The sequence below is a fragment of the Solibacillus kalamii genome, assembly GCF_002174535.1.
GTDB lineage: Bacteria > Bacillota > Bacilli > Bacillales_A > Planococcaceae > Solibacillus > Solibacillus silvestris.
Genome location: NZ_NHNT01000010.1, coordinates 115,344 through 158,650, shown reverse-complemented (window position 1 = coordinate 158,650; position 43,307 = coordinate 115,344). Strand labels below are relative to the sequence as shown.

The 43,307-nt window shown below is 38.9% G+C and carries 38 protein-coding genes and 1 pseudogene (1 of these 39 only partly in view); 26 read left to right on the top strand and 13 right to left on the bottom strand.

Annotated features, from left to right (window positions below; genetic code table 11):
* Positions 1-313: 313 nt before the first annotated feature.
* On the bottom strand, positions 314-1,228 hold the full coding sequence (locus CBM15_RS14390; protein ID WP_087618053.1) for a LysR family transcriptional regulator: 915 nt from the start codon (positions 1,226-1,228) through the stop codon (positions 314-316).
* Between the two features lie 189 nt (positions 1,229-1,417).
* On the opposite strand from CBM15_RS14390, the gene CBM15_RS14385 reads away from it, so the two are divergent.
* Positions 1,418-3,337, top strand: a complete 1,920-nt coding sequence (locus CBM15_RS14385) for a penicillin-binding transpeptidase domain-containing protein (protein WP_087618052.1) — start codon at positions 1,418-1,420, stop codon at positions 3,335-3,337.
* 70 nt (positions 3,338-3,407) lie between these two features.
* Here the strand turns inward: CBM15_RS14385 and CBM15_RS14380 are convergent, their stop codons facing one another.
* Both CBM15_RS14380 and CBM15_RS14375 read right to left on the bottom strand, forming a co-directional pair.
* Positions 3,408-4,133 (bottom strand): metal-binding protein ZinT, encoded by a 726-nt coding sequence (locus CBM15_RS14380; protein ID WP_087618051.1) that lies wholly within the window; start codon positions 4,131-4,133, stop codon positions 3,408-3,410.
* A 95-nt stretch (positions 4,134-4,228) separates the two neighbouring features.
* The gene (locus tag CBM15_RS14375) at positions 4,229-5,239 is read right to left on the bottom strand and encodes a DUF2332 domain-containing protein (RefSeq protein WP_087618050.1); all 1,011 of its coding nucleotides are present in this window, start codon (positions 5,237-5,239) and stop codon (positions 4,229-4,231) included.
* 111 nt (positions 5,240-5,350) lie between these two features.
* Between CBM15_RS14375 and CBM15_RS14370 the strand changes: the two genes are divergently transcribed.
* Entirely contained in the window at positions 5,351-6,235 is an 885-nt protein-coding gene (locus CBM15_RS14370; RefSeq protein WP_087618049.1) for a LysR family transcriptional regulator, read from the top strand.
* Between the two features lie 51 nt (positions 6,236-6,286).
* On the opposite strand, the gene CBM15_RS14365 is transcribed toward CBM15_RS14370, so the two are convergent.
* Positions 6,287-6,748, bottom strand: a complete 462-nt coding sequence (locus CBM15_RS14365) for a DUF2691 family protein (protein WP_087618048.1) — start codon at positions 6,746-6,748, stop codon at positions 6,287-6,289.
* A gap of 334 nt (positions 6,749-7,082) precedes the next feature.
* On the opposite strand from CBM15_RS14365, the gene CBM15_RS14360 reads away from it, so the two are divergent.
* The 5 genes from CBM15_RS14360 (at position 7,083) to CBM15_RS14340 (ending at position 14,503) form a co-directional block, all read left to right on the top strand.
* The gene (locus CBM15_RS14360) at positions 7,083-10,694 is read left to right on the top strand and encodes a dynamin family protein (RefSeq protein WP_087618047.1); all 3,612 of its coding nucleotides are present in this window, start codon (positions 7,083-7,085) and stop codon (positions 10,692-10,694) included.
* Positions 10,695-10,708: 14 nt separating this feature from the next.
* The gene (locus CBM15_RS14355; protein ID WP_087618046.1) at positions 10,709-11,509 is read left to right on the top strand and encodes a sulfurtransferase; all 801 of its coding nucleotides are present in this window, start codon (positions 10,709-10,711) and stop codon (positions 11,507-11,509) included.
* Positions 11,510-11,652: 143 nt separating this feature from the next.
* Positions 11,653-12,459, top strand: coding sequence for an MBL fold metallo-hydrolase (locus CBM15_RS14350; protein ID WP_087618045.1), 807 nt, complete (start codon positions 11,653-11,655; stop codon positions 12,457-12,459).
* 389 nt (positions 12,460-12,848) lie between these two features.
* Positions 12,849-13,469, top strand: coding sequence for a DUF47 domain-containing protein (locus CBM15_RS14345; protein ID WP_008404805.1), 621 nt, complete (start codon positions 12,849-12,851; stop codon positions 13,467-13,469).
* Between the two features lie 17 nt (positions 13,470-13,486).
* Positions 13,487-14,503, top strand: coding sequence for an inorganic phosphate transporter (locus tag CBM15_RS14340; RefSeq protein ID WP_008404804.1), 1,017 nt, complete (start codon positions 13,487-13,489; stop codon positions 14,501-14,503).
* Here the strand turns inward: CBM15_RS14340 and CBM15_RS14335 are convergent.
* Together CBM15_RS14335 and CBM15_RS14330 are read right to left on the bottom strand one after the other, a co-directional pair.
* On the bottom strand, positions 14,483-14,725 hold the full coding sequence (locus tag CBM15_RS14335) for a hypothetical protein (protein WP_087618044.1): 243 nt from the start codon (positions 14,723-14,725) through the stop codon (positions 14,483-14,485). The genes CBM15_RS14340 and CBM15_RS14335 overlap by 21 nt on opposite strands.
* Positions 14,726-14,797: 72 nt before the next feature.
* The gene (locus CBM15_RS14330; protein WP_087618043.1) at positions 14,798-15,616 is read right to left on the bottom strand and encodes a S1C family serine protease; all 819 of its coding nucleotides are present in this window, start codon (positions 15,614-15,616) and stop codon (positions 14,798-14,800) included.
* A gap of 389 nt (positions 15,617-16,005) precedes the next feature.
* On the opposite strand from CBM15_RS14330, the gene CBM15_RS14325 reads away from it, so the two are divergent.
* Positions 16,006-17,220: an NAD(P)-dependent malic enzyme gene (locus CBM15_RS14325; RefSeq protein ID WP_087618042.1), complete on the top strand. Its 1,215-nt coding sequence runs from the start codon at positions 16,006-16,008 to the stop codon at positions 17,218-17,220.
* A gap of 103 nt (positions 17,221-17,323) precedes the next feature.
* Here CBM15_RS14325 and pepF read toward each other — a convergent pair whose 3' ends face one another.
* A complete protein-coding gene (gene pepF / locus CBM15_RS14320; protein WP_087618041.1) occupies positions 17,324-19,129 on the bottom strand; it encodes an oligoendopeptidase F in 1,806 nt (601 codons plus the stop codon).
* A 155-nt stretch (positions 19,130-19,284) separates the two neighbouring features.
* Here pepF and CBM15_RS14315 point away from each other — a divergent pair, with 155 nt between their 5' ends.
* A complete protein-coding gene (locus tag CBM15_RS14315; RefSeq protein WP_087618058.1) occupies positions 19,285-20,142 on the top strand; it encodes a patatin-like phospholipase family protein in 858 nt (285 codons plus the stop codon).
* A gap of 175 nt (positions 20,143-20,317) precedes the next feature.
* Entirely contained in the window at positions 20,318-21,469 is a 1,152-nt protein-coding gene (locus CBM15_RS14310; RefSeq protein WP_087618040.1) for a cation:proton antiporter, read from the top strand.
* 107 nt (positions 21,470-21,576) lie between these two features.
* Here the strand turns inward: CBM15_RS14310 and CBM15_RS14305 are convergent, their stop codons facing one another.
* The 4 genes from CBM15_RS14305 to CBM15_RS14290 form a co-directional block, all read right to left on the bottom strand.
* Positions 21,577-22,290: a DUF2812 domain-containing protein gene (locus CBM15_RS14305; RefSeq protein ID WP_087618039.1), complete on the bottom strand. Its 714-nt coding sequence runs from the start codon at positions 22,288-22,290 to the stop codon at positions 21,577-21,579.
* Positions 22,287-22,601 carry a PadR family transcriptional regulator gene (locus tag CBM15_RS14300; protein WP_087618038.1) on the bottom strand — a complete coding sequence of 105 codons (315 nt, stop codon included), beginning with the start codon at positions 22,599-22,601 and terminating at the stop codon, positions 22,287-22,289. The genes CBM15_RS14305 and CBM15_RS14300 overlap by 4 nt, the downstream gene beginning before the upstream one ends.
* Before the next feature lie 160 nt (positions 22,602-22,761).
* Complete coding sequence (gene nhaC, locus CBM15_RS14295; protein WP_087618037.1) at positions 22,762-24,144, bottom strand: Na+/H+ antiporter NhaC; 1,383 nt, start codon at positions 24,142-24,144, stop codon at positions 22,762-22,764.
* A 167-nt stretch (positions 24,145-24,311) separates the two neighbouring features.
* Positions 24,312-24,998 carry a phosphoribosylaminoimidazolesuccinocarboxamide synthase gene (locus tag CBM15_RS14290; RefSeq protein ID WP_087618036.1) on the bottom strand — a complete coding sequence of 229 codons (687 nt, stop codon included), beginning with the start codon at positions 24,996-24,998 and terminating at the stop codon, positions 24,312-24,314.
* Between the two features lie 176 nt (positions 24,999-25,174).
* Here CBM15_RS14290 and CBM15_RS14285 point away from each other — a divergent pair, with 176 nt between their 5' ends.
* Positions 25,175-25,597: a universal stress protein gene (locus tag CBM15_RS14285; RefSeq protein WP_087618035.1), complete on the top strand. Its 423-nt coding sequence runs from the start codon at positions 25,175-25,177 to the stop codon at positions 25,595-25,597.
* 51 nt (positions 25,598-25,648) lie between these two features.
* Here CBM15_RS14285 and gdhA read toward each other — a convergent pair whose 3' ends face one another.
* Positions 25,649-27,016, bottom strand: coding sequence for an NADP-specific glutamate dehydrogenase (gene gdhA / locus CBM15_RS14280; protein WP_087618034.1), 1,368 nt, complete (start codon positions 27,014-27,016; stop codon positions 25,649-25,651).
* A gap of 171 nt (positions 27,017-27,187) precedes the next feature.
* Here gdhA and CBM15_RS14275 point away from each other — a divergent pair, with 171 nt between their 5' ends.
* Genes CBM15_RS14275 through CBM15_RS14265 form a run of 3 tightly spaced genes read left to right on the top strand, consistent with a single transcriptional unit; the run spans position 27,188 to position 29,340 of the window.
* Positions 27,188-27,646 (top strand): YaiI/YqxD family protein, encoded by a 459-nt coding sequence (locus tag CBM15_RS14275; protein WP_039966605.1) that lies wholly within the window; start codon positions 27,188-27,190, stop codon positions 27,644-27,646.
* A complete protein-coding gene (locus tag CBM15_RS14270; protein ID WP_087618033.1) occupies positions 27,647-28,975 on the top strand; it encodes a D-serine ammonia-lyase in 1,329 nt (442 codons plus the stop codon). It begins immediately after the preceding gene.
* Between the two features lie 14 nt (positions 28,976-28,989).
* The gene (locus CBM15_RS14265; RefSeq protein WP_087618032.1) at positions 28,990-29,340 is read left to right on the top strand and encodes a DUF4181 domain-containing protein; all 351 of its coding nucleotides are present in this window, start codon (positions 28,990-28,992) and stop codon (positions 29,338-29,340) included.
* A gap of 42 nt (positions 29,341-29,382) precedes the next feature.
* On the opposite strand, the gene CBM15_RS14260 is transcribed toward CBM15_RS14265, so the two are convergent.
* On the bottom strand, positions 29,383-30,204 hold the full coding sequence (locus tag CBM15_RS14260; RefSeq protein WP_008404784.1) for a squalene/phytoene synthase family protein: 822 nt from the start codon (positions 30,202-30,204) through the stop codon (positions 29,383-29,385).
* A 342-nt stretch (positions 30,205-30,546) separates the two neighbouring features.
* Between CBM15_RS14260 and CBM15_RS19625 the strand changes: the two genes are divergently transcribed.
* From CBM15_RS19625 to CBM15_RS14205, 12 genes and pseudogenes are all read left to right on the top strand, one after another.
* A complete protein-coding gene (locus CBM15_RS19625) occupies positions 30,547-30,678 on the top strand; it encodes an RAxF-45 family protein (protein WP_008404783.1) in 132 nt (43 codons plus the stop codon).
* 97 nt (positions 30,679-30,775) lie between these two features.
* A complete protein-coding gene (gene abc-f, locus CBM15_RS14255; protein ID WP_087618031.1) occupies positions 30,776-32,389 on the top strand; it encodes a ribosomal protection-like ABC-F family protein in 1,614 nt (537 codons plus the stop codon).
* The gene (locus CBM15_RS14250; protein WP_087618030.1) at positions 32,386-32,826 is read left to right on the top strand and encodes an ASCH domain-containing protein; all 441 of its coding nucleotides are present in this window, start codon (positions 32,386-32,388) and stop codon (positions 32,824-32,826) included. Before abc-f ends, CBM15_RS14250 begins: the two co-directional genes overlap by 4 nt.
* Positions 32,827-33,055: 229 nt before the next feature.
* A complete protein-coding gene (gene ltaS, locus CBM15_RS14245) occupies positions 33,056-34,957 on the top strand; it encodes a lipoteichoic acid synthase (RefSeq protein WP_087618029.1) in 1,902 nt (633 codons plus the stop codon).
* Positions 34,958-35,489: 532 nt separating this feature from the next.
* Entirely contained in the window at positions 35,490-36,608 is a 1,119-nt protein-coding gene (locus CBM15_RS14240; protein ID WP_087618028.1) for a thiolase family protein, read from the top strand.
* Positions 36,609-36,695: 87 nt separating this feature from the next.
* Positions 36,696-37,871: an acyl-CoA dehydrogenase family protein gene (locus CBM15_RS14235; RefSeq protein WP_087618027.1), complete on the top strand. Its 1,176-nt coding sequence runs from the start codon at positions 36,696-36,698 to the stop codon at positions 37,869-37,871.
* Between the two features lie 68 nt (positions 37,872-37,939).
* Positions 37,940-39,133 carry a thiolase family protein gene (locus CBM15_RS14230; RefSeq protein ID WP_087618026.1) on the top strand — a complete coding sequence of 398 codons (1,194 nt, stop codon included), beginning with the start codon at positions 37,940-37,942 and terminating at the stop codon, positions 39,131-39,133.
* A gap of 23 nt (positions 39,134-39,156) precedes the next feature.
* The gene (locus CBM15_RS14225) at positions 39,157-40,443 is read left to right on the top strand and encodes an acetyl-CoA hydrolase/transferase family protein (protein ID WP_087618025.1); all 1,287 of its coding nucleotides are present in this window, start codon (positions 39,157-39,159) and stop codon (positions 40,441-40,443) included.
* A 27-nt stretch (positions 40,444-40,470) separates the two neighbouring features.
* Complete coding sequence (locus CBM15_RS14220) at positions 40,471-41,382, top strand: SDR family NAD(P)-dependent oxidoreductase (protein ID WP_087618024.1); 912 nt, start codon at positions 40,471-40,473, stop codon at positions 41,380-41,382.
* 36 nt (positions 41,383-41,418) lie between these two features.
* Positions 41,419-42,591 (top strand): acyl-CoA dehydrogenase family protein, encoded by a 1,173-nt coding sequence (locus CBM15_RS14215; protein WP_087618023.1) that lies wholly within the window; start codon positions 41,419-41,421, stop codon positions 42,589-42,591.
* 56 nt (positions 42,592-42,647) lie between these two features.
* Positions 42,648-43,055, top strand: a complete 408-nt coding sequence (locus CBM15_RS14210) for an FAS1-like dehydratase domain-containing protein (RefSeq protein ID WP_087618022.1) — start codon at positions 42,648-42,650, stop codon at positions 43,053-43,055.
* Between the two features lie 11 nt (positions 43,056-43,066).
* Positions 43,067-43,307, top strand: a pseudogene (locus CBM15_RS14205) (MaoC/PaaZ C-terminal domain-containing protein); it runs 141 nt beyond the window's last position.

Here is a 43,307-nt window from a genome sequence, read left to right as displayed (position 1 = left end):
TCTAAAACAGACTTTAAAATGTATTCTTTTGTTTGTGCGTCTAATCGCTTACGAGTTTGTTTTTCTTTCATCGGTTCCACGTCCTTTTTTAGATATCTTAATCTTAAAGTGTCTCTTAAGACGTGTCCATTTTTTATACTAACCTCACATCCCGAACACTTATTAGAAGAACCGGGTGATATTTTAGAAAATCGGCATTTTATTAGAATAAATAAAAATATATTAGAAGATTTCCAAATATATTAGAAAACCGCCCAACGACAGCCGCCCCTCCGCTCTTAATAAAAGACAAAAGGGACTACCGAATAGCCCCTCACAATGAATTGGCGGAAAAAGATAACTGATAATTTGACAGCGCAGGTTCCAATAAATCAAGAAATGCTTTAAAAGCAGGTGATTGCAGGCGCTCCTTTTGATAGATCAGCAATGTTTCTCTTTCCAGCAAAGGATGCTGAATGATATGAGCTTGCAGTTTATCCGACACGTGAAGGTCAAACAATGTTTTGGCTACAATCGTTCCACCAAGACCTTGCTCGACAAATTGAAAAATAGCGGGAATGCTCGATGTTTCAAACTTCGGCTCAATCGTTAACTTATCCGATTTAGCCGCAGCATTTAAAATTCGCCGGCACAGGTGGGCATTGGGAAACAAAACAAGTGGTTCGTTCAGAATGTCACGCAATTGTACGGGTTCATGTTGTGCAGCGCTGTCTTTGCTTTCTACATAACAGAACTGTTCAGTGTATAAAGGGATTTCCACAAACTGCTCATCGTAGTTTTCAATCAGTGGTGAAAACGAAAAGCCGATATCGATTGTATTGTTCTTCAATAATGTATGAATATCTTCACCGGAAGTAACGGTTACTTGTATATGCGGAAATTTATGCATGAACTTTAATACTAAATCTGACACAATATTGGTCAATTCACCGGGCAATGCGCCAACACGAAGAATCCCTTTTTCAAGTGAAGCCAATTGCTGCATTTGCATTTTCGTCGTATGTAATGTTTGAAAGATTGATTGTGCTTGGCGATAAAGGATCTGACCAGCTTCCGTAAGGGTAATTTTCTTGCCGATCCGGTGAAACAATGGGGTATTTACTTCATTTTCAAGCACTTTAATTTGCTGACTTAAAGTTGGCTGTGCAATATTAAGCCGTTCAGCTGCTCTTGTGAATTGCATCTCTTCACATAACATTAAAAAATACTCTAACTGTCGTAATTCCATTAAGAACGCCTCGCTTTATTATAGTTACAAACTATCATATGTATATATATTATAAACTATATCTATTGTAAATTATATATAGATAAATAGAAAGATGCGTATTTTAAATTTTTCTAAGTATCGGTTTCACTTATTGTTGCTTGAATAGAAATTCGCTTTTATTCATAACGTGAATATTGAGGTGATTTTTTGAAGTGGATTTCAACTATTTCTAAAAATAGATTGAGGTTAATCTTTTCGGCTTTTATACTTTTCGGCGTTATTGTTTTTATAAGACTGTTTTATGTGCAGGTTATTCAGCATGATAAACTAACAGAACTGGCAAAAACGAATTGGGATCGGGAAATTCCGTTTACTTCAGAACGGGGAGAAATTACGGACCGTAACGGTGAAGTTATTGTTACAAACGAATTGGCTCCAACACTGTATTTCATGCCAACACAGAATGATAATATCGAAGAAGCTGCAAATCAAATTGCAACTGTGCTTAATTTGGATGCAAAACGATTATACGAAAAAATGAATTCTAAAAGTTACCTGGTCAAACTTGCACCAGAAGCGAAAAATATTTCATACGAACAGGCGGTTAAAATTCAGGAATTGAAAATTGACGGACTCTATAGTGGTGTAGATTATGACAGGAGTTATCCCTACGGTAACTTGTTATCCCGACTAGTCGGATTTACTGGATATGATTCACAAGGACTTGCAGGAATTGAATATCAATATGATAAACTATTAACTTCAAAAGATGCAGCGATCAAGTTATTTACGGATGCAAAAGGGAAGGCATTACCCCATGTGAATGATGAATGGCGGGAAGGGAAGCAAGGGGCAACGGTAGGTTTAACAATTGATTTAGAAGTTCAGAAAGTAATAGAACGGGAACTGTCACAAGCTATGACAAAATATAATGCGGAACAGGCACTAGCTATTGCGATGAATCCCAAAACTGGTGAAATTTTAGCACTTTCTTCATATCCTACATACGATCCATCAAAGTTTGAAGAAGTAGAATCATCCATTTACAATCGAAATTTGCCGGTATGGATGACTTATGAGCCAGGGTCAACTTTTAAGATTATAACATTGAGTGCCGCTGTTGAAGAAAATGTAGTGGATCTGGAAAAGGATACTTATTTTGATAAAGGTTACACAATGGTGGAAGGTGTGAGACTTCGCTGTTGGAAACGCGATGGTCATGGAGAGGAAACGTTTCTACAAGTCGTGGAAAATTCCTGTAATCCAGGATTTATCGAGCTTGGGCAACGAGTAGGTGCTGACAAGTTAATGAAGTACATCAAGAATTTTGGGTTCGGTAAAACAACAGGTTCTAATATTGCCGGAGAAGCGTCTGGTATTTTATTTTCTGAAGAGGCATTTGGACCAGTTGAACATGCCACCACTTCTTTTGGGCAAGGTATTTCGGTGACACCAATTCAACAAGTTCAAGCAGTTGCTGCTGCGGTAAATGGTGGAAAACTGTTTACACCGTATGTTGTTTCAAAAGTCTATAATCCGGAAAGTGGAGAAGTGGTTATCGAAAATAAACCGAACTTAAAACGTAATGTGGTCAGTGAGGAAACTTCTAAAATAGTAAGAGATGCGCTGGAATCTGTTGTAGCAAATGGGTCAGGGAGAGCTGCATACCGGGATGGACTTCGAATCGGAGGGAAGACGGGTACTGCTCAAAAAGTCGAAAATGGACGTTATAAAGATGGGGACTATATTGTATCATTTATTGGTTTCGCACCAGCAAATGATCCGGAAGTTGTCGTATATGTAGCGGTTGATAGTCCAAAAGGGGAATTGGTATTCGGCAGTACAATTGTAGCGCCGATTGTTGGACAGATTATTGAAGATATTGCACCTATTTTGGGAATAGAAAAAGATCGGGAAGGCCAATTAGAAAAGCAATATCGCTGGGGTGATGAAATTACAGAGCGCGTACCTGATTTAGTAGGTGTACCAGTTAATGAAATTATGGAGTTGGAATATCCTTATCAGATCGAAGTACATGGTGAAGGCGAGACAGTAAAAGCGCAGTTACCGGAGCCGGAAAGTGTATTAGAACTGGATGGCACTCTTCATCTTTATTTAGAAAAATAGAAAAATTTTAAAACAACCATTTCCTCAAAGGGCAAATGGTTGTTTTTGTGCTGATTTCTAATGAACTATATTAGTGGGCTATCATCTCGTGTGCAATCTCATGGCCATTCATATGTGAAGGGTAATAGGTTGGCCAATTTGTTACTTCCTTTAATAAGGCTTCACGGTCATCACCCCAGTAAATGTGGTAATGCCCCGATTTTTGAGGCGCAATAATATGGTCACTGAACTGAATATAAGCAGGTACTCCTTTTTCATCTCCCACATGTTTAAAAATAAACCGGACTCCGCGATTACCTTTTTCATACGTTAAAATTTCAAATCCATCATATTTGTATTCTCCTTTGTGGGCTTGACCGTGATCATAAAATGTAACAAAATTATCTTCTATTACAATACGGTCGGTAGTTGTTTTATAGCCTATTTCATAATAATTTTTAAACTCCTCAAAGCTTTGGCTGCCATCCTGGGAAGCCTTATGTTCAAATACTTCGTCTAATGTGCCATCCTGCAAATAAGGATAGACCGATTGCCAGTCACCGGCCCAATCGCTTAATGGACGATCTTGTACTTGTTCATCATCGAAATAGCCGTTGTAAATTTCTTTTTGTTCCTCGTCGGATTCATGCTGATGTTCATGGTCATGCTCGTGTTCTTGTTGATTTTCATGTTCTTTTACAGCTTCTCCCTTTACTTCAATAGAAGCCGTATTCTCCTTTTCGTCGGAATTTTCTGCACAACCTACCAGCATGAAGCTAAATGCTAACATACTTAACCAATTTAATTTCCTTTTCATAACTTACCTCCTAAATAGTAACTGTTACGATTTATAATATTATATAGTTGACCCTTGCTTGTCAATGGTAATCGTAATAATTACTATTTAAGGTTTTAATTCCAGCTGAAAAACTTCCCATGCCCGTCTGTATCTTTTAGTGATTTGACGGTTTGAATTACACCACCGGCAATGAAATCCACATGTAAATCAGCATCATCCATATTGTTATAAATGTGATAAATGCTTTGAATATGGCTTAGTTGCTGCAGCATTGTCAGCAATTCCGTTTTTAATTTTGCGGGAAACTGATTTGCCACATGTGTGTGGAAAATAATAACCTGGCTACCTTTAAATTCATGAGTATCAAATAAAGGGGGAATAAGTTCTCTGAAATCACCAGTTAGTAAAAGCTTTGAATATTGCCGTTGAATCGCCCTTGCTTTCTCTAAATTTTCTTTCCGTATAATTTGTTCAGGCCAAATTAAACTTTTCAGCCATAAATGTTTTTCGGAATCTTGTAAATCTATAATATTTAAATCGATTCCAATGCGGTGTAAGATGTCCAAGTTTTTTATAGAAGTTATAGAAGTGCCGTAGTTTTTAGCAAAAAGAGTGAGAGGGCTATTTTCATTACCAAATGAGATCGGCGGTTCTTGTTCAATTTCATACCGATACCCGTCTAAATTAAGCAAAAGTCCTGCACTTGTACCGATTTCCAATAATGTTAACGGGAGTTTCGCTTCTTCGGCAATTTCAGAGAAAATCGGGAAAAGATAGCTGGCCCGCTGTACTTCATTTGTTTGAACGGATTTTGTATGAAACAACTGCAACAGTTCATCCGAATGTTGTAAACAGAAATCGATGAGTAATTGAAAGCTTGCTTCCAAATCCACTTCGAAAGGACTTTCGAATATTTGTTTCAAAGGGGTTTCTTTTTGTGCTGATAAATACTGCACAGACCCGAAAAATAAATTAGGCTTTGGCTGTGTCTCCGGAATATGCATAATGAGATTTAATAGTTGCTCATTTGTCATAATCCTTTTACACCAATATTCGTAAAGCGGACTATTGTTTTTTGCTTCATGGCTGGCGAAACGTCTGAAAGCGGCGACTAGTTTTTCCATTTGAAACACCTCTTTTCGTGTATTGCCTACAGTGTATAATAGACTTACAATTAACGGAATTAATGAATTTTAATGTATATGATTAATAATCTTAATAAGAGGGTGATGAACATGGATATAAAGTGGCTAAAAACATTTATAGCAGTTGTCGAGGAAGGGAGCTTTCGAGCAGCAGCAGAAAGACTGTATATTTCTCAGCCAAGTATCACTGTACATATGAAGTTATTGGAGGAGCATTTACGGGTTCAATTGTTTCACCGGGAACATACAAAGGTTAAGGTATCTGCAATTGGCGAAAAATATTATCCTATGGCCAAAAAACTTGTGGCTCAAATAGAAGCGAGTACAAAAGAAATTCACCTTGAATCACTAAATCCGGCTTTTCCATTAATAATTTCAGTTTCACCCGCCTTACTGTATACGAATCTATTAAATCGAATCCATGATTTTATTGAATTACATCAACAATACATTGTAGAAATTGTAATGGAAGATCAGGCACAGTTAGAAAGTGCAATAAAAGGACAACAAATAGATGTAGCACTAGGTTTACACAAATTCATTTCTAAAGAGTTTCATTCGGAGCGTATTGACCGTTCTCCATTAAGACTGGTATATTCTTCTAAATTACAGCTCGTGGAAAAGCAGTTGGATTTACAGCTTAAAGCGCTTTTTAATGAGCATCCGCTTTATATAGGTTATTTAAATGAACATACCCCGGTAGTTGAATGGTTAAATAATGAATACGATATAAAGAAATTCAACAAAATAAAGGATGTTATTTTTGCTATAAAATTGATTAAGGAAGGTTTAGGTATCGGGCTATTGCCTGAAAGTTTAATTTCAGAGGAAATTGAGGCGGATTTATTAAGGGTAATGGATATAGGTCCGATCGGGACTATTTATCCGGTTGATATTTATATGAGCCACTTAAGAAATTCTATTAAAATTATTCCTTTAACGAGTTTTATACGAAATAGTTTAATAGATAATTGAGGAAGGGGGGAGCATAGTGAAACAATAGAAATTATTGCTTCACATATTTATTTAAAATGAGGTCAATGTTGTACGAAGGTCATTCTCATCCGTAATGTACGCTAAATTTTCGTACCCCTCCTGAACCGCTTTTCTGTAAATCTTTTCAGTTACATGTTGATCTTTTACATAGATCGTTACATATGCACAATCTACAATTAAAAGCACGAGCTCACACTGGCTATTTAGGAACTCTTCATATGTAGCAATGTCCTGCACATGTGATTTATCTTTAAATGCTTTTAAGTCTGCAAATAGTACATAATAGTCTTTTACGGAAATTCTGTTATACAGTTCTCCACCGGTATATGTATAAGGCTGCGGGAACATGGCTTCATCCAACTGATTATTTTCAATATAATATGCCTCTTCGGCTTCTGATTTCCAAAAGTAATCTCTTATGTCGATAGCTTCTAAAATTTCATATAAATATCGGCCATGCCGGTTCGGTATCTCAAAGGATAAACCTCTCATTGCTTCGTCATCTCCTACTTCTCAATTGTTTAAATAAGTCCTCCATTTGCTGCTCCAATCTTTTTATTTTCTCATTATACTGATATTATGTTGGGTAATGATGAATTTTTGTGATTTTTGATAAAACGGACATGAAGATGCGTTTAATTGAGCATAATAACCTGGTTATTCCGAAATAGCAACTCAATAAAGGAAAAGTCTATATTTAACGAAAATATGCAGAAAACAATAATTTTAAAAAAATACTAGCCGATTTTATTGACTGGGCATGGTACTATAGAAATGTGACGAATTTAAGGCAAAAAGATATAAATTGATATAAAGGGGTCGTAATATGACGATGTTTGACGAGAAAATTCAGGGATTGTTACAGCAATCGGCATTACAATACATAATTTATAAAGAAAATGAAGATACAGAACGAATTGAAAAGCTTCATCTGTTTGCACGAAAGCTTTTACAAAAGGAATTTGTCATCGGTTTTGCCGGTCACTTTTCCGCGGGTAAATCGAGTATGATCAATGCGCTGTCGGGGGAAAACATTTTAGCGACAAGCCCAATTCCGACAAGTGCGAACATTGTTAAAGTGCACAAATCGGATGAAGATTTTGCGATTCTTTATTTGCATAATGAAAAGCCGGTAAAGTTTGAAGCGGGCTATGATATTAAACAAGTAAAAGAATTGAGCAAAAACGGCGAATTGGTATCACAAATTGAAATCGGACATAGTACTTCAAGCTTGCCTGAAGGGGTAACTGTTATGGATACTCCGGGTGTTGATTCAACGGACGATGCACATGCGATGAGTACGGAGTCTGCCTTGCATATTGCCGATATGGTGTTCTACACAATGGACTACAATCATGTGCAATCTGAGCTGAACTTCCAATTTACAAAACAGTTGATGAAATACAATCCGAATGTGTATTTAATCGTCAATCAAATTGATAAGCACCGTGAAGCGGAACTGTCATTTGAAGATTTCAAGCAATCAGTTCATAACTCATTTGCTGCATGGGGTGTTTATCCGAAAAATATTTTCTTCACATCATTACGTGAAAAGGAGCTTCCGAACAACGATTTTGATCAAGTGAAAAAAATTGTCATGGATTCGATGAATGACTGGCAGGAACAACTGATTATGACAGCAGAAAATACACTGACAAAGCTGCAGCACGAGCATGAAGCGTATTTGGAAGAGGAGAAGCAAGACCGCTTCACAACATATGCTGAACTCGTTTCTGAAGATGACTGGCAGCACCGTGATGATATTTTAGAGCAATATGAAAAACTGACGCGTCAAACAGAACTTTTCTCGTTTGATGTATTTGATATGCAGTTTGATGAAAAACGTAAAGACTTGCTTGCAAATGCTGCAATTATGCCGGCGGATGTCCGCGACAAACTGCGTGCCTATTTAGAAAGTCAACAAGACGACTTTAAAGTAGGCGGACTGTTTACTGCGAAAAAGAAAACAGCGGAAGAGAAAGCACGTCGTCAGGAAGATGCATATGCTGGTTTTAACCATGTTGTCCAATCACAAATTACCGGTCATATTAAAGCATTAATGAAGCAAGCGTTAAAAGATGTCGGTGCATTGAATGACGAACGGGCAGCGAGTATTGATAAGAAGGAATTTAATTTCCCGTTCTCGATTATTGAGGAACAAGTTCAAAAAAGCGCGGTTATTACAGGAGATGCGGTACTAAACTTTGCGAATCGAGTTTCTGAGGCGACAAAACGTTACTTTGTCCAAACAACAGATGCATGGAAACTTGAACAAAAAGAAACATTGGAGCAAGTAGCGCGTGAAGCGGCAGCACCTGTTAAACTGAAAATTAATGCAATGTCCGAAAAAGTGAATGCGCTTCAGCATATTATGCAAATCGAGAAATTCCAGGTGTTCAACAACACATTAATGAAACAAGTTTCCAATGAAATTCGCGCAGAATCCAAAATTTATTTGGAAAATTGGAAGCGTGAACATGAGCAGGCATTGAAAGATATTCGTCCCTTTGATGAATCGATGCTGCAGTTAAAAAATCAGGAAACAGAAATTGCTGCTGAACAAACAGAGGAAAAAGCGGGAACAGGATTAAATGTTGACACGGTAACCGAAAAAGCATTGAAAACAGCGCATATTATTAAAGATGTTCAAGGCTTTAAAGAAGTATCGAGCTTCTTGACAAAAAAAGTGGAACGTCTGCAAAAACGTGACTTTACGATTGCCTTATTCGGTGCATTCAGTGCAGGTAAATCAAGCTTTTCGAATGCTTTGATGGGAGAGCGTGTATTACCTGTATCACCAAACCCGACGACAGCGGCAATTAATAAAATTCGTCCTGTCACTCCGGAACATCCGCACGAAACAGCAGATGTTCATCTGAAAAATGAAGCACAGCTACTTGAAGATATTCAAGGCTCATATGCAGCAATTGGCATCCAAGTATCATCATTAAAAGAAGCGTATGATCGTGCAGAAGAAGGATTGGCTGTTCCATTAACAGATGAGCGCCTGAATGTTCATAAATCCTTTATCCGTGCTTATTCGGAAGGTTATGAAACATTCATTACAAAACTTGGAACGACATTACGGGTTAACCGTCATGATTTTGAAAAATACGTGGCGCAGGAAAACCGTTCTTGTTTCGTGGACAATATTGATTTCTACTTTGATTCACCACTTACGCGTATGGGTGTAACGTTAGTAGATACACCGGGTGCGGACTCGATCAATGCACGCCATACAGGTGTAGCGTTCGATTACATTCGAAATGCCGATGCCATTCTTTTCATAACATACTACAACCATGCATTTGCAAAAGCGGACCGTGAGTTCTTGATCCAATTAGGTCGTGTTAAAGATGCGTTTGAACTGGATAAAATGTTCTTTATCGTGAATGCCATTGACTTAGCTTCGACAATGGAAGAAGAGGAAGAAGTAAAAGGCTATGTTCGTTCAGAACTTCAACGCTTCGGTATCCGTTTCCCGAGACTTTACGGAGTATCAAGTTTACTGGCGTTAAAAGAAAAGCAGGAGCAGCTCGAACATCAGTCGGGTATGGCACCATTTGAAGATGCATTCCACCACTTCCTGAATGACGAACTGATGGGTATTGCGGTTCAGGCATTACAGGAAGAAGTGGATAAAACAGAAGCACGCCTGAATGATTTAATAACACAAACAGAAGAAAACTTGAAACGTAAAGATGAGCGACTTGAAGAATTGGCTCATTTGGAAAAGCTAGTACGTTCCAAATTCCAGACAACCCAAACAGCGATGATTGAAAGTGAGACAAAGCAAGAACTGGATGAACTGTTATATTACGTACTGCAACGTGTGTACTACCGCTATCCGGACTTCTACCGTGAAAGCTACAATCCGTCCACTTTTGCGCAAATGCCGGCACAGCAAGCATTGCAAACAGCATTAAAAGAAGTGCTGCAGGCGTTAAGCTTCGACTTCGCTCAGGAATTGCGGGTAACGAATTTCCGTTTAGCACAATTTGTCGAGAAGAAAATGAAAGAACTGTTCAAAGAGGAGTCGCGTGAATTAAAAGAACTAAACCCAAGCTTCGCGTTTTTAAGCTATGAATCAAAAGAACCTGAAATTTTGGATTTTACAGGTCCATTTTCAGATCCAGCACCGTATGAAGGGGTAAAATCCCACTTTAAAAATGTAAAAGCATTCTTTGAAAAGAATGAAAAAGAGCAATTGCGTGATGCGCTGGAACAACTAACAAAACCAAATGCGCAAAACTATCTGGATGTGGAAAAAGCTAAAATTATGGAGTGGGCAGCAAGCCATATCGCCATTGAAGCAGAAGGATTGCGCCAGCATATGCTTGAACAGGCAGTCGAGCAGATTGAGACAGAACGTTTATTACTTCAGGAAGATAGTCGCTTAGCTGTTTGGAAGGATATTTACGCGCAACTACAAGCGTAAGGAGGATCTTTTTAATGACGAATATTTTTGTGACCGCAAATCGAATGGAAAGAACAGGTCGGTTGATCGATACAAGATTTGATATGAGCAATGTAGAGTCAGGCAGAAAGATGTATGAAGAGGGCCATATTGAAGGGGCGGTATACTGGGATTTAAATACCGATCTGTCGGATTTATCGAAACAAGAAGGCCGACATCCGCTTCCTGAAAAGGAGCAGCTTCAGGCTTTGTTTGAAAAGCACGGTTTAAATTACAATGATGCCATCTATATTTATGATCAAGGGGCGGCAGCAAATGCAACACGCGCCTGGTGGATATTGCATTATGCAGGCTTCAAACATGCATATGTCGTTAATGGCGGTTTTGAAGCACTGAAGGAAGCAGGATTCCCTGTAACGACAGAAGTACCTGTATTTAAGGAAAGTAAGCTTGATATACAGTGGAATGATGATATTTTATTAAAACGTCAGGATATTATGCATATTATTGAAGGCAAGCGAAAAGCGACATTAATTGATGCCCGCGCACCGGAGCGTTACCGTGGTGAAACAGAGCCGTTTGATAAAGTGGCAGGACATATCCCGACAGCAAAAAACTATGATTGGGAACAGTTGCGTAATGGCTCTGAATTGGTAATTACGTCTTCTCTCCTCAAGGAAGTTCCAAAAGATGAGGAAGTAGTTGTGTACTGCGGGTCAGGTGTTACTGCTACACCGGTATATACAGTATTAAAGGAAGCAGGCTATCAAAATATAAAAATTTATATGGCAGGCTATAGTGATTGGGTACATCATCACTCTGTCGAAAAAGGTTGACACTGCTTAACAGGCCGTTATGTAAACAAGTTTTACATAACGGCTTTTTGTCGTACAAAAATTTAACAAAGAGTTGGGGCTAATTTCCAATATTTATGATAAAGTGGTATTGTAGAAAAATAACGGTCAAAGGAGTGAGAAATGTGTTATTTAAGAAAAAAATAGAGCTGAGCGAAAAGAACGGCGTGAAAATGATCAATGGATCTGTCCAGTTTCAAGCGGTTTATTTAAATGTACATTGTTTTGAAGTGGACGGTATCCTAATTGATACAGGTTCTGCATCGCTTCTTAAGCAGTTTAAGCCCTTTTTTGAACAGATGGACGTTGACCGGATTATGTTGACTCATTATCATGAAGATCACTCCGGAGGCGCTCATTTTTTACAAAAAGCATATAAATTGCCGATATTTATGCATCCGCTCAACATAGAAGAATGCGGGAAGAAGGCAAGCTATCCTTTATATCGTAAGCTTTTCTGGGGGTCAAGGCTGCCGTTTCTTGCACAGCCTGTCGGAGATTCTTTTTCATCTAGAACAACGAATTGGAAAGTGATTGAAACTCCCGGACATACAGAAGACCATGTTGCCTATTTGAATGAATCGACAGGTCAACTTTTTACAGGTGATCTGTATGTGACACCGAAAACAAAAGTCGTCCTGCGTGAAGAAAGTATTCCTCAAATTATCCGATCGCTGGAGAAAGTATTAACGTATGATTTTCTTGAAGTGTATTGTAATCATGCGGGATATATTGAAAACGGAAGAGATGCTTTAATGCGAAAACTTCATTACTTAAAAGAGCTAAGTTATAAAATAGAAATGATGAACGAAGAGGGCTTGACCACTTCCGAAATTACAGCACAGCTTTTCAGTAAAAAGTATCCGATTACAAAACTGTCTTTAGGTGAATGGGACGCAGCACATATCGTATCTTCTGTTCTAAATAAATAAGGAAATAGGATCATCGTCTAGTAAGTAGAAACTTACTAGGCTTTTTTAATGAAATTGAGAATGAAAAAGTAACTTTTGTGAAACTTAAAATTTACATTAGATTTACAATTAACATGACATAAAAATGGGTACTGAAGAATAAAAGTAAAATTTTATTAGCAATGCTGTCGAAAGTGCCGGAAAAAGGCACTATATTAATAAATTTCGGTTTTTTTCAGAATATTTCATTAAATATCGACTGAAATTAACCGGATATGTTAAAAAAGTTATGTTTCACAATTGTAAAGCTTTTGTAAATAACATAAATTAATGTTGAAGATATTGAAAAATCGGTGTTATGATAACCTAGGTTTTAATTTACAAACTTCATTTTAGGAGGATTTTATTCGATGTTCAACTCAAAAAAACCAGATCCATTTTTTGAAGGATTATTAAATATTGCAAAAAATGTACAACAAGGTGCCAACTATGCAAAAGAATCGACAATTACTACAGTATCAGAACTGAAACAAATTCAGATTAAAATGAAATCATATGAAACAGCGGGAGACAAGCTGATCCATGAATTAATCGTTAAATTAAACGATTCGTTTATGACTCCTATTGAGCGTGAAGATATTTTATCATTAGCCATTAAATTGGATGATATTCTGGATGGCATCGAAAATACAATTGCCCACTTTGAAATGTACTCATTTACAGAAGTAAATCAGTATATGCGCGACTTCGTAGACTATATCGCTAAATCATCAGATGAAGCTGTAAAGGCGATGGAATTATTAAATAAAAAAGACTTAATCGGTATGCGTCAACATGCCATCCTGATCAAGGACTATGAGCGTGAATGTGATGAAATTTTCCGTAAATCCATTACTGAACTATTCCAGATTGAGAAAGACCCAATTCGCTTAATTATCTTTAAAGATTTATATGAGCAGTTAGAAGAAATTGCAGACTACTGCCAAAATGTAGCGAATACAATCGAATCAATTATTATGCGAAATGCATAATGAAAAAGGAGTAAATTATGGATACGTTATTAATCATTACCGTACTCGTTGTCATCTTTGCGCTGGCATTCGACTTTATTAACGGTTTCCATGATACAGCGAATGCAATCGCCACATCTGTATCGACACGTGCATTAAAACCTCGTGTAGCTGTTCTGTTAGCGGCAGTGATGAACTTCGTAGGTGCGATGACGTTCGTAGGTGTAGCAAAAGCTGTAGCATCTGGAATTGTGGACCCGTTCTCTTTAAACGCATTTGAAGGGGATACAACAGGGTCTGTAGTAATATTGGCAGCATTATGTTCTGCCATCACATGGAACTTATTAACTTGGTATTTCGGTATTCCATCAAGTTCTTCCCATACACTGATCGGCTCAATTGCAGGTGCAGCAGTTGCCTCTGCAGGTATGAATATTTTAAACTATGAAGGCTTCTTTAAAATTTTACAGGCGCTAATTATATCGCCGATTTTAGCATTGACTCTTGGTTTTATCGTCATGAAACTATTCAAATTTATTTTCCACCGTTCACCATTATATGGGACAACGAAAGCATTCCGATTAACGCAAATCGGTACGGCGGCATTACAATCGTTTACACATGGTACAAACGATGCTCAAAAAGCGATGGGTATTATTACAATGGCTTTAATTGCAGCAAACTGGCAATCGACTGATGAAGTACAGGATTGGGTACGTTTTGCCTGTGCACTTGCGATGGGTCTAGGAACGTCAGTAGGCGGATATAAAATCATTAAAACAGTCGGCGGTAAAATTATGAAAATCCGTCCGGTTAACGGGGTAGCGGCTGACTTAACTTCTGCATCAATTATTTTTGGTGCAACAGTCATCGCATTACCGGTTTCGACAACACATGTAATTTCTTCTGCAATTATGGGTGTTGGTGCAGCTCAACGTGTGAAAGGTGTTAAATGGGGAATGGCGCGTAAAATTGTAATCACGTGGTTTATCACATTGCCAATTTCCGCATTAATGGCCGCATTATTCTACTTCTTAATTAGCCTGATTTTCTAATTTTAAAACGGCGCTCAATGATTGAAATTGAGCAGCCGTTTTTTGCTGTTTTGGTGGGGTGGCATTTTCTAATAAACTTGCAGGATGTGCTAATATAAAGCGAAAAGTTCTAATATAACACGGAGTTTCTAATAAAAGGAACGTTTGTTCTAATATGAGCGATTGATCTTCTAATAAACGATATGAAAGTTCTAAAATAGTATCCAACTCTTCTAATATCATTCACAAAAGTTCTAATATACTGAACTGCCCCACGATGGTTCCGAAACCTTTAAGCTGAGTGATCGACTTTCCTTACCTCTTCAAATAAGTGTGAAACAGCTCATGCACATTTTCAATCGGGATAAACAATCCGACTTTCCCGTGTCCTTCACGAGTACCTGTTGCAAACACAACACCGATTACATGTCCGTTTTCATTGATGACCGGGCTACCGCTGTTTCCGCGATAAACAGGTGCATCCATCATAATGATGTCGGGCTGGATGTCAGCAGCAGTCGTATAGCCAATAACCGTTCCTTTATTTGCAATACCGCTAAATGCAAGCGGATTGCCGATAAAATAGACAGGCTCATTTTTACGGAATTCGCTCGTTGGGGAAAGTGACAGGAATGGCAAGTTTTCCGCATCCACTTTCAACAGTGCGAGATCATATTCTTCATATGATTCAACTACTTCAGCTTTATAGAGTGAGTCATCCGGAAAGACAACGGTAATCGTCAAAGCATCTTCAATGACATGATCATTCGTGATTATGTAGCCATTATCCGATACCGCAAATCCTGTTCCTTTTCCGGAGTCGGTATCAATTGTGACAATAGATTGTTTATATGTTTGGATATTTTCCTGATTTGATAGTTGTGCCGATACTTTTAAAAATTCGATGGCAGGAATGGAATACACATTGAAAATCACAGCAAACGTGCTAAAAGCTAATGTTAAAGCCATCAGCCATACTACAATCCGAACAAATGGTTTTTGCTTTTTCGGTTTTTTAGGCTGTGGGTTTAACCGTTCCTCTCGTGCTTTTGCAAGCGCCTTTTCCTGTTCTTCTAAAACAAGTTCCAAAAATTCTTCTTCTGTCAGTTCCTCGGTATGTGTTTTTTCTGTCATTGTGTTCCCTCCGTTATGTATAAGTGTAACAAATGTACGCGGAAATGGAGACAAAAAGTGCTGTTCAAAATTTTTTTTGGAAAGTTTGTGAAGTGTTTCATATTACTAAATTGAAAATACTTCGTGCAATTCATCACATACTTCACCTTGATAAAGCGCGGTTTTGAAAATGATAGCCCTTACATTTATTTTTCTGGAATAATTGATTGTGTTTAAAATCACAAGTTAAACAAGCGCTTGTTAATCGCTATAAACGTTGTTATATCAATGCTTATAGAGTGTTTTAAGAACTTGTTATAAATTTTAAAAGCTATCGTTGACAAAATAAAAGGTAGAGGTTAACATTCGTAATTACAAAGGACTTCAAAAATTAGAAGGGGATGGTAATTATGGATTTAATGAAAAAATCGCTTGAAATGCACGAACATTTTGGAGGGAAAATGGAAATTCGTGCAAAAGTTCCGGTTCAGGATAAATATGATTTGAGTTTAGCTTATTCACCGGGTGTCGCTGCCCCTTGTCTTGCAATTGAGCAGAATCCTTCAACGGTGTATGACTATACGATGAAAGGGAATTTAGTAGCGGTTATTACAGACGGAACCGCGGTTTTAGGATTAGGGGACATTGGACCGGAAGCTGCCTTACCGGTAATGGAAGGGAAGGCGTTATTATTAAAGCGCTTTGCAAATGTTGATGCGGTGCCGGTATGCTTAAATACTAAAAACGTAGACGAGATTGTCAATATTGTAAAAGCGATTTCACCGACATATGGTGCGATCAACTTGGAGGATATTTCAGCGCCGCGCTGTTTTGAAATTGAAGACCGACTGCGTGCTGAATGTTCAATTCCTGTATTTCATGATGACCAGCACGGAACAGCAATTGTCGTAGGGGCAGGTTTAATTAATGCGGTGAAACTTGTGAAAAAAGACGTCGCGAATTTAAAGGTTGTCATAAACGGAGCTGGAGCTGCAGGTATTGCGATTCTCCGTATTCTAATTCAGATGGGTTATACAAATGTCGTAATGTGTGACACGAAGGGCATTATTTATGAAGGCCGTCCTGAAGGTATGAATCCGGTGAAAGAACAGGTCGCTAATTTATCGAATCCGGATCAATTACGCGGCACTTTAGATGATGCATTAGTAGGGGCGGATGTTTTTATCGGGGTTTCGGCAGCAAATATTTTAACGGAAAAGCATATTAAATCGATGGCTATAGATCCAATTGTCTTTGCATTGGCAAATCCGGATCCTGAAATAACGCCGGAAAATGCGAAAAAGTGGGGAGTGAAAATTATCGGTACCGGCCGTTCTGACCACGCTAACCAAGTGAATAATATGTTAGCTTTCCCTGGTATTTTCCGTGGTGCATTGGATGTAAGAGCAACGGATATAAATGAATCGATGAAGCTGGCGGCAGTTGAGGCTATTGCTTCACTTGTAACGGACGAAGAGCTGAATGAAGATTTCATTATCCCAAGTTCGATGGACGAACGGGTTGCAGGAGTAGTTGCGAAAGCGGTCGGATCAGCTGCAATCGAATCAGGGGTATCTGAATTGTTCCAGCAAGAGGATTTTATCAACACTTCTGTAGCCATCTAAAAAGGATGTGCTTGAAAGTAAATTCAGCACATCCTGCAATATAATATAGTGAGGACGAACAATCAGTGGGATGTAGATAATCTCCACTGATTGTAGCATCACATTAAACTGTTTGAAGCTCTGAAGTCAGTTGCTCCAATTGCGAAATTAAATCACCGATAAATGCGATTGTGTCACGTAATGGCTGTTCAGTCGTAATATCGACACCGGCCATTTGAGCAAGTTCAACAGGTGTTTTCGTGCCGCCTGCTTTTAATACATCGATCCACTGTTCAACTGCTGCTTCGTCACCGTTTAAAATCCGTTGTGAAACTTGAGTTGAAATAGTTAAACCTGCAGAGTACGTATATGGATATAAGCCCATATAGTAATGTGGCTGACGCATCCATGTCAATTCTGCGCCTTCAGTTACTTCAACTGTATCTCCCCAGAACTGCTCAAGCACCTCACGTTTTAATTCATTTAGTTTTGGTGCATTGACGCTTCCTCCAGCATCGATAATTTCATATACTTTGCGTTGGTAAGCTGCTTCAAGTAAATGAGTGACGAAATTATGGTAGTACGTACGGCTAATGATTGTTGAGATGACCCAACGTTTAAAACGGGCATCCGTTGAATTTTTTAATAAATGGTTTGCCATAAGCATTTCATTCATTGTTGATGGCGCTTCAATGAAATAAAGTGATGGTCTTGCATTGAAAATGTTTTGCGCATCATTTGCCAAATAGAAATGACCGGCATGGCCGAGTTCATGGGCTAAAACGAATACTTCATTCATTCGGCTCGTCCAGGAAATCAATACATACGGGTGTACACCATATGGGCTTGAACAGAATGCACCAGTTGATTTTCCGGCATTTTGTGCAAAATCGATCCAACGCTCATCAAAGGAACGGTCAATCATGTTCGTATAATGCTCACCCATAATGGCTAAACCGTCCTTCATATATTGGCGGGACTCTTCCACCGTAATTGTCGGCTCATATGATGGGTCCAATGAAATTTTAAGATCCGCAAATGTCATTTTATCCAACTGATGTGTTTTTTGCAGAAGTTTCGCATAGCGACGCATATGTGGTGCCAGCTCATTCATAATTAAATCGATTTGACGGTTATACATTGAGCGGTCCACTTGCTGTGACTGTAATAATGAATCAAAAATATTGTCGTAGCCACGAAGGTCTGAATCCGTTTTTTCAATCGTCAAGTGTGAATTATATGTTTTGGCAGTCGTATGCTGATAGTCACGCAGTTTTTTTGAAAAGGCTTCAAATGCAGCGCGACGTTTATCCGTGTCCGTTTCAAGCTCCCAATCGCCTTCAAACAAGTTGTAGCTAAGCGGGAATGATTCACCATCTACTTCAAAATTCGGGAACTGCATATCGACTAATTTTGTTGTGTTGTAAAGCTCATATGGCGCGTCGAATGTTGCACCGAATGCCGCTAGAGCTTTCTCCGCTTCAGGATGTAATTGATGCGGCTTTTGTACTAACAATTTATTAATAAAGTTAGCGTATTCCGGTTTTGCATTTTGTGCTTCTTTTAAAACGGCATCGTCCAAGGCTAGCAAATCACTTTTTACAAATGATAGCTTGGTTGCAAGTTTTGCAGCGAAAGAACCGAAGCTAGCAGCACGCATTTGATTTTCGGTGCTCGTCTGATCAACACTATGTGAAAGACTCGCATATGTTCCAATGACCACCATCTTCTCCTGAATTTTTTCCGTTGCCTCAATTGCCTTAATCGCACCTTGTACATCTGTAATTGTCCCTGCGAGTTGAGCAGCAGTTTCCTCTACAAGTTGCCCTAACTCTTCGATTGCTGCTGTGTAGGCCTGTTCTGTAGCAAATAAATCTTCCAAATTCCAAGTTTCTTCAACCGGTACATCACTACGTTTCAACATTGACATAAGTAGCCTCCTAATATTACGATATTCGAAATAAATAATACCATATTTCTGAATATTTAGGAAGTAGAGAAAATTTGATTAAGAAATATTTTTTATATTATTTAAGACATATAGTAAAATAGAGGAAAGATGGAAATAGGGGAAAGAGTGTGACGATGATGCATGAAGTAAAGGATTGTAGTTTAATACTTGAAGGCGGGACATTTCGAACAGTTTTCACAGCAGGAGTTTTAGATGCTCTAATGGAGGAACAAATAAAGATGCCGTATATTGCAGCGATTTCAGCAGGTGCCATTAACGCGGTGTCCTATATGTCAAATCAGCCTGAACGGACAATGCGTGTTTTAACGACGTATCGCAATGATCCACGCTATATGGGAGCACGGAATTTCTTAAAAGAAAAAAGTCTTTTTGGATTGGATTTTGCCTATAATATTGTGCCGAATCAGCTTGATTTATTTGATTGGGATGCTTATTACAACTACCCGGGTGAGGTGGAGTTCGGATTAACGAATGCATATACCGGAAAGGTAGAGTATAAAAGTGCGCATAGTATGACAAAAACATGTGATATACTTCAGGCAACATGTGCGATTCCAATACTTTTTCCCGAGATTAAAATTGACAATGTTCCGTATTATGATGGGGGACTATCCGATTCGATTCCAATTAAACGTGCCATCGAAAAAGGATATAACAAGCATTTGCTAATTTTGACGAGGGAACCCGGCTATATAAAAAGTGCCTCGAAAACGAATCAGTGGGCAACGAAGCTTTTCCAAAAACGTTACCCAAGACTCGCGGCTGCAATGAGACATCGTGCGGATATGTATAATGAAACAATGCAATATATCGCTCAAAAAGAGACGGATCAGGAAGCATTCATATTTAAGCCGGACCGCCCGATCAAAAGCTTTGAAAGCAAAGTCGATCAAATGAAAGCCAATTATGCGGTCGGCTATGAACAGGCACAAAAACAAATGCCTGAATTAAAGATGTTTTTAGAGATTTGATAAGCCCGAAATAAGAACACTAGCATAGTTTACTATAGAATATACTTGCAATAGCGAGGGTAATTATATTAAAATAAAGCTAAGAACATTAAATTAAATAATAAGTGCAAGACAAGGTGGAGCCATAGTCAACTATGGCACCGCCTTGTCTTTTTTGCATTGAAAGGGGAAATTTATGTTTATTTTACAAATTGCGTTAGTTTTATTTGCTACGAAGCTCGCTGGAAATCTTGCTGCGAGAATTGGGCAACCATCTGTACTTGGGAAAATAATTGTTGGTATTATTCTCGGTCCAGCCCTTCTTGGTTGGGTTCATGATACTGAACTGTTGACTGTATTTAGTCAAATAGGTGTTTTACTTTTAATGTTTTTAGCTGGTCTTGAAACGGATCTTCAGGAAATGAATAGAAACAAAAAAGCGGCGATTTATGTTGCTTTAGGTGGTATTATCCTGCCGATTATTTTAGGTTATGCAGGTTCACAGTATTACGGAATGTCTGTAGGAGAATCCATTTTTATTGGTTTATTACTTTCTGCTACATCTGTCAGTATTTCGGTACAGGCATTAAGAGAGCTTGGCTGGCTGAATAGTAAAGAAGGGTCAACATTACTCGGTGCGGCCGTATTGGATGATATTGTAGTCGTTATTTTAATCGCAATTGCGATGAGTTTCTTTGCCGGTTCCGATACAAATATCGGTGTATTGATCGGTAAGAAAGTATTGTTCTTCGCCATCTTGATTGTTCTTGCAAAATGGTTTATCCCACACTTCATTAGAATATTTAAGAAATTTAAAGTTACAGAATCGATATTAAGCGCAGGCCTGATTATTTGTTTTGGCTTGTCATATTTTGCGGAATTCCTAGGTATAGCAGGTATTATCGGTGCTTTCTTTGCGGGGATTGCGATTGCACAAACAGAATTTAAAAATGAAATCGAGCATAAGGTTGAGCCGATTGCATACGGGATTTTTGTTCCGTTCTTCTTTGTCAGTATCGGGTTAGCCGTGTCATTCGATGGAATTGGCGATCAAATCGGGTTTATCGTCGTGTTTTCAATTATAGCAGTCGTATCGAAGTTTATCGGTTCTGGATTAGGTGCAAAATTAGCCGGATTCAATACGAAATCATCGATGGGTGTTGGTGCTGGAATGGTTTCACGAGGCGAAGTTGCATTAATATTAGCTGCAATGGGACTTGAAGGTGGCTTGCTGCCCGCTAATTACTATACATCCATTATAATTGTAATTATCGTAACAACAATTGTGACACCACCTCTTTTAAAGGCGATTTTCGGGAAGAGAATTGCAGTTTTCAAGAAAACCTAAGAAAAAATGAAAAGCAGCGATTTTCTTTTGAGAAAATTGCTGCTTTTCTGCTCTGGGGAACTTTATTCACTGGATTCTAGTTCTGTCTCAACCTATACCGTAATATATTATGCTTTCCTGACTTTAATCAGATGGTAAAGAGACATTAATAAGGAAATAAACGCAACAAAGACGGTTGCACCAATGACAGCAGCGGCTACTATCTGTACTGCTTTTAAGTCCGATTGTAACAATGCATAAATCGCAATTAATACTGTGACAGCAGGGATCAACTTCGTAGCAATAACGAAACCGTTTTTGTTTTCTGCTTTCCATTGATTCCCGAATGCAGTCAGCGCAGTCCAGAGTAAAGGAATCGTAATTACGGTAAATAGAAGAGCTAATATAAAGGAAATTGTGTGAATGATACCAAACGTTTGTTGTGTAATCATCCAAGAAATGATTGTACTCGGAACAAGTATCATCGAAGCAGGTTGTAATGGCTTTACTTGGTTTTTATACTTCTCAATCGTTGTATCACGGTCCGTGTATATCGGCTTCGTGTTGGGAGCAGCACGAAATAAATGGATATCACCTGCAGAATCCACAAGTGACCAGCCTGCATCTTTGAAAAGTTCAAAGTATTCTTCATCCGTATTTTCCAGTGTTCGATAATCTATACTGTATACATAATCAGCACATTCACCTTTTTCAAGTGTGTAGCCTAAAAATGAAAAACTTCGGACATGCCAACCTTCAAGTGAAAGTTTATGCAATTTTTCCAAATCCTTTTGCTCAGAAAATGCTAATCCACCAGACATCATATACTTCGTTTTTGTCATACTTCATCCTCCATTCCTCTTTCAGCTAACTGAATCATCCGCTTTCTAATTGTTAACTCCTCTTTTAAAACGGTTTTGCCTTTTTGCGTCAGTAAATACACTTTACGCCTTGAATCCGTATCGTCGTATAAATAAATCCAATCATTTTGTAAAAGTTTTTTTATAATCGTGTACATTGAAGCTGGACCGATAGAAATATTCCCTTTTGATGTTTCTTCAATTAAATTCATAATCGCGTATCCGTGTTGGGGCGTTGTTAATGCGGCCATAATATGAAACATTGAATCGGTCAATTGCTCATTGTTTTTCACTATGTCACCTCCTGATATATCATAAAGTGATATATATGTCTGAAAACAATATATCACTTTATGATATATATGTAAACAGAATTATCGATTAATTTGATGGGGGAGTGGGAATGCAGGAAAATAAAAAGCCTGCTCGTTCTATAACGGAGCAGGCGATCTTTTAATAATTGCTGATTTTCGTAATTGTAATATTCAACCAGCCAAACAAAATTGTGATGACTGGACTTAACAGGCAAAAGAATGCGAACGGTAAATAGTCGATGACAGAAATATTCAATGTTGAAGCAATGAACAGACCGCACACGCTCCATGGAACGAGCGGATTAATGACAGTACCTGCATCCTCAATTGTACGGGCTAAATTTTTCGGGTGAAGATGAACGGCTTTGAATTTTTCCTTAAATGCTTCACCTGTTAATAACAGCGATAAATACTGTTCACCGATCGTAACGTTAATTCCGATTGCAGTAAATGCTGTTCCCGTAATAACCGAACCGACCGATTTCAACTGGTTTTGAAGCGCCTGCAGCAATGTTTGGATAATGCCGAGCGTAAAGAGCAGACCGCCCATAGAAAGGGAAAGTACAATCAAAATAATCGTAAACAGCATACTGTTCATTCCGCCACGTGACAGTAATGAATCAATTGCTTCGACTCCGGTCTCCATTGAATAGCCGTTATACAAAATCCCAAACAGTTCGTTCAATGGAATCGAGCTGTGGAAATACGATAGCACGATGCCGGAAATCGCACTAATTGTCAGTGTAGCAATGCTCGGCATTTTAAAAATCGTGCAGACAATCAGAACGACAAGCGGAATGATTGCATACCAATGAATTAGATTTGTTGCAAGCAGTGTTTCTTTAAAGCTTGTAATAAGCTCTGTGTCCATATGATGGCTTTTTGGAGAGATCCACGCATATACAATAAGTGAAATAATAAATGCCGGAATGGTCGTGTACATCATATTTCTAATATGCGTAAACAAGTCAATACCGGCAACAGTCGCCGCCAAGTTCGTCGTATCGGACAACGGTGACATTTTATCCCCAAAAAATGCTCCGGAAACAATCGCTCCTGCTGTTATCGCTAGAGAAGCATCTATAGAACTCGCAACCCCTAGCATCGCAACACCAACTGTTGCAACGGTAGTAAGCGAACTGCCGATTGCTGTGCCGATAATGCTTGTAATAAGGAAGACAACCGCATAAAAAAAGCTCGCAGAAATAATGGAAAGACCTATATACAGTAACGTAGGAATTGTACCGCTTATTAACCAACTGCTGATTAATACACCGATTAACAGAAAAATAAAAACTGCACCAATACTTGTTGACACAGAAGCAATCATACTTTGTTCCATGACGCGGTACGGTACTTTTCGCAGTACACCATACATGATCAGGACAATAATAGCTATTAAAATCGGAATGTGTGGCACACTGCCGAGTTTCATAATGCTATAGGAGATGAGTGCGATAATAAATAAAATTAAAATAAGTGCTTCAAAAAAATGTGGTTTTACATGTTGTTTTGCATTCATGATGATTAGACCTCGCTATGTAGTTTCGCGCTTCAACGCGTTGAAGTACAAAAGTAAGTGTAGCATTTTATATAGAAAAAGGGAAGGGGGTAAAAATAAAAGGAACATACCGGATAGTCCGTAATGTCCCTCTAGCGCTTGATGAAAAGCATTAAAAATATTTGAAATTATTCAGCAAGCATAATCTTTTCTAATTGTAATGGTTCAATATATGTATCACCTTGATATGCACGCATATTACCGCCTGAAATTTCATCGATCAGTAAAATTTCACCTGTTTGTGCATCGCGGCCAAATTCCAATTTAATATCATAAAGCGTTAATCCTTTTTTCTCTAACTCAGCCGCAACAAATTTTGAAATTTCGATTGTGCGTTGTTTCAAAATTGCATATTCGTCATGAGTTAAAATATCAAGCATTGCGAGTGCATCTTCTGAAATAGGAGGATCGAGTCGTTCATCGTCTTTAATTGTTACTTCTACAAATGAATCCAAATCCTGACCTTCTGTTGCATAAGCACCATAGCGGCGTAAAAAAGAACCGACTGCTTTAAATCGGCAAATAACTTCCAAACCTTTTCCGAAAACAGTTGCTGGTTTAACCGTCATTGTCGCTTTATCAAAATTTGCCTCTACGTAATGTGTCGGTACATTTAATTCATTTAATTTAGAATAAAAGAAGGAAGTAAGTTTTAACCCGGCAAGCCCGGCACCATCAATTGTTAAACCGACTGTATTTGCACCTGGATCAAAAACACCATTTTCTCCAGTTACATCATCTTTGAATTTTAATAAAAAAAGTTCATTTTCTAGTTTAAATACATCTTTTGTTTTACCTGTATAAATTAATTCCACGTGAGATACCTCCAATAGTAATTTCAGATTTATTATAACACGAATGATTTTATATTAATAACATAAAAATGTTCGTATTTTGAAGAAAGACGTCTAACCTTATGGGAAGTGTGCCCCTTTGTTTACAATGTAATGGTAACATTTGTTATACTAATTTTAGACAAGGAGTGATTTAGATGCTAAAAACGTATAAAAATATTGTTGTGGCAATAGACTTTTCGGAAAAAGCTAAAGTTGCTTTTGAGCGCGGTATGAACGTTGCTCGATTGACAGATGCCACATTGCATTTAGTAAGTGTAATTGATACACATTCTTTCGGCTCAGTGGAAGCATATGATCTAAAGTATGCAAAGGCTCTAAAGGAAAAAACTCTTGATCAGTTAAGGGAATACAAGGTTATAGCAGAGCAGGCCGGCGTTAAAAATGTACAAGTATCAGTTGAAGAAGGGTCGCCGAAAGCCGTATTGACGAACTTGGCGGATACCGATTTGATCATTGTCGGAGCAACTGGTTTAAACCGTGCAGAACGCTTCCTACTCGGATCTGTATCGGAAAATGTTGTACGCAGCGCCAAATGTGATGTTCTAGTAGTACGTTAAAAAATAAACCCGCAATACTCCTTAATCGAAGGAAATTGCGGGTTTTGTTAATTAATAAACGCCTTCTACAAGCATACCGTTCGCTACTTTAATGAAGCCGGCAATGTTTGAACCGACAACTAAATTACCTTCATAACCGTATTTTTTCGCTGCATCCGAACTTTCTTTAAAAATTGATTTCATAATGCTATGCAGTTTTTCATCAACTTCCTGGAAAGTCCAGTAATTACGGCCTGAATTTTGGGCCATTTCAAGTGCTGATACAGCAACACCACCTGCATTTGCTGCTTTACCAGGACCAAATAATACATCGCTCGCTAAAAACTCATTGATTGCATCTAAATTCGATGGCATATTTGCACCTTCTGCAACGACTTTTACCCCATTTGCAATTAACGTACGAGCCTGATCGCCGTTAATTTCATTTTGTGTTGCACATGGAAGGGCGATATCACATGGAATTGTCCAAATACCGTCACAGCCTTCTGTATAAAGAGCATTTGGACGATAATTTACATATTCTTTAATACGCTTCCCTTCAACTTCTTTTAACTGTTTCACAATTTTTAAATTAATGCCTTCCGGATCGTAAATATAACCTGAAGAATCGGAGCAGGCCACTACTTTTGCTCCAAAGTGCTGGGCTTTTTCAATTGCATAAATTGCTACATTTCCAGATCCTGAAACGACAACTGTTTTGTTGTTAATTGAAAGTTTTGCTTCACGAAGCATCTCTTCAACAAAGTATACTAAACCGTATCCTGTTGCTTCTGTACGTGCTAATGAACCGCCGTAGCCAGGTTTTTTACCTGTTAATACACCTGCTTCATATGCACCGCGAATTCGCTTGTATTGACCCCATAAATAGCCGACTTCACGAGAACCTACACCAATATCTCCGGCCGGAACATCGACATCAGGACCAACATAGCGGTATAATTCTGTCATGAATGCTTGGCAGAAGCGCATAATTTCTGCATTTGATTTACCTTTTGGATTAAAGTCGGAACCGCCCTTACCTCCGCCGATCTGTTGACCAGTTAAAGCGTTTTTAAAAATTTGCTCAAAGGCTAAAAACTTCATAATAGATTCGTTTACAGTAGGATGGAAGCGTAAACCACCTTTATATGGCCCAATAACGTTATTATATTGAACACGGTATCCACGGTTTACTTGTACTTGGTTTTGATCATCTTGCCAAGCGACACGGAAAGAGATGATTCTGTCGGGCTCAACGATACGTTCTAAAATGTTATGTTGAATGTATTCAGGATGTTGTTCGAATACAGGAACTAGAGATAGGAAAATTTCTTCCGCTGCTTGTAAGAATTCTAATTGATGTGCGTTCTTAGCTTTTAATTTTTCAAATACTCCATCAACATATTGCTGTGCGTTACTCGTTGTTGTCATTGTCGTCATGTTTATACCCCCAAATGGATTAATAAGTATACATTAGTATGAATTATCAAACAATTCAATTATATTTTATGTAACATCACTGTGTGAAATCGATGTTAAAAAAGAGAAAACGTTTTCAAATATTATATTGATATAATAATTTGGAGTTGCTTTTGGAAAGGATGATGAACTATTTTACAACTATTAATTGATGCAGATGCTTGCCCGGTTGTTGATTTAGCGCTGTTTATTTCATCTCGATATGAGATAAGACCAATCTTGTTCTGCGATACATCACATCGAATGGAACGGGAGGGTGCAAAAACAATTATTGTCGACAAGGGACCAGATTCTGTTGATTTTAAGCTCCTCAGTGTCTTAAAGAGAGGAGATATTGTCATAACAGGAGATTATGGTCTTGCTGCGATGTGTATAGCAAAAGGTGGAATTGTGATCAATCACAACGGGAAAGAACTGACGTCAGACAACATAGATCAACTGTTGGCATTTCGATTTGAAAGTGCGAAAATAAGACGTGCAGGGGGACGTACGAAAGGACCCAAAAAGCGCACGGAAGAAAATAATTTGGCTTTTGAAACAAAATTTCGACAAATTTGTGAACGTGCGATTTTTGAGAAGGAGGAATCATAAATGAATCAGCAAATCTTAAATTTAGACGCATTAAAAGCGCGCTTTCCGTTAATTGAAAAGCTGCAATCCGAACAATACGTATTTTGGGAAAATGAAAATGTAGCGAAAGATAGTCAAGTATCCGAACAAGTAACACTCGATATGATCCAGGACGCAGAAAATAGATTGAAGCGTTTTTCTTCTTATATAAAGGTCGCATTTCCAATCACGAGATTTTCAGACGGTATTATTGAATCGGAATTAAAAGAAATTGCTTCGATGAAAAAACTAATAGAAGGAAGACGCGGCTTTAATATTCCCGGAAAATTAATGCTTAAATGTGATCATGCATTACCGATCGCCGGTTCGATTAAAGCGCGTGGCGGTATATACGAGGTGTTGAGTCATGCCGAAAAGCTGGCAAACGATGCCGGTATGATAACAGAACAAGATGATTACGCAATTTTCCATAGTGAAGAATTCCGTAAATTTTTTAGTCAATATAAAGTAGCGGTCGGGTCAACGGGCAATTTAGGTCTGAGTATCGGTATTATTAGCGCAGAGCTTGGCTTCCAGGTAACGGTCCATATGTCGATAGAGGCAAAGGAATGGAAAAAAGAACTGCTGCGTGAAAAAGGGGTAGAAGTAATCGAATACGAATCTGATTACACGTCTGCCGTGGAAAACGGCCGCCAAGTAGCAGAACTGGATCCATCATGCCATTTCGTTGATGATGAAAATTCCATCGATCTGTTTTTAGGATATTCAGTAGCGGGTCTGCGCCTGAAAGAACAGCTGCAGCAAGCAAAAATTACAGTCGATGCAAATCATCCGTTATTTGTTTATCTGCCTTGCGGTGTTGGCGGTGCGCCCGGAGGAATTGCCTATACTTTAAAACAAATTTACGGTGAATATATTCATATTTTCTTTGCAGAACCATTTGCATCACCATGTATGCTTTTAGGATTGATGACGGGTATGCATGACAAAATTAGTGTGAATGATATTGGGTTGTCCAATCGGACGGAAGCTGACGGATTGGCGGTAGGGCGGCCTTCACGATTTGTCGGAACATTGATGGAATCCGTTATAAGCGGATGTTATACTGTGGATGACAGCTTTTTATTTAGAAGTTTAAAAGGTATGTTTGAGACGGAAAACATTTTTATGGAACCTTCAGCACATGCGGGAGTTTATGGTCCGATCGAATTAATGATGCAGGGGACTTCGTACATTGAAAAGCATGGGCTAACAGATAAAATGGAAAACGCCACACATATTATATGGTCAACAGGCGGCGATTTAGTGCCTGAAGAATTACGACAGCAGTATTTACAAACAGAGATATAGAAGGGAAGTCGCTTGTGTTAATTGTAGTAGTGATCATCGCATTTTTTGGAGCAGGTTTACTCGATTTAAACTTACGTAAAAAATATAACATCCCTAAAAACGAGAAATTTATGGATCAGTATGTGGGGATTTGGCATCTCTTCTTGGAAATCTTCCTATGTTTCATGTTTTTATCGTATGTAACTATTAATCAATTTGACCAAAAAACATTATATTCTGTATTGTTTGCGTTCATTATGATTTTATTTATAGTTCGTGGATTATTGGAGTTTTGGTTAAGAAGAGAAAAGCGTCGTCATATTATTTCATTTACTTATGTAGTGCTTTGTGCAATTTGCAGTATCGCAATTGCCATTATTATGTAAGAAAGAAGTGTGTTGGGGGAGAACCCCTCAACACACTTCTTTTTAGTCTACCTGGATTTCTTCAACTGTCGCTTCAACTTCTGAGCGGGACATTTTTTCTCGTCCTTCTTTCATGGCCTGCAATGTTTTATGCGCCAATGCTAAAGGCAGTCTACAGAATAATTTAATCGAACGTTTATCTAAATCTTTCATATAAAGGTCGGCCTTTGCCAGGTTTTCCTCCGCATAAGCAAATAGTTCAGCGCGAGTCCAGCCATCAGGTACGAAGCTGACACCGCGCTCATCCAAATCTTCCTGCTCATTACGTAGAATGTTTACTGCCTGTAAACCGCGACCATAGCCGATTGCCAGTTCACGGTCTGTTTTCGTGCCGGCACTCCATTCCCAAAGCTCCGAAAGCATGACACCGACTAAACCGGCCACGTAGTAGGTATAGTCGTCCAAGTCTTCTTTCGTATGCACCTGCCAATTTGCGAGCGCCCATTTTGCCATCCCTTCCGCCATCTCACTTGTCGCAGATGTGACAATAGAGAAAGCTCCTTGAGGGCAAACTTCCAGCCAGTCAGCAAGACGAAGTGTCACTTCAGGCATTTTGTCCTTTATAGGTGCCAAGGCATCAAGGTAAGCATTGTTATCGAAGACAGAGGCTTTCAATAATTCCGCTACTTTTAATAATGTTGCATTTTTCATTTCATTGGAAACATCTTCATGATCTTCAATTTCATCAATCGCTCGCATCGCTAAATATGCCGAGGCAACCGTTAATTTTAATTCTTTATCTAAAAAAGTAATGGGGATAAAAAATGTACGGCTCGTCTCTTTTAATACGCGCATCGCATCTTTTTGTAAAGCTTTATTCGACATAAGGAAAACTTCCTCCATTCTAAATTGCATCCACTTATTATCGTAACGCAAATTTGTAAAAAGGGAAAATAAAAGTTCCGGCTTTTCTTGATCAAGGGTGTAGGGGGAATAGGGCGGATGTAAAACATCGGGACCGAAAATGTAACGAATGAAACGGAAAGTAGAAAGTTTGACTGAAAAAGTGGAACATCGCAACCGGAAAGTAGAACGAAATCGTCGGAAAGTAGAAAGTATGGCCTGAAAAGTAGAACTCAACCCCAAAAAAGCACTCATTTCCAGTATGTACATATTTATTGAAATATGGTAATATTAGAACAATTCAAATGGACGGAGGTGAACGGAATGAAGAAGTTGGCGATTGAGACAGGTGTAAAAGTGGATACAGCTATGTATTTTGCACGTGTCATTACTTTTAAATTTGGGTCTAACGGGATAGGTGTGTCCTTTTTTAGACAATTTAAAAATAATGCGTAGCTAATTAACTTCATTCTTTTCACCAATACTGAAAAGACTGCTCTCGTTAATGAGCAGTCTTTTTGTTTTTTAGCTGCGCCCATGGAGGCGTAGAAATATGCAGTTAAAAGCAGAAAACATTACGAAAATTATCGGTGGCAATACCATTTTTAAGGATCTTTCTATAGAAGTAAATACAGGTGAACGTATCGCAATTGTCGGTCGAAACGGCAGCGGAAAAACGACATTATTTAAAGTGCTGGCAGACATTGAACAGCCGGATGAAGGACGGATCATAAAATCGAAAGGTCAAACAATCGGTTACTTGCATCAAATTCCCCGCTACACGGATACATCCGTTTTTGATGTATTGTCGAAAGCATTTGCTGAATTACATCAAATTAAAGACCGTTTAGCTCATTTGGAAAAGCAGATGGCAACTGATTTATCGGAGAAGATTTTAAATCAGTACGGTGAGCTGCAAGAGCATTATTTAGCAAAGGGCGGATACGAAATCGAAGCGAAAATCGCATCGATCGCCAATGGACTCGCGATTACAAAGTTATTAGATCAACCTTTTGATGCGCTGAGCGGAGGAGAAAAAACAAAGGTAATGCTCGCTCAAATTTTATTGCAGCAGCCTGATATTTTGCTGTTGGATGAACCGACAAATCATTTGGATCTTGCTGCAACACAGTGGCTTGAAGACTATTTACTATACTTTAGAGGTACCGTTGTTGTAATCTCGCATGACCGGATGTTTTTAAATAAAATTGTTCAGTATGTGGCAGAAATTGAAGACGGCCAAATTTGGGTAAGTAAGGGTAACTATGATCAGTACATTAATAATAAAGAAGCAAAAATAGCGCAACAGTTTGCGGCATATGAAGAACAGCAAAAAAAGATTCAGAAGATGAAAGAGGCGATTCGCCGATTACGACAATGGGCAAATGAAGCGTCTCCTCCGAATCCTGATTTATACCGTAAAGCGAAAGTAATGGAGAAAATGCTGGCACGAATGGAAATCGTCAAGAAGCCTAAAACCGAGCGCAATATGAATTTACAGCTGAAAACGGAAGATCGGACTGGAAAAGAAGTGTTTATGCTGAAAAACATTTCCCACGGGTTTGATCATGACTTTTTATTTATGGATGTTGATTTATCGATACATTTTCAAGATAGGGTAGCGATTGTTGGGAATAACGGTACGGGAAAATCCACGTTATTAAAAATTCTAATAGGGGAAATTGCGCCGGTTGATGGAGAGGCAAGACAAGGGAGCAATTTAAAGATCGGTTACCTTGCACAGCAGTTTGACCAATTGAACGGCAAGCAGCGTCTTATCGATGCATTCCGAGAGAAAGTTTCGCTAACGGAATATGATGCGCGGCATATGCTCGCCAAATTTTTGTTTTACGGTCATGATGTATTTAAAAAAGTAGATCAACTAAGCGGCGGGGAAAAAATGAGGCTTCGATTAGCTCAATTAATGGTTCTGAAATGCAATGTTCTAGTACTGGATGAGCCGACGAATCATCTTGATATTGAGTCGAGGGAAGCGCTTGAAGAAGCATTGGAGAACTTTGAAGGAACCATACTTGCGATTAGTCATGACCGCTATTTTTTGCAAAAACTATTTACGAGAACGGCTTGGCTGGAAAATCAGCAGCTAACCGTTCATGATGGTCCATTTGAGTGGGCACAGTCGAAACAAAAGGAGTTAAGCAAATGAATAAAATAGAAGCATATTGGCAGCATTATTGTGATTCGGAAGGCATGGAAAATATCCGTTATAAAGAAGCATTTCAATTTGGTGAAAAGGCGGATTGGCTTGCAGGACTTGTCGAGGTGGGCACTAAAACCGCAACTTGCTCGAGTTTTCCATTGTATGAACGAGAAGGGGAAAGTTTACCGGAAATTGGGGATTATCAAATTGTTTTAAACAGTCAGGATGAACCGGTAGCAATCATTCAATCCTATTCTGTTGAAATATACCCATTTAATGAAGTACCTGTTGGTTTTGCTCTGGCCGAAGGAGAAGGCACTTATGAGGAGTGGAAGGAAGCACATGTTGCATTTTTTAGCAGAGAACTCTCCGCACAAGGTCTGGAATTTACCGAGGAAATGCTGACTGTTTGTGACCGCTTTAAAAAAGTGTTCCCTAAATAAAGTTTTAAGCTGGATTTTCAATAGTTAGACATATATAAAATGGAGGAATTTGCTTAGTCAAACCTCCATTTTTTTACTGATTTTGTTCAAGAACAACATTTCCTGGCAACAATTGCTATCGGACATCGTTACATAATAGTTGCATAGGTTAATGTTTTTTTGATATATTAAATCTTGTTTTTCTCTATATAAAGGGAAAAATGTTTTGAATAGAAAGAGTGATTACAAGGTGAAAAACTTAGTAAAAAATAAAAGCTTATTAAACAATTTCCTAGCGATTTTCGTTCTGGCCGTTTTAATGCTATGGGCGAAAACTTATATTACACAAGTGACGCAGTTTAAGCTGGGTGTTGAGGGACCGCTCCAGCAGTTTCTTTTATTGATCAACCCATTGGGATCTGCGCTACTATTTTTATCAGTTGCATTTCTGTTTAAAGGAAAAAGAAAACTGACAGTATTGATCTTCATCTATACGTTGATGACAATTCTTTTATTTGCAAATGCTGTATATTATCGTTTCTTCAGCGATTTTATTACACTACCTACGATATCTCAAACACAAAACTTCGGGGATTTAGGCGGCAGTGTATTAACATTATTAAAACCTTATGATGTATTATTTTTTGTGGATATTTTCGTGTTGATCTATATTCGTTTTTCAAAGAAAATTAATTTCCAATCCGGCAAAATCGGATTCAAAATGCCGGCAGCAGTTGTGGCTACGGCAATTATATTGTCTATTGTTAACTTGCAATTAGCGGAAGCAGATCGCCCGGATTTATTGAGCCGAGGCTTTGACCGCAGTTATATCGTAAAATATTTAGGAATGTACAATTATTCAATTTATGATTCTGTTAAAACGTTTGAAGCATCTTCAGAGCGTGCTTCAGCTGACAGCAGTGATATTGCGGAAATAATAAACTATACAAATTCATTTTCATCTCAACCAAACGAGAAGTATTTTGGTAAAGCAAAAGATATGAATGTTATTTATTTACATTTGGAATCTATGCAGTCATTTTTAATTGATTATGAGCTTGAAGGCGAACAAGTAACACCATTTTTAAATTCATTGGTTAAAAATGAAAATACAATGTATTTCGATAACTTTTATCATCAAACAGCGCAGGGTAAAACGTCCGATGCTGAATTTATGTTAGAGAATTCTTTATTCGGATTGCCACAAGGCTCGGCCTTTATTACGAAAGGACAAAATACGTTTGAAGCCGCACCATCGATTCTAAAAGATTATGGCTATACGTCTGCAGTGTTCCACGGTAATAACGGCAGCTTCTGGAACCGAAATATGATTTATAACCAGTTTGGCTATGATGAATTTTTTGATGAAAGTTCGTATGATACAGCCGATTCGAAAAATATGGCGGAGTACGGTTTAATGGATAAACCATTTTTCGAGCAGTCGCAAAGCTTGCTTGAAACATTGCCGCAGCCATTCTATACAAAATTCATCACGGTTGCCCATCACTTCCCATATAAGATTGACCAGGATTTAGTGTCGATCGGGAAAGCGACGACAGGTGATACGAGTGTCGATAATTATTTCCAGACAGCTCGATACGCTGACGAAGCAATTGAACAGTTCTTTACGTATTTAAAAGAATCCGGTCTGTATGAAAATACAATGATTGTGATGTACGGAGACCATTACGGAATTTCCGACAACCATAATAAAGCGATGGAACAAATTATTGGTGAAGAAGTGACACCTGTTGTAAATGCCGATTTACAGCGTGTGCCTCTCTTTATTCATGTGCCGGGTATGGAAGGCGGCGTTAACCATACGTATGGTGGCCAAATAGACCTTCTTCCGACAGTACTGCATTTACTTGGTGTTGAAACGAAAAACAATATTCATTTTGGGACAGACCTGCTATCGGAAGAGCATAGCGAGATAGTTCCGTTCAGAAACGGTAATTTTGTCAGCCCGACGATCTATTCATTGGACGGCAAATACTATGACGCGAAAACAGGCGAAATACTCGATGAATCGAAAATGGAAACAGCAGATAAATTAAAAGCGATGGTAGAAGAAAAACTTCACTATTCCGATAAAGTTGTAAATGGGGATTTATTACGCTTTCATTCCAAAGATGGAAGTATAAAAGAATAAGCAGAAAAGTTTAAAATTGAATAAATATACTCAGGCATCATCTATTTTGATTAATTCAAATGGATGATGCCTTTTTATTATGGCTTAAAAAATAATTAAACATATCCGAGTAAAGAAAAATACTTTTCAATATCCATCGATATACTCGAAAAACTCTATTTGTTTCATAATAATTTACTATTGGACTTAATGTTCATTTTACATATACCACAATGAAGGGATACTTTAATTACCGTTTAATGTGATGTATTAACTTATATTGGAATATAAAGGGGAATTATGATTTGTTATTAAAACCATAACAATAATCGTGGGATCGGTGAATTTTACTATTTAAAAGTACTAATTTATTGAGAATATTTTCACCTGATTATCTATATAAATTAAGAGACAGATATTCAATTGCTTAATAGGTTGTAATCTTTTTGTATAAGCAACATATAGTGGGTTTTGGGAAAGCGAAACGATATTAGAGTTTTTATGAGGCGATCTAAGCAATTCGCCACCCAATATATTAAGGGGGAATGAGTGTATGAGAGAAGCCGTAATCGTCGCTGCAACACGAACACCGGTAGGCAGAAGAAATGGCGTCTTAGCAGAAGTACGAGCAGATGATTTAGCTGCAGATGTACTGGAGGAGGTAGTAAGTCGAGCAGGAATTGAAAAGGCACTTGTAGAGGATGTTATTTTCGGCTGTGTTACCCAGACATTGGAACAAGGCGGAAATATCGCACGAATTGCTGCACTGATGGCAGGCTTTCCGATTGAAGTGCCTGGTGTAACGATTGACCGGCAATGCGGCTCGAGTTTACAGGCAGTCCATTTTGCGGCACAAGCGATTATTTCTGGCGATATGGACATTGTCATTGCGGGTGGTATTGAAAGCATGAGTCGTGTACCGATGGGATCCAATATGGAGGGCACGCGCAAAAGTGACCGTATTAAAAAATATGAGTTGATCCACCAAGGTTTGTCCGCAGAGCGAATTGCAGAACAATGGCAATTAACAGAGCCGGAAATTAATGAATATTCTGTGTTGAGCCAACAACGTGCCAGTGAAGCAATCAAAGCCGGCTACTTTAACGATGAAGTTGTAGCGATTGGTGATGTGGATACCGATGAAGGCCCAAGACTCGGAACAACCGTTGAAGTTCTGCAAGGCTTAAGGAAGCTGTTTAAAGAAGACGGATTGATTTCTGCCGGAACTTCATCACAAATGAGTGATGGTGCGTCGGCTGTACTCATTATGTCCAGTGATAAGGCAGAGGAACTCGGTGTGAAACCGATGGCAAAAATCATCGCGCGTACTGTCGTAGGTTCTGACCCGACACTTATGCTGACAGGCCCAATTGAAGCGACAAAACGTGTCCTTCAAAAGGCAAACTTAACGATTGAAGAGATCGATACGTATGAAGTGAATGAAGCATTTGCTCCAGTACCAATTGTTTGGGCAAAAGAGCTGGGAGCGGATTTGGCGAAACTGAATCCGGATGGTGGTGCAATTGCGTTAGGTCATCCACTTGGCGCAACCGGGACGAAATTATTAACTTCGATGCTTTACCGAATGGAGCGTAATAACCAACGATACGGCTTGCTTGCGATTTGTGAAGGAATGGGCATGGCCAATGCAACAATTATTGAGAGAATTTAAATAAAGGCACTATTCATATTTTATAGATATGTAATCGCTTTCAATATAAAAAGGTGTTAAAAATATGACGAAGAGAGAGTGAAATCAATGAATAAAACATTGGCGAAATCTAGAAAAGAGTCCCGTACATTTTTTAATGATGATCATATTATGTTCAGGGACTCTCTTAGAAAATTTGTCGAAAAAGAGATTGAACCTTATTTTACACAGTGGGAACATGATCGCATCGTTCCGCGTGAACTTTGGACAAAGTTAGGAAGTCAGGGATTTTTATGTCCAAGCATAGAAGAAAAGTATGGCGGAATGGGCTTGGACTTTATTTTTGATATTGTATTGTCTGAAGAACTGTCAAAAGTCGGTGGCGGCTTAAGTGGGATTGGTCTGCACAGCAATGTCGTAACACCGTATATCACTTCTTTTGGAACAGAAGAGCAGAAGATGAAATACCTTCCGAAGTTTGTAAGCGGTGAATGGATTTCAGCAATTGCGATGACAGAACCGGGTGCAGGGTCTGATTTACAGAAAATGACGACGACTGCGGTGAAAGATGGATCAGACTATATTGTAAATGGTCAAAAAACCTTTATTACAAATGGAATTCTTTCCGATGTCATCATCATCGCCTGTAAAACAGATCCAAAAGCGGTACCTGCCCATAATGGGGTAAGCCTATTGATCATTGAGAGAGGGATGGAAGGTTTCTCCCGTGGCAGAAAATTAGACAAGGTTGGTATGCATAGTCAGGATACAGCAGAACTGATTTTTGAAAATGTACGAGTACCTGCGGAAAATCTTCTTGGGGAAGAAGGAAAAGGGTTCTTGTATTTAATGCAAAAATTGCAGCAAGAACGTCTGCTCACGGCAGTAGGAGCAATTACCGCTGCAAAAGATATGCTGGACTTGACGCTGCAATATGTAAAAGAGCGTGAAGCGTTTGGTAAACCGATCGGTAAATTCCAAAATACACAATTTACGCTGGCTGAAATTGCGACACAAGTAAAAATCGGCCAAACATTTGTGGATGATTTAATCTTACGACATTTAGAAGGACAGGATATTGTGACGGAAGTATCTATGGCCAAATGGTGGATCACAGATATGGCACGCAAAATTTCGGTGGACTGTATGCAATTACATGGCGGGTATGGCTATATGGAAGAATACAAGATTGCGAGACGATTCCGGGATATTGCCGTTACACCAATTTTCGCCGGTTCCAACGAAATTATGAAAGTCATTATTGCCAAAAATTTGGGACTGTAATAAATCCGAAATTATTTCATCAAGTATAAACACATGATACGTAATACGAATTAATGAGGTGAGACGCAATGAAAAATGCCGTAATTATAGACTCTGTACGTACTGCAGTTGGTCGTATGGGCGAAACATTAAAAAATGTAGAGGTAGATTATCTTGCGGCAAAAGTGTTGGACGAAATTACTGTTCGTACCGGAATTGGTAAGGATAAAATCGATGAAGTCATTATCGGACAAGCAAAGCAAAGTACTGATTCGCCTAATCTAGCCCGCTTAGCCCTTTTACGTGCAGGTTTTCCGATTGAAATTACCGGCTATACAGTTCACCGGCAATGCGGTTCAGGTCTGCAGGCAATGAATAGCGGTGCTCAGCAAATCATGTGTGGGCTTTCGGATATTATTATTGCGGGTGGAGCTGAAAGTATGAGCACAGCCCCATACTATTTGCGGAATGTCCGTTACGGTTACGGCGCTGGAAACGGTGAAATTCTCGATTCAAACACGGAAAGTCAACCACGTGCCCAGCCAATTGAAACATATGGTGCATTAACAATGGGAATGACTGCTGAAAACTTGGCTGTAAAATACGCCATTTCCCGAAGTGAACAAGATGAGTTTGCCTTAAGAAGCCAGGAGAATGCAAAAAGAGCCATCGAAACGGGATTATTCACGGATCAAATCGTTCCATTTGAAGTGAAGACGAAAAAAGGAACCGTCGAATTTAAAGTAGACGAACATCCGAGAGAAACAACATTCGAAAAATTATCTCAATTAAAACCGGTTTTTAAAGAAAACGGTACAGTTACTGCGGGGAATACAAGCGGTCGTAATGATGGAGCGGGTGTGATTATGCTCATGTCGGAAGAAGCGGCTGCACAGTATGATAAAAAACCTAAGGCGAAAATTATTGCGCAAGCTGTTTCAGGAGTTTCACCGGAAATTATGGGAATTGGCCCTGCCCCGGCAACGAGAAAAGCATTGCAATTAGCGGACTTAACACTTGATCAAATCGGTTTAATAGAATTAAATGAAGCCTTTGCAGCTCAATCCTTGGCCGTCATTAAGGAACTTGGCATGGATATAAACCGAGTAAATGTAAATGGGGGCGCAATCGCACTTGGTCATCCGATTGGCGGCACAGGTGGTGTATTAATGACGAAGCTGCTTCATGAAATGGAAAGACGTGGAGAAAAATACGGTTTAGTCACATTCTGTATTGGCGGTGGCCTTGGTATTACAACAATTGTTGAAAATATGCAGTTGTAGATACGGAACCGGAGCTGATCACCATGAACAATACCGATTGGAAACACCACTATACAAAAAAATGTACCACTGCTGAAAACGCAATCCAACTTATTGAATCCTCTCAAACGATATTTTTGGCACCGATGTGTAATGAACCTCAAGTACTTGTAGAAGAATTGATTCGTCAAAAGTCGCGATTACAAGAGATTTTATTATATACCATCATTTTAGGGAGTCCGTGTAAATACGCGGATCCCATATGTCACCCACACTTTAGAATTCGAACATTCTTAAATTCATCCTTATTGAAAAAAGCATACGAAAATAATAATTGTGATTACGTTCCTGTAAATTTCTCGGACATCCCTCGGTGGATCAAAGAAGAGAATATTGATGTTGCACTTATTCAGGTTTCCCGTCCAGATGCAAACGGTTTTTGTAGTCTTGGTCTTTCGGTAGATGTTGTACAGACATTGATAAAGGAAGCGACGGTTGTGATTGCGGAAGTAAACAGCAATCTTCCTTATACATGTGGAGAAACTCTCGTCCATGTATCCCAGATCGACAAGTTTGTTCCATCTGACCGACCGTTACTTACGATTCCAAACAGTCATCCGGCTAAAGAAGAATTAGCTATCGGTAAATACGTGGCAACGCTAATCCCTGATTATGCGACGATACAAGTTGGCGTCGGTAAAATCGCTGCTAGTTTTGTCCGGTCACTCCAGTCAAAAGCAGGATTAGGAGTGCATTCGGGTTCGATTTCCGATGAGATAATGCAGCTCATTAATCTTGGAGTTATTACAAATGAACGAAAAGAGATCAACCGGCATAAAACCGTTTGTACAACACTTACAGGAACAAATGATTTATATAAGTTTTGTCATCAAAATAAAAGCGTTGAACTGTATCCGGTAAGTTACACCCATAATGCAGCGATTATATCGAAAATTAGTCATTTTTATTCAATTAACTCGGCGTTGGAAGTAAGCCTGTCCGGCCAAATCAATGCCGAGCAAGTTGAGGACTCCTATGTTGTTGCAGGGGTTGGAGGTCAAATGGATTTCATTCACGGATCAAAGCTTTCTCCAGGTGGAAGAGCAATTATTGCGCTGCCTTCTACGGCGAAAAACGGAGCGGAATCCCGGATAAAGATTCATACAAAATACGTGACGTCATTAAAGTCTGAAATCGACTACGTTGTCACAGAGTATGGTATTGCAAAACTGTTTGGAAAATCTTTAAGTGAACGGGCGCAAAGCCTAATTGCCATTGCGCATCCGAAATTCCGGGCTGCTCTTACGGAAGAATACAAACAATTAGTGTAATGAGCCAAATAAGAAAGGATGTTAACTATGTCGAATTTAAAAGATAAAGTTGCAATTGTCACAGGTTCCGGTCGAGGTATTGGACGAGATATTGCCTTACTTCTAGCGAAAGAAGGAGCAAAAGTTGTAGTCAATGATTTAGGTGGCGGATCCGATGGGCAAGGAAATGATACAAAAATTGCAGATGAGGTGGTGCAGGAAATACAGGACCTTGGCGGAGAGGCTGTAGCCAACTATGATTCCGTTGCTGACTATGAATCTGCTTCCAATATTATAGACACAGCATTATCACGATTCGGCCGCTTAGATATCGTCGTGAATAATGCAGGTATTTTACGTGACCGGATGTTGTTTAAAATGAGCGAAGAAGAGTGGGATACAGTAATTGCGGTTCACTTAAAGGGTTCATTTAATATGACACGAGCGGCATCAACAATCTTTAAAGAACAAAAAAGTGGGCGTTTTATTCATTTCACCTCCACATCAGGGTTAATCGGTAATGTGGGGCAAGCCAATTATTCAGCTGCTAAATTAGGGATTGTCGGATTAAGTAAAAGTACGGCGTTAGATATGGCCCGGTATAATGTTACATCGAATGCGATTGCCCCGTTTGCATGGAGCCGATTAATCGGGACAATCCCTACAGAGACAGAGGATGAAAAAGAGCGAGTGGAAAGACTGAAACAGCTTTCACCAGCTCATATTGCGCCATTAGTTGCCTTTTTGGCATCGGATGAAGCTGCCGATATTTCCGGTCAAATATTTGGTGTACGAGGTAAGGAAATTATGGTGTTTTCTCAGCCGCGTCCGATTCGCTCGGTATTCAATGCGAAAGGCTGGTCCGTTGATAGCTTAAGTGCAATCAAAGGCTCGCTTCAATCAAGTTTTACACCGCTTGAAGCTAGTGCGCAAGTCTTCCCGTATGCCCCATTAGTATAATTGTTTGGACTGTTAAATTGGAAGGGAGAGAGAAAAATGGACTTTCAGCTACCACCCGATTTAATCGAAATGAAAAAAACAATTCGAGAGTTTATAGACAATGTGGTGGATCCGCTTGCAGGAGAGATTGATCGTGAAGACCGAATACCGGAACATATTATGGAAAAGTCAAAAGAAATGGGTTTATTCGGTCTAAGTATCCCTGCAGAATACGGTGGTACAGGCATTGATATGGTCGGGAAATGTAGTCTTTTTGAAGAAATCGGCCGTACATCGAACGGTTATATGACGGTAATCGGTGCACATACAGGAATTGGATCGGTCGGGATTGTGGAATTGGGGACGGAAGAGCAAAAGCAAAAATATTTACCCCGCATGGCTTCGGGTGAAATTATTGGTGCGTTTGCTTTAACTGAAACGACTGCGGGTTCTCATGCAGCAGCTTTAAAAACAACGGGCGTTCGTAAAGGAGACAAATACATTCTGAATGGCGCGAAGCAGTATATTACAAATGCGCCGATTGCTGGGGTTTTTACAGTAATGGCTGTAACCGATCCAACTAAAGGCGCAAAAGGAATTACTTCTTTCCTTGTAGATAAAAGCGCTCCTGGTTTAATCATTGGAAAAACAGAAGAAAAAATGGGGCTTCGCGGATCTCATTCTTCTGAGATTTTCTTCGAGGATTGTGAAGTGCCGGTCGAAAATGTACTTGGTGTAGAAGGATTAGGTTATGTCAATGCCTTAACCATTTTGGCAAATGGTCGTGCTGGGCTCGCGGCGAGAAACTTAGGCTCAGCGCAAAAGCTTTTTGAGCTATCCGTCAAATATGCGCATGAGCGTGAACAGTTCGGAAAGCCAATTTTTGAACAGCAAATCATTCAACATTACTTGGCGGAAATGGCATTGGATATCGAAACATTGAGATCCTTTACGTACCGGGTGGCATGGATGGTGGACCAGGGGATGAATGTCATAAAAGAGGCCGCGATGGCAAAACTTTTAGGTTCGGAAATTTATAATTGCATAGCAGATAAAGCTGTGCAAATTCATGGTGGCCTCGGCTATATGAAAGAGTTCCCTGTTGAAAGATATTATCGGGATGCCCGTATTACGAAAATATATGAAGGCACATCTGAAATTCAAAAAAATATTATTGCTGCTCAAATTCATAAAGAATATTTGAAGAAAGCACCGCCCGTATCAATCTAGTAATCTGATTTGAATTATCTGAAAATAACACAAATTAAATTGGAGGAGGTAATTTTTTGAGTACAGGGCTTAAGGAAAAAGTTGGTCTGAAGTTAGAAGCCTACACCTTTCGAGTTGAAAAAGGAAAAATCAAAGAATTGGCCCAAGCGATTGGTGATCTGAAGGAGGAGTATTTGAATGGAGAAGCGGTTCCACCTACATTCCCGACAGTAATCGACTTTTGGGGTGGAGATGCTTCCTCGTCCGAGCTATTAAATTTAAACATGAAAAAGGTTCTTCATGGCGAGCAGGAGTATGAATATTTCAGGGAAATCGTTCCCAATGAAGAAATTACAGTACATGGGGTCATTGAAAAAGCTTATTCAAAAGCGGCGATGAACTTCTTTATCATACGAAAAGATTATTTGGATAAACATGGTGAAACGGTTTTAATCAGTCGATCCACGATTATCGAAAGGCATTAGGGGGTTATTTTATGGAAGTAGGCCAGACGCTGGAACCTTTACAGAAGGAAGAAATAACGCATACGCAGCTCGTTCGATATGCAGGTGCATCCGGAGACTTCAACCCGATCCATACCGTTGTCCCATTTGCAGAGGCAGCAGGTTTAGGCGGGGGTCATTGCACATGGCATGTTGGTTATGGGCTTTGTCGGGCAGGCAATTGGGCAATGGTTCGAAGTAAAGAACCTGAAGAAATTCACAACGAGATTTAAA

Coding starts and splice junctions, on each gene's coding strand:
- CBM15_RS14390 (WP_087618053.1), bottom strand. CDS start 1,228: ATGGAATTACGACAGTTAGAGTATTTTTTAATGTTATGTGAAGAGATG.
- CBM15_RS14380 (WP_087618051.1), bottom strand. CDS start 4,133: ATGAAAAGGAAATTAAATTGGTTAAGTATGTTAGCATTTAGCTTCATG.
- CBM15_RS14375 (WP_087618050.1), bottom strand. CDS start 5,239: ATGGAAAAACTAGTCGCCGCTTTCAGACGTTTCGCCAGCCATGAAGCA.
- CBM15_RS14370 (WP_087618049.1), top strand. CDS start 5,351: ATGGATATAAAGTGGCTAAAAACATTTATAGCAGTTGTCGAGGAAGGG.
- CBM15_RS14365 (WP_087618048.1), bottom strand. CDS start 6,748: ATGAGAGGTTTATCCTTTGAGATACCGAACCGGCATGGCCGATATTTA.
- CBM15_RS14360 (WP_087618047.1), top strand. CDS start 7,083: ATGACGATGTTTGACGAGAAAATTCAGGGATTGTTACAGCAATCGGCA.
- CBM15_RS14355 (WP_087618046.1), top strand. CDS start 10,709: ATGACGAATATTTTTGTGACCGCAAATCGAATGGAAAGAACAGGTCGG.
- CBM15_RS14345 (WP_008404805.1), top strand. CDS start 12,849: ATGTTCAACTCAAAAAAACCAGATCCATTTTTTGAAGGATTATTAAAT.
- CBM15_RS14340 (WP_008404804.1), top strand. CDS start 13,487: ATGGATACGTTATTAATCATTACCGTACTCGTTGTCATCTTTGCGCTG.
- CBM15_RS14335 (WP_087618044.1), bottom strand. CDS start 14,725: ATGATATTAGAAGAGTTGGATACTATTTTAGAACTTTCATATCGTTTA.
- CBM15_RS14330 (WP_087618043.1), bottom strand. CDS start 15,616: ATGACAGAAAAAACACATACCGAGGAACTGACAGAAGAAGAATTTTTG.
- CBM15_RS14325 (WP_087618042.1), top strand. CDS start 16,006: ATGGATTTAATGAAAAAATCGCTTGAAATGCACGAACATTTTGGAGGG.
- pepF (WP_087618041.1), bottom strand. CDS start 19,129: ATGTCAATGTTGAAACGTAGTGATGTACCGGTTGAAGAAACTTGGAAT.
- CBM15_RS14315 (WP_087618058.1), top strand. CDS start 19,285: ATGATGCATGAAGTAAAGGATTGTAGTTTAATACTTGAAGGCGGGACA.
- CBM15_RS14310 (WP_087618040.1), top strand. CDS start 20,318: ATGTTTATTTTACAAATTGCGTTAGTTTTATTTGCTACGAAGCTCGCT.
- CBM15_RS14305 (WP_087618039.1), bottom strand. CDS start 22,290: ATGACAAAAACGAAGTATATGATGTCTGGTGGATTAGCATTTTCTGAG.
- nhaC (WP_087618037.1), bottom strand. CDS start 24,144: ATGAATGCAAAACAACATGTAAAACCACATTTTTTTGAAGCACTTATT.
- CBM15_RS14285 (WP_087618035.1), top strand. CDS start 25,175: ATGCTAAAAACGTATAAAAATATTGTTGTGGCAATAGACTTTTCGGAA.
- gdhA (WP_087618034.1), bottom strand. CDS start 27,016: ATGACGACAATGACAACAACGAGTAACGCACAGCAATATGTTGATGGA.
- CBM15_RS14270 (WP_087618033.1), top strand. CDS start 27,647: ATGAATCAGCAAATCTTAAATTTAGACGCATTAAAAGCGCGCTTTCCG.
- CBM15_RS14260 (WP_008404784.1), bottom strand. CDS start 30,204: ATGTCGAATAAAGCTTTACAAAAAGATGCGATGCGCGTATTAAAAGAG.
- CBM15_RS19625 (WP_008404783.1), top strand. CDS start 30,547: ATGAAGAAGTTGGCGATTGAGACAGGTGTAAAAGTGGATACAGCTATG.
- abc-f (WP_087618031.1), top strand. CDS start 30,776: ATGCAGTTAAAAGCAGAAAACATTACGAAAATTATCGGTGGCAATACC.
- CBM15_RS14250 (WP_087618030.1), top strand. CDS start 32,386: ATGAATAAAATAGAAGCATATTGGCAGCATTATTGTGATTCGGAAGGC.
- CBM15_RS14240 (WP_087618028.1), top strand. CDS start 35,490: ATGAGAGAAGCCGTAATCGTCGCTGCAACACGAACACCGGTAGGCAGA.
- CBM15_RS14235 (WP_087618027.1), top strand. CDS start 36,696: ATGAATAAAACATTGGCGAAATCTAGAAAAGAGTCCCGTACATTTTTT.
- CBM15_RS14230 (WP_087618026.1), top strand. CDS start 37,940: ATGAAAAATGCCGTAATTATAGACTCTGTACGTACTGCAGTTGGTCGT.
- CBM15_RS14225 (WP_087618025.1), top strand. CDS start 39,157: ATGAACAATACCGATTGGAAACACCACTATACAAAAAAATGTACCACT.
- CBM15_RS14220 (WP_087618024.1), top strand. CDS start 40,471: ATGTCGAATTTAAAAGATAAAGTTGCAATTGTCACAGGTTCCGGTCGA.
- CBM15_RS14215 (WP_087618023.1), top strand. CDS start 41,419: ATGGACTTTCAGCTACCACCCGATTTAATCGAAATGAAAAAAACAATT.